The 57,671-nt window shown below is 40.0% G+C and carries 54 protein-coding genes and 1 riboswitch (1 of these 55 only partly in view); of the genes, 28 read left to right on the top strand and 26 right to left on the bottom strand.

Annotation, left to right across the window (positions count from 1 at the left end):
- The 8 genes from F565_RS0105285 to F565_RS0105320 form a co-directional block, all read right to left on the bottom strand.
- Window positions 1-312, bottom strand: the 5' end (the start) of a protein-coding gene (locus F565_RS0105285) for a head GIN domain-containing protein (RefSeq protein WP_020212160.1). The gene continues 435 nt to the left of window position 1, outside the view; 312 of the gene's 747 nt are visible here — the first part of the coding sequence; it begins with the start codon at window positions 310-312; the stop codon falls past the left edge of the window.
- 4 nt (window positions 313-316) lie between these two features.
- Complete coding sequence (locus F565_RS0105290; protein WP_020212161.1) at window positions 317-1,411, bottom strand: acyloxyacyl hydrolase; 1,095 nt, start codon at window positions 1,409-1,411, stop codon at window positions 317-319.
- A gap of 94 nt (window positions 1,412-1,505) precedes the next feature.
- Window positions 1,506-2,348, bottom strand: a complete 843-nt coding sequence (locus F565_RS0105295) for a TlpA family protein disulfide reductase (protein ID WP_081621316.1) — start codon at window positions 2,346-2,348, stop codon at window positions 1,506-1,508.
- 78 nt (window positions 2,349-2,426) lie between these two features.
- Window positions 2,427-4,169, bottom strand: coding sequence for an RDD family protein (locus F565_RS21220; protein ID WP_020212163.1), 1,743 nt, complete (start codon window positions 4,167-4,169; stop codon window positions 2,427-2,429).
- Between the two features lie 98 nt (window positions 4,170-4,267).
- On the bottom strand, window positions 4,268-5,224 hold the full coding sequence (metF, locus tag F565_RS0105305) for a methylenetetrahydrofolate reductase [NAD(P)H] (protein ID WP_020212164.1): 957 nt from the start codon (window positions 5,222-5,224) through the stop codon (window positions 4,268-4,270).
- 78 nt (window positions 5,225-5,302) lie between these two features.
- Window positions 5,303-8,047, bottom strand: a complete 2,745-nt coding sequence (metH, locus tag F565_RS0105310; protein WP_020212165.1) for a methionine synthase — start codon at window positions 8,045-8,047, stop codon at window positions 5,303-5,305.
- A 2-nt stretch (window positions 8,048-8,049) separates the two neighbouring features.
- Entirely contained in the window at window positions 8,050-8,403 is a 354-nt protein-coding gene (locus tag F565_RS0105315) for a four helix bundle protein (RefSeq protein WP_020212166.1), read from the bottom strand.
- Window positions 8,404-8,438: 35 nt separating this feature from the next.
- Complete coding sequence (locus tag F565_RS0105320; RefSeq protein ID WP_020212167.1) at window positions 8,439-9,440, bottom strand: homocysteine S-methyltransferase family protein; 1,002 nt, start codon at window positions 9,438-9,440, stop codon at window positions 8,439-8,441.
- Between the two features lie 113 nt (window positions 9,441-9,553).
- Window positions 9,554-9,660: riboswitch (SAM riboswitch) on the bottom strand.
- A 153-nt stretch (window positions 9,661-9,813) separates the two neighbouring features.
- On the opposite strand from F565_RS0105320, the gene F565_RS21225 reads away from it, so the two are divergent.
- Window positions 9,814-10,245 carry an SHOCT domain-containing protein gene (locus F565_RS21225; protein ID WP_020212168.1) on the top strand — a complete coding sequence of 144 codons (432 nt, stop codon included), beginning with the start codon at window positions 9,814-9,816 and terminating at the stop codon, window positions 10,243-10,245.
- Window positions 10,246-10,307: 62 nt separating this feature from the next.
- Window positions 10,308-10,751 carry a DUF6367 family protein gene (locus F565_RS0105330; RefSeq protein WP_020212169.1) on the top strand — a complete coding sequence of 148 codons (444 nt, stop codon included), beginning with the start codon at window positions 10,308-10,310 and terminating at the stop codon, window positions 10,749-10,751.
- A 158-nt stretch (window positions 10,752-10,909) separates the two neighbouring features.
- On the opposite strand, the gene F565_RS21230 is transcribed toward F565_RS0105330, so the two are convergent.
- The 4 genes from F565_RS21230 to F565_RS0105355 form a co-directional block, all read right to left on the bottom strand.
- Complete coding sequence (locus F565_RS21230; protein ID WP_020212170.1) at window positions 10,910-11,437, bottom strand: hypothetical protein; 528 nt, start codon at window positions 11,435-11,437, stop codon at window positions 10,910-10,912.
- Window positions 11,438-11,693: 256 nt separating this feature from the next.
- On the bottom strand, window positions 11,694-12,146 hold the full coding sequence (locus F565_RS0105340) for an OsmC family protein (protein ID WP_020212171.1): 453 nt from the start codon (window positions 12,144-12,146) through the stop codon (window positions 11,694-11,696).
- Between the two features lie 588 nt (window positions 12,147-12,734).
- On the bottom strand, window positions 12,735-13,775 hold the full coding sequence (locus F565_RS0105350; RefSeq protein ID WP_020212173.1) for an alpha/beta fold hydrolase: 1,041 nt from the start codon (window positions 13,773-13,775) through the stop codon (window positions 12,735-12,737).
- Window positions 13,776-14,045: 270 nt separating this feature from the next.
- The gene (locus F565_RS0105355; RefSeq protein WP_020212174.1) at window positions 14,046-15,338 is read right to left on the bottom strand and encodes an O-acetylhomoserine aminocarboxypropyltransferase/cysteine synthase family protein; all 1,293 of its coding nucleotides are present in this window, start codon (window positions 15,336-15,338) and stop codon (window positions 14,046-14,048) included.
- Window positions 15,339-16,329: 991 nt separating this feature from the next.
- Here F565_RS0105355 and metK point away from each other — a divergent pair.
- Window positions 16,330-17,580, top strand: a complete 1,251-nt coding sequence (gene metK, locus F565_RS0105365) for a methionine adenosyltransferase (RefSeq protein ID WP_020212176.1) — start codon at window positions 16,330-16,332, stop codon at window positions 17,578-17,580.
- 120 nt (window positions 17,581-17,700) lie between these two features.
- Here the strand turns inward: metK and F565_RS0105370 are convergent, their stop codons facing one another.
- Together F565_RS0105370 and F565_RS0105375 are read right to left on the bottom strand one after the other, a co-directional pair.
- Window positions 17,701-17,928 carry a hypothetical protein gene (locus F565_RS0105370; RefSeq protein ID WP_020212177.1) on the bottom strand — a complete coding sequence of 76 codons (228 nt, stop codon included), beginning with the start codon at window positions 17,926-17,928 and terminating at the stop codon, window positions 17,701-17,703.
- 192 nt (window positions 17,929-18,120) lie between these two features.
- A complete protein-coding gene (locus tag F565_RS0105375; RefSeq protein WP_154652537.1) occupies window positions 18,121-18,357 on the bottom strand; it encodes a hypothetical protein in 237 nt (78 codons plus the stop codon).
- Window positions 18,358-18,710: 353 nt separating this feature from the next.
- On the opposite strand from F565_RS0105375, the gene F565_RS0105380 reads away from it, so the two are divergent.
- Together F565_RS0105380 and F565_RS0105385 are read left to right on the top strand one after the other, a co-directional pair.
- Complete coding sequence (locus tag F565_RS0105380; protein WP_020212179.1) at window positions 18,711-19,499, top strand: hypothetical protein; 789 nt, start codon at window positions 18,711-18,713, stop codon at window positions 19,497-19,499.
- Window positions 19,499-20,113 carry a deoxynucleoside kinase gene (locus tag F565_RS0105385; protein WP_020212180.1) on the top strand — a complete coding sequence of 205 codons (615 nt, stop codon included), beginning with the start codon at window positions 19,499-19,501 and terminating at the stop codon, window positions 20,111-20,113. The genes F565_RS0105380 and F565_RS0105385 overlap by 1 nt, the downstream gene beginning before the upstream one ends.
- A gap of 141 nt (window positions 20,114-20,254) precedes the next feature.
- Here F565_RS0105385 and F565_RS0105390 read toward each other — a convergent pair whose 3' ends face one another.
- The 4 genes from F565_RS0105390 to F565_RS0105405 all read right to left on the bottom strand — a co-directional run bounded on the left by F565_RS0105390 (window position 20,255) and on the right by F565_RS0105405 (window position 25,006).
- Window positions 20,255-20,671 (bottom strand): hypothetical protein, encoded by a 417-nt coding sequence (locus F565_RS0105390; RefSeq protein WP_020212181.1) that lies wholly within the window; start codon window positions 20,669-20,671, stop codon window positions 20,255-20,257.
- A gap of 108 nt (window positions 20,672-20,779) precedes the next feature.
- The gene (locus F565_RS0105395; protein ID WP_020212182.1) at window positions 20,780-21,304 is read right to left on the bottom strand and encodes an inorganic diphosphatase; all 525 of its coding nucleotides are present in this window, start codon (window positions 21,302-21,304) and stop codon (window positions 20,780-20,782) included.
- A 162-nt stretch (window positions 21,305-21,466) separates the two neighbouring features.
- Complete coding sequence (locus F565_RS0105400; protein WP_020212183.1) at window positions 21,467-23,962, bottom strand: DUF5686 and carboxypeptidase-like regulatory domain-containing protein; 2,496 nt, start codon at window positions 23,960-23,962, stop codon at window positions 21,467-21,469.
- A 66-nt stretch (window positions 23,963-24,028) separates the two neighbouring features.
- The gene (locus tag F565_RS0105405) at window positions 24,029-25,006 is read right to left on the bottom strand and encodes a pyruvate dehydrogenase complex E1 component subunit beta (RefSeq protein ID WP_020212184.1); all 978 of its coding nucleotides are present in this window, start codon (window positions 25,004-25,006) and stop codon (window positions 24,029-24,031) included.
- A gap of 273 nt (window positions 25,007-25,279) precedes the next feature.
- Here F565_RS0105405 and F565_RS0105410 point away from each other — a divergent pair, with 273 nt between their 5' ends.
- The 13 genes from F565_RS0105410 (at window position 25,280) to porT (ending at window position 35,619) form a co-directional block, all read left to right on the top strand.
- The gene (locus F565_RS0105410; protein WP_020212185.1) at window positions 25,280-26,026 is read left to right on the top strand and encodes an electron transfer flavoprotein subunit beta/FixA family protein; all 747 of its coding nucleotides are present in this window, start codon (window positions 25,280-25,282) and stop codon (window positions 26,024-26,026) included.
- Window positions 26,027-26,117: 91 nt separating this feature from the next.
- Window positions 26,118-27,086 (top strand): electron transfer flavoprotein subunit alpha/FixB family protein, encoded by a 969-nt coding sequence (locus F565_RS0105415; RefSeq protein ID WP_020212186.1) that lies wholly within the window; start codon window positions 26,118-26,120, stop codon window positions 27,084-27,086.
- A 96-nt stretch (window positions 27,087-27,182) separates the two neighbouring features.
- A complete protein-coding gene (locus F565_RS0105425) occupies window positions 27,183-27,806 on the top strand; it encodes a bifunctional nuclease family protein (protein ID WP_020212187.1) in 624 nt (207 codons plus the stop codon).
- Between the two features lie 237 nt (window positions 27,807-28,043).
- Window positions 28,044-28,868, top strand: coding sequence for a thymidylate synthase (locus F565_RS0105430; RefSeq protein ID WP_020212188.1), 825 nt, complete (start codon window positions 28,044-28,046; stop codon window positions 28,866-28,868).
- A gap of 13 nt (window positions 28,869-28,881) precedes the next feature.
- Window positions 28,882-29,682, top strand: coding sequence for a hypothetical protein (locus F565_RS0105435; protein ID WP_020212189.1), 801 nt, complete (start codon window positions 28,882-28,884; stop codon window positions 29,680-29,682).
- Window positions 29,683-29,707: 25 nt separating this feature from the next.
- A complete protein-coding gene (locus F565_RS0105440) occupies window positions 29,708-30,514 on the top strand; it encodes a hypothetical protein (RefSeq protein ID WP_020212190.1) in 807 nt (268 codons plus the stop codon).
- A gap of 161 nt (window positions 30,515-30,675) precedes the next feature.
- Window positions 30,676-31,026 (top strand): 2TM domain-containing protein, encoded by a 351-nt coding sequence (locus tag F565_RS0105445; protein WP_020212191.1) that lies wholly within the window; start codon window positions 30,676-30,678, stop codon window positions 31,024-31,026.
- A complete protein-coding gene (locus F565_RS0105450; protein WP_020212192.1) occupies window positions 31,026-31,514 on the top strand; it encodes a dihydrofolate reductase in 489 nt (162 codons plus the stop codon). Before F565_RS0105445 ends, F565_RS0105450 begins: the two co-directional genes overlap by 1 nt.
- Before the next feature lie 9 nt (window positions 31,515-31,523).
- Complete coding sequence (locus F565_RS0105455; protein WP_020212193.1) at window positions 31,524-32,105, top strand: hypothetical protein; 582 nt, start codon at window positions 31,524-31,526, stop codon at window positions 32,103-32,105.
- 38 nt (window positions 32,106-32,143) lie between these two features.
- A complete protein-coding gene (locus tag F565_RS0105460; protein WP_020212194.1) occupies window positions 32,144-32,590 on the top strand; it encodes a hypothetical protein in 447 nt (148 codons plus the stop codon).
- Window positions 32,591-32,628: 38 nt separating this feature from the next.
- A complete protein-coding gene (locus F565_RS0105465) occupies window positions 32,629-34,104 on the top strand; it encodes a WG repeat-containing protein (RefSeq protein WP_020212195.1) in 1,476 nt (491 codons plus the stop codon).
- Between the two features lie 68 nt (window positions 34,105-34,172).
- Window positions 34,173-34,901: a bifunctional demethylmenaquinone methyltransferase/2-methoxy-6-polyprenyl-1,4-benzoquinol methylase UbiE gene (gene ubiE, locus F565_RS0105470; RefSeq protein ID WP_020212196.1), complete on the top strand. Its 729-nt coding sequence runs from the start codon at window positions 34,173-34,175 to the stop codon at window positions 34,899-34,901.
- A gap of 1 nt (window position 34,902) precedes the next feature.
- A complete protein-coding gene (porT, locus tag F565_RS0105475) occupies window positions 34,903-35,619 on the top strand; it encodes a type IX secretion/gliding motility protein PorT/SprT (RefSeq protein WP_020212197.1) in 717 nt (238 codons plus the stop codon).
- A gap of 5 nt (window positions 35,620-35,624) precedes the next feature.
- Here the strand turns inward: porT and F565_RS0105480 are convergent, their stop codons facing one another.
- On the bottom strand, window positions 35,625-36,353 hold the full coding sequence (locus F565_RS0105480; protein ID WP_020212198.1) for a TrmH family RNA methyltransferase: 729 nt from the start codon (window positions 36,351-36,353) through the stop codon (window positions 35,625-35,627).
- 39 nt (window positions 36,354-36,392) lie between these two features.
- Between F565_RS0105480 and tamL the strand changes: the two genes are divergently transcribed.
- The 3 genes from tamL (at window position 36,393) to accD (ending at window position 41,019) form a co-directional block, all read left to right on the top strand.
- Window positions 36,393-38,948 carry a translocation and assembly module lipoprotein TamL gene (gene tamL, locus F565_RS0105485; protein ID WP_020212199.1) on the top strand — a complete coding sequence of 852 codons (2,556 nt, stop codon included), beginning with the start codon at window positions 36,393-36,395 and terminating at the stop codon, window positions 38,946-38,948.
- Between the two features lie 60 nt (window positions 38,949-39,008).
- Window positions 39,009-40,076 (top strand): class II fructose-bisphosphate aldolase, encoded by a 1,068-nt coding sequence (gene fbaA / locus F565_RS0105490; RefSeq protein WP_020212200.1) that lies wholly within the window; start codon window positions 39,009-39,011, stop codon window positions 40,074-40,076.
- Between the two features lie 88 nt (window positions 40,077-40,164).
- A complete protein-coding gene (accD, locus tag F565_RS0105495; RefSeq protein ID WP_020212201.1) occupies window positions 40,165-41,019 on the top strand; it encodes an acetyl-CoA carboxylase, carboxyltransferase subunit beta in 855 nt (284 codons plus the stop codon).
- A gap of 414 nt (window positions 41,020-41,433) precedes the next feature.
- Here the strand turns inward: accD and F565_RS0105500 are convergent, their stop codons facing one another.
- From F565_RS0105500 to F565_RS0105520, 3 genes are all read right to left on the bottom strand, one after another.
- Window positions 41,434-41,883 (bottom strand): hypothetical protein, encoded by a 450-nt coding sequence (locus F565_RS0105500; protein ID WP_020212202.1) that lies wholly within the window; start codon window positions 41,881-41,883, stop codon window positions 41,434-41,436.
- A 1,085-nt stretch (window positions 41,884-42,968) separates the two neighbouring features.
- Window positions 42,969-43,322: a hypothetical protein gene (locus F565_RS0105515; protein ID WP_020212205.1), complete on the bottom strand. Its 354-nt coding sequence runs from the start codon at window positions 43,320-43,322 to the stop codon at window positions 42,969-42,971.
- Between the two features lie 31 nt (window positions 43,323-43,353).
- On the bottom strand, window positions 43,354-44,607 hold the full coding sequence (locus F565_RS0105520; protein ID WP_026299901.1) for an ABC transporter permease: 1,254 nt from the start codon (window positions 44,605-44,607) through the stop codon (window positions 43,354-43,356).
- 158 nt (window positions 44,608-44,765) lie between these two features.
- Between F565_RS0105520 and purH the strand changes: the two genes are divergently transcribed.
- From purH to rodA, 6 genes are all read left to right on the top strand, one after another.
- Complete coding sequence (purH, locus tag F565_RS0105525; protein WP_020212207.1) at window positions 44,766-46,292, top strand: bifunctional phosphoribosylaminoimidazolecarboxamide formyltransferase/IMP cyclohydrolase; 1,527 nt, start codon at window positions 44,766-44,768, stop codon at window positions 46,290-46,292.
- Between the two features lie 63 nt (window positions 46,293-46,355).
- Window positions 46,356-47,384: a rod shape-determining protein gene (locus F565_RS0105530; RefSeq protein ID WP_026299902.1), complete on the top strand. Its 1,029-nt coding sequence runs from the start codon at window positions 46,356-46,358 to the stop codon at window positions 47,382-47,384.
- Window positions 47,385-47,394: 10 nt separating this feature from the next.
- Entirely contained in the window at window positions 47,395-48,216 is an 822-nt protein-coding gene (gene mreC, locus F565_RS0105535; protein WP_020212209.1) for a rod shape-determining protein MreC, read from the top strand.
- On the top strand, window positions 48,209-48,715 hold the full coding sequence (locus tag F565_RS0105540; protein ID WP_020212210.1) for a hypothetical protein: 507 nt from the start codon (window positions 48,209-48,211) through the stop codon (window positions 48,713-48,715). Before mreC ends, F565_RS0105540 begins: the two co-directional genes overlap by 8 nt.
- The gene (mrdA, locus tag F565_RS0105545) at window positions 48,712-50,577 is read left to right on the top strand and encodes a penicillin-binding protein 2 (protein ID WP_020212211.1); all 1,866 of its coding nucleotides are present in this window, start codon (window positions 48,712-48,714) and stop codon (window positions 50,575-50,577) included. Before F565_RS0105540 ends, mrdA begins: the two co-directional genes overlap by 4 nt.
- On the top strand, window positions 50,574-51,830 hold the full coding sequence (rodA, locus tag F565_RS0105550; RefSeq protein ID WP_020212212.1) for a rod shape-determining protein RodA: 1,257 nt from the start codon (window positions 50,574-50,576) through the stop codon (window positions 51,828-51,830). Before mrdA ends, rodA begins: the two co-directional genes overlap by 4 nt.
- Window positions 51,831-52,335: 505 nt before the next feature.
- Here rodA and F565_RS0105555 read toward each other — a convergent pair.
- From F565_RS0105555 to F565_RS0105570, 4 genes are all read right to left on the bottom strand, one after another.
- A complete protein-coding gene (locus F565_RS0105555; RefSeq protein WP_020212213.1) occupies window positions 52,336-52,689 on the bottom strand; it encodes a hypothetical protein in 354 nt (117 codons plus the stop codon).
- A gap of 110 nt (window positions 52,690-52,799) precedes the next feature.
- Entirely contained in the window at window positions 52,800-53,147 is a 348-nt protein-coding gene (locus F565_RS0105560; protein WP_020212214.1) for an immunity protein Imm33 domain-containing protein, read from the bottom strand.
- A gap of 10 nt (window positions 53,148-53,157) precedes the next feature.
- Window positions 53,158-54,264, bottom strand: coding sequence for an ABC transporter permease (locus F565_RS0105565; protein ID WP_020212215.1), 1,107 nt, complete (start codon window positions 54,262-54,264; stop codon window positions 53,158-53,160).
- A gap of 6 nt (window positions 54,265-54,270) precedes the next feature.
- Window positions 54,271-56,532, bottom strand: a complete 2,262-nt coding sequence (locus tag F565_RS0105570; RefSeq protein ID WP_020212216.1) for a carboxy terminal-processing peptidase — start codon at window positions 56,530-56,532, stop codon at window positions 54,271-54,273.
- A 134-nt stretch (window positions 56,533-56,666) separates the two neighbouring features.
- On the opposite strand from F565_RS0105570, the gene surE reads away from it, so the two are divergent.
- Complete coding sequence (surE, locus tag F565_RS0105575; protein ID WP_020212217.1) at window positions 56,667-57,443, top strand: 5'/3'-nucleotidase SurE; 777 nt, start codon at window positions 56,667-56,669, stop codon at window positions 57,441-57,443.
- Window positions 57,444-57,671: the final 228 nt, after the last annotated feature.

Here is a 57,671-nt window from a genome sequence, read left to right on the forward strand (position 1 = left end):
AGTGGTGCTTTTATAATCACGTACCCAGTTACAACTTACTGCATTAGTTAAGTAAAGTTTACCTTCTTTAACCTCTGCCGATATGTACTGTTTAATATTATTACCTGTTTGTATACTTACTTTTTGTACAGGGCCTTCGGTTATTACAAGTTCAATACCCAATGACAGGTTTATAGCTGAAAAATCAGGAACCTTTGCATCATAAGTAACTACAGCCCCCATTTTCTCGAAACATTCGGGCGTAAGGTCGTTATTGCAGGAGGTTAAAACCAGCAACAGCAAACAGGCTATAAATTGTAATTTTTGCTTCATAATTTTAAAGTCGAACCCCTATCCCAAACTCCATAACTTCTGCCTTTGCACCATGTGTTTTTAACCCAAGCGATGCAAATATATTTTTCGAAAGATAATACTTCATTCCTATACGCTGGTATAATAGCCCCGTAGAATTATAAGGCGAGTATACATAATACCCTACCTGTGCCTCTAAAGACAGGCGGTTAATATATAATTCGTACCCGCCAAAGATGCCAAGCTTTTTGTAATCTGTACTGCCATCGGTAGGGTTTTCAGGATAGGCAATAGCCATATACCGTATGTATTCTTTTAGATATTTTGGCCAAAAAAATTCGGCACCAAGCTGAAAGCCGCTTTTACGGCTTATGCGCTTATCTATATATCCGCCAAAGGTAAAATAAGGATATTGCTTTGTACCTATAACATCGCTTTGGTTAATACCTCCCCTAAAAACTATGTTGTAATGCAATGGTTGCTTATATATAGAGTCATCTATTATATGCGTATATTGGTTTTCTTCCTTTTTATCAAACGTATAATTAAGCCCTACGTTTACCGCAAAGGTATTAGTACTCGTGTTGGGCGATTTCATACTGGCGTTGCTATGGTGTATAAAAATAAGCCCCGCCTGCAAGCCAAATCCCTGCCACAAATCATATTTTGTGTAGTTAAGCATAAAATAGGTAGATGGCATAAGGTGCATGCCATACGCATAGTTTCTAAAATTGGTTTCCCTGTCGTAAGGATTGGTGTTATAGGCCACTCCCTGCCCCACGCGCAATATTAATTGCCGCTGCAAAAAGTAAAAGCTATAATGACCATAAAGGCCGTACATATCTCCCAGTGCTTCGTTTTTCATATCCTGAAAGTGGAAAGAAACCCCATAATCAGGAAAGTTATACGCCTGCTCCCAAGCTTTTTTGCCAAATGTTTTCCGGTTAAAGCTAATCACCATACCCTCCGGATGGCCTATGATAAGATGGCGTATAGACTGGCGGTGCGGAATAACATTGCCGTAAAAATAACTGGCATCTGCAGTATAACTGCCTGCAGGAACATCCTGGGCAAATGATATAATTGAAAAAAACAGTATAAGGTAGTAAAAATGCCTCATTGCAGGGTTTGCTGCGAATATATACTATTCTTAGAATTATTTCAATAAATATGCGGTAAACATAATTTAATGGCAGGCTAATTTTAAAAAAATCTTAGTTATTATCAGGAAATGGCCCCGCAATAACCATCGACTTCCTGTTTTTTGAAAGCTTCCTTACTATTTTTTTAATCTCTTTTTTACGATCATTCAATGCGCCTGAATCACCAGTGTAAACAACCTGCCTTTCCTGGTCTAAAATAAGAGTGGTAGGGTAAAATTTAATACCAAACCTCTCAGTAAGCTTTTTACCATCGGGTACTATGGTAAAATTAAACTTAGTATGTTCAAGAAACTTTTTTACCTTATCTTTTTTATCAAATGTAACGCCAAAATATGCTACATTTTCTGTACCAAATTGCTGTTTAAGTTTATTCAGTTCGGGCATTTCCTGCACACAGGCATAGCATTTTATAAACCAGAAATCAATAATAATTATCTTACCCTGCAACGACTGCATGGTATGTGTTACTCCACTTATATCGGTAAGGGTAAGGTCGTCAATTATAGTACCCTTCAGCTTTTTCCGGTTCTCTTCGTCGTCCTTAAACGTTTTTGTCCAGTAGTCATCATTCTCTTTCATTTCAGCTTCCGTGAGCTTATGAAGCACAAAGCTAAATGTGTTACTCAGGGTATCCCTGTATGCAAGGGTACTGTATTTTTGATATCCATAAAGTTTAAAGACAGAATCAGAATATTTAAGGGTATACACTTCGCCATTATCAAGGTAGCGGGGAGCATGCTGATTGATACTATCCAAATTTTTACCCGATTCTTCTACATAATCATCATAATCATCAAACCTCATTGCTTTTGATGAGGGAGATAAAAAAGGGTACTGCTGGGCAGATGCGAAAAAGTTTACTGACAGACAAATGAAAAGAACTATTTTAAACATATAGCTGATTTATTAACCCAACATAAAATTTGATTAAACACTTATAAATTTACAGGTAACATAAGTTGTATTCTATTTTTATTTTACTTTTTTTATAGATGAAACTCCAGGATTATCTCCATTCATCTCGACCCTGTAATTTTGTAACCGCCCTAATGTGTCTTTAAAAGTAAGCCTTACCTTAATATCCTCAACATTTTTTCCTGTGCCGTGAATTGAAAGTTGAGAGGGAAACCTTTCTGCCCCGGCCATCGTTGCCGGCAGCATTACCTTCCAGTTAATACTATCGCCTTCATTTTTAATATCTGTTAAATAGGCTTTCCATCCGTTATTAATAAGCTGAAGGCTAATGCTACTATTATTATCGTAATTACTTTGGTTAAACATGCCTTCTATTTTTATTATAGGCATAAAGTGGGTTTCGACAGATTTTATAGTATACAAATTCTCATTACCTAAAAGCTTTACACCGCCTTTACCTTCCCTGCCAACTGAATACCCGTAACTGTTTACGTATACCTCATAATCTGTAGAAATGGCCTTATCTAACAATGCCTTCGTAATGGTTACCTGCGGGAGGGATGCCTTATTTTGCGTATAAAAATTTTCGACAGCTATACTACCGTTATAATCTGTAGTAGACATCTCTATAAGCGTAAAAGTTACTTTATCGGTACTTGTTTTTTCTGTTTTTAAAAACACCTGAGACCTGCCCGAAAACGAGTTCAGCTTTAATGTAATAATATCATCCGATGTCAAATTCTTTAAAGCATAACGTATTTCGGCAACCGAGGCTTCAAATTTTTCATGCAGAATGGCTTCTCTCTTGTGTTCTTCATATTGGTTAGCTCCATATTTACAGCCAAGTACGATAAGGGCAAATAATGGAATGATCAAAAAATACATGCCGCCTTTTGCTCCTTCGTTCTTTTCATTTATAACATACGTGCCAGACCATTTATCGTGCCACCCTGAAGGCCCGAAAAATGACAATGCTTCAAAAGGCACAAACCTCGAAAATGTGCGTGTAAAGATAGTACCTAACGCTACTTTATCGCCGTTTTCATTTACTATGCGTGTTTCTGTAAGTAGTTTTGCAGGAGATGCCTGTAAAAAATATTCAGAGAGCACATAGTATATAAGCCTTGCTATTACTGCAACAACCCATAAACCCGCCCTGTCGCCTACAGCATCCTCAAGCAACCTTGGTATGAACTGTAAAGATTCGTTCCTAATAAACATTTCTAAAATAGGCCAAAACATAAGGTAAGCTATAGCAGTATCTGTTATTAAATGAAAAAGGCGCATCCATGAGCCCGTAATGGCAAGTGTGCCCGGCCTTGTTTCATCATAAGGGTCGGGTACTATCTGCGGCTGTTTTACAGTATTAAAATAATTAAGGATTTTATAAAAGGTAATCATCCATGCCACATCCCATGCTACACCCAGTATAAAATAAACCCACCATAAGTCTATTTGTAAAGAAGATTGCCTGAATGGCAGATACATTATACCAAAAAACAATGCTATTGCTCTTTGCAGCACTATTATTGACAGTACAAAGCGTATTAGTCGGGTTTCTTTTCGGGATATCGCATAAAATATACCACCGGAAAACAGTAACGCATACAAAAAAAGATTAAGGTAGTTGTGTAAATTAAATTCGTTTAAAATTCGAGTGCCGTTACCAAGATCTATAAAAGTAAAATAGCCTGCAAATTTATAAACTGCTGCAGACTGGTAATCGAAGGTTGGTAATATTTCTGCAACTATACCTAATAGCGATATAAAAATGCTTACAATAATAATTTTTTTTGGCATATTGTTAAAATTTTACCCAAAAGTAACAAAATTAAAATACCATCCTAAAACTTAATTAAGGATGGTATTGTAACGCATAATATTATTAGCTAAATTTCTTAAAAAATTTCTTTAGCTATTGCTTTAATATTGTCGGGCTTGCCCATGCTGTAATAATGCAGCACCGGTATGCCGGCCTTAATAAGTTCTTTACTTTGGGCAATGCACCATTCTACTCCTACCTGTTTAACGGCATCATTATCTTTAGCACGTACAACCTCCATAATAAGGTCATCCGGTATATCTACCTTAAAACGGTGCGGTATCATGTTAAGCTGCTTTTTAGTAGCAATAGGCTTTAACCCCGGAATAATAGGCACTGTAATACCCTCTTTGCGGCATTTTGATACAAAATCAAAAAAACGCTGATTATCAAAAAACAACTGGGTAATAATATATTCGGCACCATTTTTTATTTTCTGTTTCAGGAAATAAATATCACTGTCAAAGCTTGGGGCTTCCATGTGTTTTTCAGGATAGCCTGCCACACCGATACAAAAATTTGTTGCCGACGTATTTTGCAGGTCAGCGTCCAGGTAAATACCATTATTAAGGTTAGCTACCTGTGTAACCAGTTCGGTTGCATATTGGTTGCCCTCTTTTTCTGCACGAAAATAAGTTTCGGTCTTTACGGCATCGCCCCTAAGGGCCACAACATTTTGTATACCTAAAAAGTCCAGGTCTATTAAAAAGTTCTCGGTGTCCTCTTTAGTAAAGCCACCACATAATATATGCGGAATAGCATCTACCTGGTACTTGTTTTGTATAGCCGAACAAATACCTACTGTGCCAGGGCGTTTTTTAACCACTTTCTTTTCGAGCAATCCGCTTGGCAGCTCTTTATACTCATACTCTTCACGGTGGTAGGTAACATCTATAAACGGCGGGTCGAACTCCATTAAAGGGTCTATGCTATCAAAAATAGATTGTATGTTTTGCCCTTTAAGCGGGGGAAGTATCTCAAAAGAAAATTGTGTTTTGCCATTGGCATTGGCAATATGTTCGGTTACTTTCATTCTTATATGGTTGATGGCTCAGATTATTATCTATCGAAATGCACTGAACACTGCGACTGAATACTGAACACTTTTTATCTAATCTGCTATATTAGGGTTAAGCCATTTACTGGCGGTTTCTGTAGGTATGCTTCTGCGTTTGGCATAATCTATAACCTGGTCTTCCTTAATTTTCCCAAGCCCAAAGTACTTACTCTTAGGGTTGGCAAAATAATAACCCGATACCGATGATGCCGGCCACATGGCAAGGCTCTCTGTAAGTTTAACCCCTATTTGTTTCTCTACATCCAGCAATTGCCATATTGTGTTTTTTTCAAGATGGTCAGGACACGCAGGATATCCCGGTGCGGGGCGAATACCTGCATATTCTTCTTTAATTAAATGCTCGTTGCTAAGATGCTCATCGGCAGCATAGCCCCATATTTCCTTACGTACTTTTAAGTGCAGGTACTCTGCAAAAGCTTCGGCAAGGCGGTCGCCCAGTGCCTTAACCATTATAGAGTTATAATCGTCGTGATCTTTTTCAAATTCGGCAGCCTTTTCGTCGACCCCAAAACCGGTGGTAACGGCAAATGCCCCCATATAATCGGTATAACCGGCTTCTTTAGGCGCTATAAAATCGGCAAGGGCAATGTTAGGTGCACCTTTTGTTTTTTGCGACTGCTGGCGCAGGGTAAGAAACGTTGCTTTCTTTTTACCATCTTCGTCATACAGTTCTATATCGTCATCATTAATGGTCGTGGCAGGATAAATACCATAAATACCACGTGCCTCCAGCCAGTCTTCCTCCAGCATTTGCGTTAGCATCTTTTGGGCATCGGCAAATAATATAACGGCCTGCTCGCCTACAACCTCATCTTTAAGGATAGCCGGATATTTACCATGCAGGTCCCACGTCTGGAAAAAAGGGGTCCAGTCTATAAATTCCACCAGCTCGGCAGGTTTAGGGTAAATGGTTTGTGCACCTATAAAGTTGGGTTTAGTAGGGGCATAATCCTCCCAGTCCAGCTTTAGTTTATTACGGCGTGAATCTTCTATACTCAGATAATCTTTATCGCGCGAGCGGTTAAGATAGCCTTCCCTAAGCGTATCATATTCGGCACGTATGGTTTTAGAATACTCCAGTTTATTGGCATTAAGCAAATTACCGGCTACGGTTACAGCTCGGCTTGCATCGTTAACATGCACAACGGTTTCGCGGTACTGCGGTGCTATTTTTACAGCCGTATGCGCACGCGATGTTGTTGCCCCACCTATCATAATAGGGATGCTAATGTTTAGCTTATCCATCTCTTTAGCTAAATAAACCATCTCGTCGAGCGACGGGGTAATCAATCCGCTAAGGCCAATGATGTCTACATTCTCCCTGATAGCAGCCTCTATAATTTTTTCCGGCGGAACCATAACGCCTAAATCAATAATTTCGAAGTTATTACAACCAAGCACTACAGCTACTATATTCTTTCCTATATCATGCACATCGCCTTTTACAGTTGCCATAAGCACTTTGCCGGCCGATGAACCTTTCCCTTTGCCTTCTTCTATATAAGGTAACAAATAAGCCACAGCCTTTTTCATTACCCGTGCCGACTTAACTACCTGCGGCAGGAACATTTTACCACTGCCAAAGAGGTCGCCCACAACGTTCATTCCCGTCATAAGGTTAATCTCGATAACTTCAATGGGTTTGCTGGCAGCAAGGCGTGCTTCCTCAATATCTACCTCAATAAATTCGTCTATACCGCGCACAAGGGCATGCGTAAGCCTTTCCTGTATGGGCAGCAAGCGCCATTCCTGGGCTTGTTTTTCGGTAATCTTGGCACCGCCTTTTACATTTTCGGCAAACGTAAGCAGGCGCTCGGTAGCATCATCTCTACGGTCGAGCAATACATCTTCTACATGCTCTAAAAGTTCTTTATCAATATCATCATAAACCTCTATCATTTCGGGGTTTACGATTCCCATATCCATACCGTTTTGTATGGCATGGTATAAAAATGCCGAGTGCATCGCCTCCCTTACCCTGTCGTTACCACGAAAAGAGAACGACACGTTGCTTACCCCGCCGCTTACGTGGGCGTGCGGCAAATTAGTACGTATCCATTTAGTGGCATCAAAAAAGTCGAGTGCATTTCTACGGTGTTCCTCCATACCCGTTGCTACGGGGAATATATTAGGGTCGAAAATTATATCTTCCGGCGGAAAGCCTACTTTATCTACAAGAATATCATAACTACGCTTACAAATTTCTATACGCCTGTTGTAAGTATCAGCCTGGCCGGTTTCGTCAAAAGCCATGACAATTACCGCTGCGCCGTAGCGTTTTACTTTTTTAGCGTGGGCAATAAAGTTCTCCTCGCCTTCTTTAAGACTTATGGAGTTTACTATACTCTTACCCTGGGTCACTTTAAGACCTGCTTCTATAATTTCCCATTTAGAGCTGTCTATCATTACCGGCACGCGGGCTATATCCGGTTCAGACGCTATAAGGTTTAAGAATGTGGTCATGGCATGCACGCCATCCAGCATTCCCTCATCCATATTAATATCAATTATCTGTGCACCGCCATCTACCTGAGCACGGGCAACATCAAGCGCTTCCTCATATTTTTCTTCTTTTATGAGGCGCAGAAACTTGCGCGAACCCGTAACATTTGTACGTTCGCCTATGTTTATAAAATTAGTCTCGGGGGTAACTATAAGGGGTTCTAATCCCGATAGTTTTAAATAACGGTTGTTGGTTGGTTGTTGTTGGTTGTCAGACAAAAAAGTTGTCGGTTGTTGGTTGTTGGTTGTTGGATTTGTAACGTCTTCGTCTTCCATCTTTACAGTTTTTTGTAATAATTAATAAATCCGTTTAACAACCTTTTGCATATCTGAATAAGTTCGAAAATTGAATTAAATTGTATTTCATCTATATATCTCTGATCTAAAGCCAAAAAACATTGTGTTTCTAACTCGTACAACGAACCCCTCGAAATATGAAGAAAATTCACAGTATCTTTTGATGTTTGCCTTCCACAACCTTCTGCAATATTTGATGGGATCGAAATGGCACATCGGCGCATTTGATTTGTTAAGCCATAAATTTCCTCTTTCGGAAATTGTTTTGATAAAGTGTATAACATATTGGTAAGCTTTCTCGACTCAAGCCAAACATCTAATTTTGTGTATTCCATTCTTCTTCTTTCTAAAAACCATCAACCAATAACTATCAACTAACAACTGTTGATGTTCTTGGCTCGTACTGTGCCGCAACATCGGCAATCAGTTTAATATGCTTAGGGGTTGTGCCGCAGCATCCGCCTATAATGTTTATAAGGTTATCGTCCAGATACTCCTTAATAAGCACCTGCATCTCTTCGGGAGTCTGGTCATATTCGCCAAAGGCATTAGGCAATCCCGCATTAGGGTGTGCCGAAATATTCATGCTGGTATTATGCGCCAGCCTTTTTAGGTACGGTTTTAACTGGTCGGCACCAAGGGCGCAGTTAAAGCCTACGCTTAACAGCGGAATGTGCGATATCGAGATAAGAAATGCCTCTACGGTTTGCCCGCTAAGCGTTCTTCCCGAAGCATCGGTAATGGTACCGCTTACCATAATAGGGATATCGATGCCTAACTCGTCTTTAACTTCTTCTATAGCAAAAAGGGCAGCTTTGGCATTAAGGGTATCAAAAATAGTTTCTACTAACAGTATATCGGCACCACCAGCTATAAGTGCTTTTACCTGTTGTTTGTAGGCAATTAAAAGATCGTCGAACGTTACGGCTCGGTAACCGGGATCATTAACATCCGGGCTCATGCTGGCAGTACGGTTTGTGGGTCCTATAGAGCCTGCCACAAAACGGGGCCTGCCCGGGTTGGCAGCCGTAAATTCATCCGCTACTTCTTTTGCAATCCTGGCCGACTCATAGTTAAGTTCATACACAATATCTTCAAGATGATAATCTGCCATGCCTATGGTCGTGCCAGAGAAGGTATTTGTTTCTACAATATCGGCACCGGCCTCAAAATACTGGCGGTGTACATCTTTTATGGCATGCGGCTGGGTAATAGACAGTAAATCGTTATTGCCTTTAAGCGAATGTGGAAAATCTTTAAATCGCTCACCGCGAAAATCTTCTTCAGAAAAATTGTAGCGCTGCAGCATGGTACCCATAGCCCCATCGAGCACGAGTATGCGGTTATTGAGCGCATCATATATTTTAGACATAGCAATTTATGTTTAAATGTTTGTGGTTTTAAGTTTATTGCTAAACTACACACCGTAAAAATTTATGCTATGTTATCCTGATTGGGTAGGAAATATTAAAAAAAATATTTCGTGAGTTATCTATCTGCGCATGTGCGTAGTAGAATTTAGCACCTTCTTTAAGTGTAAAGGGTTGCTAAGGCTTCAACGGGTCTATTCCCTCTGCCTTTCGTGATAACATGTCATTGTGTAAAAGAACAGTGCAAAGTAACGAAACAAATTAATAGGATGCAAATTTGTTTTAATGTGCCCGATTAATATAAATAGCTATATTTGAAACGCATATTTTTATAACACTCCTATAAACAACTAACTGTAATACCAACTTATAAGTATGGCAAACTGTATACTATGCACTAAATCTCTTAGCTTTTTTAACAAGCCAACATTTGGGCAGGGAAAACTAGCCGATGGTACACAGATATGTTTTAAATGTTTTTCTAAAAACGGCAGTTCGCAAAGAGGGTTTAAATACCTTACCTCGCAGCAGCTTATAGAATCTATAAATAATCCGTTTGGCGCAACGTTGCGGGTAAGTATGCAAATTAACAATAGTATGGCCGAAGGTTTTTCTACCTCATTTGAACAAGCAACACCCACTAATGTTACCGAAAATACTTTGCCTCCTGCCCCACCCCAACAGTCAGTACCCCAACAAACTATAGATGTGGCAGACCAGTTATTAAAACTCGCCAGCTTAAGGGATAAAGGAATTTTAACCGAACAGGAATTCAGGGCGCAGAAGTATAAGTTGCTGAATCCTTAAAATAAGATACCTTTACCGCCTCATGCCGCACATTGCCGTATGCAATTAACACCCTCACAAAAATGAAAACATTTAAATCATACCTTAATTCATCGCTTGCCGAAGACAAGAATCAGTTTCACATTATTGTTATAGGCGACGCTGCCGAAATTGAAGATCCTGAAGAAGGTAAATGGGTAGCCAGCGGTGTTATGGATTACTGGAAGAGGGTTGAAAAACCGGCTTATGATGACACAAAACATCAGCTGCACCTGGCGCGTAAAAAGCATGTGCATACGGTACTGAGAAAAATATCGTGGCACGTAAACGGTTTTAAGAACGATAAGAATGCCATAAACAATAACCTTAACGGCGTAGAGAGCGCAAAGAATATTGCAAAGGCGATTATAAAACTTCCTGAAGATAAAATACTGGAAATAGTACCTAATGAGAATGTAGCAGCAATTTTAGCAGGTGTAGATTACCTGCCTAATAAATGTAAGATTTTTGTTTTTAAGATTGCATAAGTAGATCACTCCTTTGGTGAAAATGGAACGCGGATGACACGGATGCTACGCAATCGCGGATTTAAAACGGACTAAGCACAAGAGGGTTAAATCTGCGTAAATCCGGTTTTGAAATCCGCGTCATCCGCGTTCCATTTCATATACTTAAATAACTTAATTTAATACACCAAAGCTTTTTGCCTAGCTGCTATCTCTATAATGCCATCATACAAGGCATTTGCCGCGGCCTCTTTATCGCCGGTTATCGGATCAATAAATTTGTGCGCTAAACCACGGCTATCGCTTAAAAATTTAATGCCTTTCTCAAAGCTATCGGGCAGGAACGGCAGGCTTTCGTTTATAGACACGATGCTAAAACCGTTTTTTATCAGTTCAGGATATTCTGCGGCAAGGGCTGCACTGGGTGTGGCATCTACCGCAATAAGGTTTTGCAGGTCGTTGTATACCGCATATTCTATAACATCGTCCAGCTTAAAGGGTATGGCAAACTGTATAAAGTTAGCTTCCCAGGCATAATCTGCCCCTTCTTTCTCAAAAAAGGCAACACTACTGTTAGTTATAACCGGGAACCTGAGCTCCGGTGTGTTTTTAGCAGGCAGCGCTTTGCTGCCTTTCACTACTTTATTTATTAACGCACTGCCGGTATTGCCTATGCCAAACAGCACTATATTTATAATTTGAGACATGGTACTTTCTTTTTTAAAAATTAAAAAGAAACTGCCTTTGTTGCCGAGACAAAGGCAGCTCTTAAACAAACAAAAAACAACTTAAAAACAATATTTTTATGAACCTTTTGGGTTATTTATGCCGTTCCTCCGGAACTGAACTGCTCTTATAGTATATACTGCGCCCGGCTTTTAGTTCCGGAGGAACGGCATGTTTATAGAAAAGGGTAAAGCTAATGAGCTTGAGCTCCGGAGGAGCAGTATATAGTATCACAAACTAATTAACCGCCGTATATTCTTTAAACAAATTAAGCTTAACCGGTGTGTTGTTAACAAGATTATCATATAACGGGCTCCTGAAACGCACTTCCTTCATCCACCGTTGCAACGTTTCCAGCGGGGCAGCGGCAGCAGGTTTTAGTACAATTTCTATACTGTTAAACCCCGGCCTTACCTTTCCTGATATTCCCGAAACCACATCTGTATTAAGGCTGCCTGTAATTTCTATTTGCAGCGACTTAAGGTTTATACCCAGCTCTGCGGCTACCAGCTGGCCAAGCGCATTAATACAGCCTGCAAATCCTGCAAGGATATATTCGTATGGGCTGGCAATGCCGGGTACAGCGGCCTGTGCATTTTGGTTTATCCTTAAATCTGTATTAAGGGTTTTTACTACAAACTGGCTGTTGTTGCCCGTATAGCCTAATACGTTGATGGATTGTGGTTTCATGGTGTGCTTTTTTAATGGTTGATGATGATTGAACTGGCCCGAAATAAAAAAAGGCCTCTTTAGTATGTTACCAAAAAGACCTTTGTATCTAAATATAAAATAAGATTACGTTGCCCGTTTTGGTAATGGTGTATGCATATACTGCACCTGCATCCACGATGAACAGATACACTTGCAAATTGTATTATTATTTACAGCCTTAGTTTTCATATTTTATGTAATATCTTTATAATAGTAACAAAAAAGCCCCTGCTTATTGCAGGGGCCTTGATCTATATGTTGATAAATTTTAAAATCAAACAATAGCAGCCCCTGCGGAAGGTTTCCACATCGAAATGACACATTGTGAGTAATTAAATTTCATAATTCCTTTATTCTGAATAACAAACTTCAACATAATTTTTGGGATAAGCAACTATTTGTAAATAAATTTTATCGTAGTATGGCATCATTTCGCAAAGCTTGGTATTAAGCGCCCCTATTTTAAGATTTATGAAATTTATAGCGTTATTTACACCAAGATTCACAAAGACGGCACAAAGTTTCGCAAAGATTTTTTTTTAAGATTACATAAATTTCAGCTGGATTTTAAACTTCAGCTTTTATGCTTTGTGTTTCTTTGCGCCTTCTTTGCGTGTCTTTGTGAAATTTTTTCGAATTTTCATCTGACTGAAATACCGGTGCCAGTATCTCTGCAAGCTGCTCCCACTCTATTAAAAAAGCATCATGCCCATGAACAGATTTTATTTCGTTATAATACACCTCATTGCCATTTTGCTTAAGAGCCTCATAGGTTTTGCGGGTTTCATCTGCTGTAAAAAGCAAATCGGTATCTACAGCCACTATGTGTATGGCTGCTGTTATGGTTTTTGCTACGGCCTCAAAGCTACCGTCCTTTGCCATGTTAATAGTTTTTAGCAAATGGTTCATAAGCTTGTAAGCAGACAATGTAAAACGTTCTTCTAAATTTTTGCCATGCTTGGTAAGCCAGTGTTCTACGGCAAAAGCATTATTTATATAAGTGTTATTAAACCTGCCCTGTAATGATTGTGGCGTGCGGTATAGCAGTATAGCATGCAGGCGCGCATCGGCAATGGGGTTAACAGAGTTGTTTAATATCCTGTCCTGAACCAGCGTGTTAGCAACAACCCAGTCGGTAGCTTTCCAGTCGGTAGCCACAGGTATTAAATTGGCTACTTTTTCAGGTTCTAAAGCAGCCATCTCCCAGGCAATGCCACCGCCCAGGCTTCCGCCAATTATAGTATGCAGTTGCAATATGCCCAATTGTTGTAAACCGAGCCAAAAAAACCGGGCAACATCTTGAGCTGTAAAGTCTTTATAATTATATATAAGGTTATCTGCATTATCATCAAAACCATTACCGGGAATATTAAAGGCTATAACCGTAAAATAGTTGGTATCAATTGTTTTCTCTTCGCCTACCAGCGTATTCCACCAGCCATTATAACCACCCACATTAGAGTTACCCGTAAGGGCATGGTTAACTAATACCACCGGTGCATTACCAATTACCGGCCCAAAAAACTGGTAACTAAGCACAACATCTGTAAGCGTTTTACCGCTCTGCAGGTTCCATTGAGGTATGACAATTTTAAGGAGATTTTCCATAGCAAAATGATTAAAAAAACTGTCCCGGCTGAGTTAGTTAGAGTACCGGAACAGTTTTACAAACAAACCAAAACACATTTATTATTTTTATTATTACTCAAGTGAGTAACGTTATATTTTCACCACATAGATACATAGGCTTTGTTGAGCAAGAGATTTTATAGACACCCCTGGTATAACATAGTTAAAAACTATGTAAACTATTTTAGGCTTTATCATCTGGTTTAATATGCCCGAATAGTCTTATGTTTCTATGTGGTAAAATTTTATTTAAACCGTAACAGGGCTTTTAATATTTGCAAACACTGCCTGCAAATCGGCTTTAAGGTCTTCTATATCTTCTATGCCCACAGACAGGCGAACCAGGTCTTTAAATACTCCTGTTGCTTCCTGCTGCTCATTATTTAACTGCTGGTGTGTGGTACTTGCCGGGTGGATGATTAGCGATTTTGTGTCGCCTATGTTTGCCAGTAAGGAGAACAACTTAGTCTGGTCAGCAATTTTCTTTGCCGCTTCATAGCCGCCTTTATGACCAAAGGTTATAAGCCCGCTTTGGCCTTTTGGCAAATATTCTTTAGCCAGTGCATTATATTTGCTGGATGCAAGCCCGGGATAATTTACCCACGCCACATCTTCATGATTTTCGAGCCATTGTGCCAGTGCCAGTGCATTGCTGCTGTGTTTTTCTATACGCACCTGCAATGTTTCGAGTCCCTGTATGGTCTGGAATGCGTTAAAGGGGCTTAGTGCCGCACCAAAATCGCGCAGGCCTTCTATACGTGCTTTGGCAATAAAGGCTGCGGGGCCAAGCGCTTCATGGTATACTAAACCGTGGTATCCGGCAGATGGCTCTGTAAACTCCGGGAACTTGCCACTGCTCCAGTCAAATTTTCCGGCATCTATAATCGCGCCGCCCAGCGAGGTTCCGTTACCGGTAATGTATTTTGTAAGCGAATGGATAACAATATCTGCACCATGCGCTATAGGGTTAAGCAGATAAGGCGTAGGCACGGTATTATCTACAATAAAAGGAACTTTAAACGCTTGGGCTTCCGCCGAAATTCCTTTAAGGTCAAGAATATCCAACTTGGGGTTGCCTAAAGATTCGGCAAAGAACAAACGGGTATTTTCCTGTGCAGCTTTGGTAAAGTTAGCCGGGTCAGACGGGTCTACAAACGTGGTTGTAATACCCAATCGCGGTAAGGTTACATTAAACAAATTGTAAGTGCCGCCATACAGGCTGTTAGAAGATACTATGTGATCGCCTGCTTTTAGCAGCACAAGCAATGCCGTGGTTAGTGCCGATGTACCCGATGCGGTAACCACTGCGCCTATTCCGCCTTCAAGGGCTGCAAGGCGCTGTTCTAAAACATCGTTTGTTGGATTATTAAGGCGGGTGTAAATATAGCCGGGCTCTGCAAGGCCAAAAAGGTTAGCCGCATGCTCTGCATTATTAAAAACGTATGATGTTGTCTGGTAAATAGGCACGGCTCGTGTTCCTCCATTTTTTGTAACATCGTGTCCTGCGTGTAGTGCTGCTGTAGAAAATTGTTGTGTGCTCATGATAGTAGATTTTTAAAGATTTTATTAGAATTTGAACGAACTAAGATTTAACAGAAAATAAAAAAGCCCTCCTGGCATTGGTACCAAAAGGGCTTTACAGTATTTGAACTATAAACTAAAAGATGTGACTCTTTCGCTTTTGGCTACGGGGTAAGGTTGCGCACATGCACACCATACAACACATTACCATTTTATTTGAAGCGAATTTTGTCATTTTTATATTTTTTATCATCCTTAACCCCTCCCGCTGTAGGGAGGGGTGGCAGAACGAACACTAAGAATCATTTTTTTATAAACCAAAAAAAAAGCCTCCCGTTGTGCGGAAGGCTTTTGCGTATATTTTAAAAACTTAAAATTAGGCAATAGCGCTATCCGCGGAAGAGTCCGGCATGATACAACACATATTGCAGATAATAAATTTCATTTTGTTCAGTTTTTCTGTTTAGCAAACTTCTTAACTTATTTTTAATTTACCAAATAAAATTCAAAACTTTAACAAATTTATTTTAAGCACCAATTTTAAAAAAACATGCCCGTGCCACAGGTTTGCAATTTTTAACAATAAGCGTACAGGTAATAGCGCACCCATAAATATTATCATTTGTAAAATTTGCAGGCTATTAATTATAAGGCTGCAGATGGTATTATACCCTTTTAAACAATTTGCATTCCCCAACTTAAACATCGGATTCAGTAAAAATTAATTTACAATAATTTTTTCTAATAATAACTTTAATGTAGCATTGGGCAAAATATAAAAAAGGCTGCAGGCATTGTTAAAATAAAAAAAACAGCGATGCACAATAATATAAAAGCATTAAAAAGTGGTTGTATTTTTTTTATTCCAATAAGGTTTTATACATTTGCACCGAAATAATTAGAGGAAAGATTTGTACTGATTGCAACCTCATTAAAAAATGCTAAAGCAGGACTTCCCTCCCCTTTAGCTGTTGCAAGCGCTTTTCCCTACTAAATTAATAGACTATATACTATGGCATATTTATTTACGTCAGAATCAGTGAGCGAAGGACATCCTGACAAAATTGCTGACCAGATTTCCGATGCACTTATCGACAACTTCCTTGCGTTCGACCCGGAGAGCAAAGTAGCCTGCGAAACGCTTGTTACCACAGGCCAGGTAATTCTTGCAGGAGAGGTAAAATCTAAAATTTATCTTGATGTACAATCTATAGCACGCGAGGTAATCCGCAAAATAGGTTATACCAAGAGCGAATATATGTTTGAGGCTAACTCTTGTGGTGTACTTTCTGCCATACACGAGCAGTCTCAGGACATTAACCAGGGTGTAGACCGCCACACTAAAGAAGAACAGGGTGCCGGCGACCAGGGTATGATGTTTGGGTATGCTACTAACGAAACCGAAGACTATATGCCGCTTGCGCTAAACCTTAGCCATAAACTGCTACAGGAACTGGCTGCACTTAGGCGTGAAAACAACGAAATTACTTACCTGCGCCCTGATGCTAAAAGTCAGGTAACGCTGGAGTATGACGATAACAATAAGCCGGTGCGCATTGATGCTATTGTGGTTTCTACACAGCATGATGATTTTGATGAGGAGCCTGCTATGCTTGCTAAAATTAAAAAAGATATTATAGAGATATTAGTACCCAGGGTAGTAAAAAACAACCCTGCTTATGCTCACCTCTTTAACGATAGCATAGAGTACCACATAAACCCTACAGGTAAGTTTGTTATAGGCGGGCCTCACGGCGATACAGGCCTTACAGGCCGTAAAATTATTGTAGATACTTATGGTGGTAAAGGTGCTCACGGTGGTGGAGCTTTCTCTGGTAAAGACCCAAGTAAAGTAGATCGTAGTGCTGCTTATGCTACTCGCCACATTGCTAAAAACCTTGTTGCTGCCGGCATTGCAGACGAAATACTTGTGCAGGTATCTTATGCCATTGGTGTTGCAAAACCTATGGGTGTTTACATTAACACGTATGGCACAAGCAAACTAAACCTTACCGATGGTGAAATTGCTAAAAAGGTAGAAGCCCTGTTTGACCTTCGCCCGTACTTTATAGAGCAACGCCTTAAACTGCGTAACCCTATATACAGCGAAACTGCTGCTTACGGACACATGGGCCGCAAGCCGGAAACTGTTATAAAAACTTTTACTGCCCCTAATGGCGAAACTAAAACACTGGAAGTGGAATTGTTTACATGGGAAAAACTTGACTATGTAGATAAAGTAAAAGCTGCCTTTGCATTGTAATTTACAGATAGATATATACAAAAAAAAGGAACATCATAACGGTGTTCCTTTTTTATTGACTCTTAAAAACAAAAGGGACTGTGATGAACAGTCCCTTTTGTTTTATGCATTTAGATGTATCTATTCGGCATCTAAAAATATCGATTTAAAGGCTTCATTAAGCTTCTCTTTAATATCGTTTGGCATATCGTTTTTAGGAAAAAGGAGTGCGGGCAGGTCATCATTAGACTTACCTATCATGTAAACCCTCGACATAGTTTTTCCCCTGAAATATTCCATGTTATCAACCCTGATTTGTTCTACAAGTGAGCCGAAAGACTCTTTTTTAAGCTGATAATCACTCGCCATATTTTCTCTTTGTATTATTGTTACGGCAAAGATAGGTCTTTTCTATAGAAAATCCCAGTAAATACAAGCACCTGCTATAGTAATTATAAGGTTTAACATTATTAAGGATATGTTAAAAGTATATTCTAATTTACAATAGCGATCATGAAAGTCTGATCATACAGTAGTGTGCGAAAAATAACGATAAGATTATTACATATCCATCCAGCCTAATGCTGTAAATCCAAAATACATACTAACAAATAACAATACTGCTGTTATAACCGACAACACGAGAAATTTCTTTGGGTCGATATTTTTTTTATAATCAGTAACCATTATCCTGTAAACAGTAGCCATTATAGACATTGATGTAATACTGAAAATGATAAGCACTATAATGAGGTCCTTAAAACTCTTTATAAAGCTGAACACAATAATGGGAGTCAAAAAAAACATATTTATAATTGGCAACTTTTTTAAAAAGTAATCAAGCTTAGGATAGGCTGTATTTTGCATACCGTAAAAATAGTAAAATTTATATGCCCAATATGCCGTGACTAAAACTAAATAAAATACCGTGCCGAAAATAATAAGTAACCTTGGCTGTACATTGTAGCGAGATATTCTATATAAGTCGCAAAACTGTGTGAATGTATATATTGAGTATACTAAGCACTAAGGTAATGCCTTTCATCTCGCCTCAAAGCATAACACACAAAACAGCAAGGATCGTCTACAAAAAATACATTTTTTACGGCGGAATACTAAAGCCACAGTATTTTTTTTACATTTACAACAGCATGAAAAAAACACTACTCTTACTTTTCTTATTTTGTTTTACTGCACAGGCACAGGAAATTGGCATTCCTGTAAAATTTATGCAAAGCAGCAAGAACCCGCCGCAGCGCTACATAGGCACCGATGCCTTTGGGTGGGAATATACCATTGCCAATAACGAGTTCAGGAAAACGAAAGACGGAAAATCTGTTAAATACCAAAACGTGGGCCTGGGAGAGATTTACAGGGTAGACATCCAGAACCCATTGCAGATCGTTTTATTTTACAGAAAATTTAATAGCGTGGTACTGCTGGATAACCAGCTTAACCAAACGGCTACCATAAACTTTAGCGCGCTCCCTACAGAACTTATTGCAGAGGCAGCTTCGTTAGCATCGCAAAACCGGTTATGGATCTATGATATTACCACACAGCAAATAGGGCTGTATGACCCGATGCGCAACAACTTCCGTACGCTTACCCCACCTTTTAACGATGGCATAAAATATTACCAGAGCGACTATAATTATTTTTACTGGATAGATAACGCAGGTAAATGCTTTACAGTAAACCTTTTTGGCAAAGTTACCGCACTGGGCAGCGTACCTGCCTTTGACCAGGCACAAATACTATCTGCCACACAAATTTTATACAGTAAAGACAACAGCCTGTACCTGTACGACCTGCCCGCTAAAACCCGAAAGTTTGTGCAGATTAACGAAAAAAGCTTTGCCTCTTTTTACTACGCCTCCCAAATTTTATCTATTTTTACGGAAAGCGAAATCATTCAATATAAAATTACTTTTAACTAATGCATATAGCTGTTGCAGGAAATATTGGCGCCGGGAAAACAACTCTTACCGGTTTGCTTGCCAAACATTTTAAATGGGAACCCCACTATGAGGATGTTGTAGACAACCCTTATCTTGACGATTTTTACCACCAGATGGAACGATGGTCTTTTAACCTGCAAATTTACTTTTTAAATACCCGCCTTAGCCAGATACTACAGTTTCGCGAAAGCGGAAAGAAGATTATCCAGGACCGTACCATATATGAGGATGCCCATATATTTGCCCCTAACCTGCATGCTATGGGGCTTATGGCTAACCGTGACTACGAAAACTACAAATCGCTTTTTGAGCTTATGGAGGGTTTTGTGGGCGCGCCAGATTTACTTATTTACCTGCGAAGCTCTATCCCCAATCTCGTAGGGCATATACACAAGCGTGGACGCGATTATGAGAACTCTATATCTATAGATTACCTTAGCCGCCTTAATGAGCGCTACGAAGCCTGGATACAGAATTATGATAAGGGCAAGCTGCTTATTATTGATGTGGATAAAAACAATTTTGTAGATAATCCCGAAGACCTGGGCGATATCATTAACCGTATTAACGCAGAGTTGCACGGGTTGTTTTAATTTGTTTCAGGTTTAAAGTTTATAGTTTTTTGAAAGTTGACTGCCCGTAATATCTGTAGAGATGCATTGAATGCGTCTTACAATAAAATCAACAGTAACTAATTTCCTATTCCACATACGCAGGACGCATTCCATGCGTCTCTACTTTTTAAACTCTTTTATTTTTGCATCAACTTCTGCACGGGTACCTGTAAATGTTTTTTCTTCGGTAACAATTTCACCATTATCTCCTCTTGTAGATGTGGTCACGGTAGCCGTTACATTGCCTTTACCATCAATTACCTTATGTACATCGGTAGTCTTGCCATCTATGCGAGTTACCACTACCGATTGCTGCTCACGTTCGGCACCGGCAACTTCTGCGGGGGTTTCCGGGGTTTTATTGCTACAGCTCACAAGAAAAATTGTAAGGATAGCCAGCAACCCTATCATTACCCAGTTAATGGGTTTTCTTTCAGGATGAAAGCCCTGCCTAAGCAGCAACAGCCTTTTAACGCCAAGGGTAACAAACCCAACGACAGATAATATTAGCAGTACAATAAGATATTTAGATGCCATAATTTTAAACGTATCCGGTTAAGAAAATAAAACCAAATGTAAATGTAATAAAAAAAGCAACACCTGTTTTACCAGATATTGCTTTATATTTTATAATGCGGGTAGTTATTATATAGTAAACAACTCTTCCGGTTTATCTTCAAGAGCTTCAAAACGGGCAGTACACTCTTCTATAAGCTGGTAAGCTTTAGCAGCATCGCCCCATCCTTTTACCTCAACAGTTTTGTTCTCAAGGTCTTTATACACACGGAAAAAGTGCTCTACTTCTTTAATAAAGTGAACGTTAAGATCGCTTAAGTCGTTCATTTTACAAGCAATAGGATCAGATACCGGTACGCAGATAATTTTCTCATCTTCGCCTTTATCATCAGCCATATAAAATACGCCAATAGGCTTAACCTCAACTACACAACCGGGAAAAGATGGCTCTGTAAACCAAACAAGCACATCTAAAGGGTCTCCGTCAAGAGCAAGTGTTTCAGGGATAAAACCGTAATCAGCAGGGTACATCATAGACGAATATAGCATCCTGTCAAAACGTATCCTTTTTAATTTAAAATCATATTCATATTTATTCCTGCTACCCCTTGGTATCTCTATAAGAACATCAAATGTTTTTTTCTCTGAAGACATTGTAATAGTTTTTTGTTATGGTGCAAAAATAGTATAAAAATAATACGATACAAATGTTAAAAGCCTAAAACATAAGCCCGGGCACTTCTTAACAATTATTTAAACCCACTACAACGATGTAACAGGTGTTGTTTTTACACTAACTGCTTTACTGTAATAATTTTAGAAGAAAAACCCGAAAGATGCCTTAACCGTAAACTTACTTGCTCCCGGCATGCTAAGGTAATTACCCCTCCATGCGGCATCTATGCGCAATACTTTAAATATATTACCCACACCGGCGTGGTATTCCCAGTAAATATCTTCGGGAGAGCGGTACACAAGGTTACTTGCATTAAGGTCTATATTTTTTTGTGATACATTACCATAAATACCTTTAATACCTATAATTTCGCGAAGGTTAAGATTTCTAAGCCCCGGAATACGCGAGAAAAGCCTTCCGTTAAAATTATGTTCTAAGTGTACAGATACATATTCGTCGGTAACAAACTCGTAGTAGTCTAACAGGTTGTAGGTGTTCTCGATCAGGAAGTAAGATTGGTTACCCGGTACAACACCCATTAGCCCAAGAGGTACAGTGCCAAATATCTTACCGGCTTCAAACGTTGTGAACAACCTCCCGAAACCACCCACAAGTACCGGCTGGCGGTAGTAGAACTGTAACTTCTGGTAATCGAAATCGCTACCAAAGATGCCTTTTATACCCTGCGAGTAATTAAGGAACAGGCGGGCATAGTTATAATCAACATCACTTCGTTCTACGCCATAGCCTATAGTCCTGCGCTTAGGTGTATAATCTATCATAAAGCCATACTCATATTGCTTTGTAAACCCATTGGTACCCTTGCTGTGGTCTAATGGGTCTAACCAGTAGTCGAGGCTGAACAATTGCGGATCGGCCGATTTAAGTGTACGGTAATTAAAACTGGTCCTTAAAACGAGGTTTTTAACCGGCTCTATTTCGGCAGAGAACGTACTAAAATTAATAGACGTTAACTGGTTATTGCTTCCGCTGGAAAATAATGATGATGATGCAAAGCTTCGCCCAAGAACGTCGTTAGTAGCCGTTAGGCTTACCCCTATTTGCTCTATGTCGCGGCGGTTACCACCGGCAAGTATTATACGGTTCTTTTTATCTACCATCCACTTGCCCGATATACCATACTTAAACTGGTTATCTTTAAAACCGTAAGCCGTGTAGCCCTCTATCCTCCATGGGTCGTTTTGTCCAAAGTAGGTTCGCCCGCCGGTACGTAGCCTTAGCCCTTCTATCACATTATAGCCTACGGTACTAAATATAGGGCCGTAATCAAAATGGTCCATCTGGTAATAGCCGCTACTAAGCGTACCCACAAGGGTGTACATCCGCTTAAACTTAGGCACGGTCTTTAGGGTGTCGAGCATTTTGTAAACTCCCTTCTCATCTTTATTTAAAGATTCAAAGCGGTTCTCGTCCCAAAATTCGTCGCTCTTGCCGTATATGGACTCATCATTAAAGTTTACATCGGCGGCATAAAACTCCTCCGGTTTCTTTTTATCAAAAACATAATCACGGAAAAGCGTGGTACGCTTACCATAAACCCCTTTAGATGTTTCTTTTTTGTTAAGCGCAAAGTCGCTCATCATGTGGTCGCGCTTAAGCAGGAACACCGAGTCGTTAAGCACATCAAAATCCTGCTCTATATAAATATCCTTAACCCAGTTAATGTTAGCACTTTTACTGGCACTCATTGCTATTTTTTTAATGGCAAAGGTGGTATCGTTTACCCAAAAGTTACCCTTAAAGGTAAGTTCGCCCTTACGCCTTGGGTAAAACACAATGTTGTAGCACCATTTATTCTCTATATAAGAACTATCGGCAAGTACATAGTTATATACGTTAATACCCGTGCGCGATAACGGGCTTACAAAGTCTTTGTCAAAAAACTTAAGGTAGTTGTTATAAATGTCGTATTGAGCATATAGGTCTTTTATAAAGGCCAGTATTTGCTGGTTGTTATCAAACCCCGATGTTTTGTTGGCAGATACCTTTTCCTTCTTTTTACTGGCTACATTATCACCATAAACCTTGCTAAGCGCTTCGTTTATAAAAATAGGCAGGTAGGTCTTACCCGTAACGTTTGATGTATCTACCTGGTCAAAAATAAACTCCATGCCCTTAAACAGCCTGCTCTTCATCATAGCGCTGTCTACCGTATTAAGGTCAAACTCTACCTTTTCATACTTATCATACTCATATTGCTTAAACATGTTAAGGCCGTTCTTGCGACGGCGTTCCCATATTTTGCGGAGTATATCTATGGCCGGGTTATTTTTTTTAGAGGTCTTACCACTGTAAAGCACCACTTCCTTAAGCTCGTTGGCTTCGGCAAGAGTAACTTTCATGTTATAATTCACGTTTTTTTCCAGGTGAACTTCCTTTGGGGCGAAGCCTACAAAGGTTATGGTAAGGTCTGTATAAGTATTTTTAGACTCCAGGTAATATTTACCGTTCTCATCGGTAATAGTACCTTCGTTAGTGCCTTTAAAGTAGACATTAACGTATGGTAAAGGCTGATTAGCATTATCATACACTACTCCGCTAACCTTAGTTTGGGCAAGCGCAGCAATGGTAAAAATAAAAAATGCGCCTAAGGCAAACAGTAACTTTCTTTTCATATACCCTATAAAACAAAAAACTTCATCATTTAGTATGATGAAGTTTCAAATATAGTCAGAAATTTGTTACTTGTACATAACTTTTTTCACCGCTTTAACAACATCGCCTGCATTTGGCAACCATTCTTTCAACAGAACAGGAGAATAAGGCGCAGGGGTATCTGCAGTAGTGATTCTTTGTATAGGTGCATCAAGGAAATCAAACGCCCTCTCCTGCACTATGTAAGTAATTTCAGACGATATACTACCAAAAGGCCATGCCTCTTCCAGTATTACAAGCCTGTTTGTTTTTTTAACAGAGTTGATGATGGTATCATGGTCCATAGGGCGTATTGTCCTAAGGTCGATAACCTCACAGCTTATACCTTCTTTAGCAAGCTCATCGGCAGCAATAAAGGCTTCTTTAAGTATTTTACCAAAAGATACAATGGTAACATCAGTACCTTCGCGCTTAACATCGGCAACACCTATAGGAATAGTATACTCTCCATCAGGCACTTCGCCTTTGTCGCCATACATTTGCTCAGACTCCATGAAGATAACCGGGTCGTTATCGCGGATAGCTGATTTTAACAAACCTTTACAGTCGTAAACGTTAGACGGTACAACCACCTTTAATCCCGGAGTGTTAGCATACCAGTTCTCGAAAGCCTGAGAGTGCGTAGCACCAAGTTGTCCTGCAGAAGCAGTAGGCCCGCGGAAAACGATAGGGCAGTTAAACTGGCCTGCGCTCATCTGGCGGATTTTTGCAGCATTGTTTATTATCTGGTCTATACCCACAAGGGCAAAGTTAAATGTCATAAATTCTACAATAGGCCTGTTACCATTCATGGCACTACCTACTGCTATACCGGCAAAACCAAGCTCGGCAATTGGGGTGTCTATAACCCTTTTTGGGCCAAACTCGTCAAGCATGCCTTTAGATGCTTTGTAGGCACCGTTGTATTCAGCAACTTCTTCACCCATTAAATATATAGCTTCGTCACGGCGCATTTCTTCGCTCATGGCTTCGCAAACAGCTTCCCTAAATTGTATAGTTCTCATGTAATTATATTTCACGTATTAAATGAATGGCAAAAATAAAAATTTAAAGTCATTATTAAAGCCTTATGCCCAAATAAATCTTCTTTTAGCTTAAAAGCCAAAAACCCATTAAAATTCGCAATTAAACGCATTTAAAACCTGTATTATTATTGTAATTTAATTTTTTAGATTAAATTTTTCAAAAAAGCGCATTTAATATGCGTGCATAATATTTTATTTAAATAAATTTGTTAACTTCGCTATATCGATATCAAACCTTATAATCTTATAATAATGAAAATATTAGTCTGCATCAGCCATGTGCCTGATACTACTGCAAAAATTAACTTTACCAACGGCGATACAGAGTTTGATGCCAATGGTGTACAATTTGTAATTAACCCTAACGACGAGTTTGGCCTTACGCGCGCCATCTGGTTTAAAGAACAGGCGGGTGCTACCGTTACTGTGGTAAACGTGGGCGGCCCTGATGCCGAAGCTACGTTGCGCAAAGCCCTTGCTATAGGTGCCGATGAAGCTATTCGCGTAAACGCTACCCCTATAGACGGATTTTTTGTTGCCAAACAACTTGCCGAAGTGGTAAAAACCGGAGGTTACGACCTTGTTATTGCAGGTAAAGAATCGTTAGACTATAACGGTGCCATGGTTCCCGGTATGCTTGCGGGCCTTACAGGTTACGACTTTGTAAACGGCTGCATTAAGCTTGATGTTACCGGCAGCGATGTTACTGCTGTGCGCGAAATAGATGGTGGTAAAGAAACTATCAGTGCAAAACTACCCCTTGTTATAGCAGGGCAAAAAGGCCTTGTTGAAGAAAAAGACTTAAGGATACCTAACATGCGCGGTATTATGCAGGCACGTACAAAAGCCCTTACTATACTGGAGCCTGTTGCTGCAAATGCTACCACAAAAGCAGTTAAGTTTGAGAAACCGGCGCCAAAATCGGCGGTGAAACTTATTAGCCCTGATAATCTGGACGAACTGGTAAACCTGCTGCATAACGAAGCTAAAGTAATTTAAAGAGATGATTTGATCATTTGGTTATTCGGTTATTTGACCGTGCAATTATCAAATTAACAAATCCACGAATTAACAAATAAACAGAAAAGACATGTCCATACTTATATATGCTGAATCAGCAGAAGGTAAATTTAAAAAAACAGCGTTTGAGCTTGCATCTTACGCCAAAAAAATAGCTGCAGAGACCGGTACAACCGTAACCGCAGTAACCATTAATATTAGCGATGCTTCTGCCCTTGCCGCTTATGGTGTAGACAAAGCACTTAACGTAAATACAGATAAGCTTAAGGCATTTAACGCTAAGGCGTATGCCGATGTTATTAAACAGGCAGCTGTAAAAGAGTCGTCTAAATTTGTATTGTTCTCATCTAATACAGATAGTCTTTACATAGCACCGCTTGTAGCTGTGGGCCTTGAGGCCGGTTATGCAAGCAACGTGGTGGGGCTGCCACAAAGCATCTCACCATTACAGGTAAAAAGGCATGCGTTCTCTAACAAGGCATTTACCGTTACAGAAATTACGACCGATGTTAAGGTTCTTGCCATTGGTAAAAACTCTTTCGGCCTTGTAGAGTCGGCTTCAAGCCTTGCACAGGAAGATTTTGCACCATCACTTAATGATAACGACTTTACCGTAAAAGTAGAATCGTCTGAAAAAGTTACGGGCAAAGTGACAATTGCCGATGCTGAAATTGTAGTATCCGGAGGACGCGGACTTAAAGGTCCTGAAAACTGGGGTATGCTGGAAGACCTTGCTTCGGCACTTGGTGCAGCAACAGCCTGTTCTAAACCGGTATCAGACCTTGGCTGGAGGCCTCACAGCGAGCACGTGGGCCAGACAGGTAAGCCTGTTGCGGCTAACCTTTATATTGCCTTAGGCATATCGGGAGCTATACAGCATATTGCCGGTATTAACTCCAGCAAAGTAAAAGTGGTAATAAACTCAGACGCTGATGCGCCTTTCTTTAAAGTAGCCGACTATGGCGTGGTAGGCGACGTATTTGATATCGTTCCTAAACTGACCGAAAAAATAAAAGCCTTTAAAGCACAGAACTCATAATTTATTTTTAAATTGTGCCCACAAAAGGGCTATCGGGAAGCGGATAGTTATATCTTTGCCCGATAGCCTTTTTTGCATTTTTAGGACACACCAAACATGAGCTTAGTAAAACTAAATATTAAGGGGATTTCGTATAGCCAGACACAAAACGGAGCATACGCCCTGATACTTAATGAAGTAGATGGCGAACGTAAATTACCCATCGTTATAGGGGCTTTTGAGGCCCAGTCTATTGCTATTGCATTAGAAAAAGAAATAAAGCCGCCAAGGCCGCTTACGCACGACCTTTTTAAAAATTTTGCCGACCGTTTTGATATTGTCGTTAAGCAGGTTATCATCCACAAGCTGGTAGATGGCGTGTTCTTTTCGAGCATTATTTGCGAACGCGACAAGATAGAAGAGATTATAGATGCCCGTACCAGCGATGCCATTGCACTGGCACTGCGTTTTAGCGCACCTATATTTACCTATAAAAATATACTCGATAAAGCAGGTATTTATCTTAAAATAAACCCGGAGCAAAACGAAGACGGCATACCTAACGATGATGACGTGCTGTCTGCACCGCAAACCTTTGGAGCCGAAACAACGGTATCCGGCGAAGGTTACTCGCAATACAACCTTATGGAACTGCACGAGCAACTGGAAGGTGCCGTACAAAATGAGGACTATGAGCTTGCAGCAAAAATCAGGGACGAAATCTCTAAGAGGGAATCATAAAAGTTAATTTGGTATATGTTGATTTGGTTATTTGTAACGTAACTCCTCCGAATTAACAACCAACATACAACTAAATAATTACAAAATATAGAACAGCCATCCTCAAAAGGGATGGTTGATTTCTTTGTGGATAACCCATACTATACAACACATCGAAAATTACATTATTGTGTATCTTTGTAACGTAATCGGCTATAACAAATAACCGCATTACCAGATAAACAAAACCACATTACAATGAAACAATATTTAGATTTAGTAAAGCATGTTTTAGAAACCGGCGCACAAAAAGGCGACCGCACGGGCACGGGCACCAAAAGTGTTTTTGGCTACCAGATGCGTTTTGACCTAAGCGAGGGTTTCCCGCTGGTTACTACTAAAAAGCTGCACTTAAAATCTATTATTTATGAGCTGCTATGGTTTCTTAATGGCGATACGAATATTAAATACCTTAACGATAACGGCGTAAAGATTTGGGACGAGTGGGCCGATGAGAATGGTAACCTGGGTCCGGTTTATGGCGCACAGTGGCGCAACTGGGACGGCCGCGAGATAGACCAGATAACCGAGCTTATAGACACGCTTAAAACCAACCCTAACAGCCGCCGTATGCTGGTTAGCGCATGGAACCCAAGGGTTTTGCCGGATACTACACAATCGTTTGCCGATAATGTTGCCGAAGGTAAAGTGGCGCTCCCTCCCTGCCATGCTTTCTTTCAGTTTTATGTGAGCGATGGTAAACTATCATGCCAGTTATACCAGCGTAGTGCCGATATATTTTTGGGCGTGCCGTTTAACATAGCCTCTTATGCATTGTTTACCATGATGATAGCGCAAGTATGCGGTTATGAACCTGGCGATTTCATCCACACCTTTGGCGATGCCCATATTTACAACAACCACATGGAGCAGCTGGAGCTTCAGCTAAGCCGCGAGCCTAAGCCGTTGCCTAAAATGGTACTGAATCCTGATGTTAAAAATATCTTCGACTTTAAATTTGAAGATTTTACTTTAGAAAATTACGAACCGCACCCGCATATTAAAGGCGCTGTAGCGGTGTAATCCTTAATTGTATATGAAAAACATTTTAATTGCCATTCTATTTATGGCAAGTGCCGTTGCTATGGCTCAAAAAAAACCTCTACAACAGGCAGTTTTTCAAGAGTGTTTAAACCGTGAATTTACATCAAAATGCACTACAGACAGATTTAAAAGCGATATTACCAATCTCATTTCTAAAGAAATTACTGATGATATTAGTAATAACCTCAGAGCCGACTTTTTTACAGTTTCCATTATTTTACTTATAGACGAAAACGGCAGGATGATATCTGAGGAAACAGACATTTTGTGCGAATACTTACCCTTAAAAACAGCAATTGCGAATTATTTAAAATCAATACAGCTGCAACCTAAAAGCAACGAAAAAAAAGACCAAAGAAGTGTATTTACACTTAATTATACATTTGTTTTTAGCCCCATAGATAAAAAATACTATGCGGCATCAGCCGGGGAGCTTTACACCAAAAAAATTATTACCAAATATCTTCCGCCTGATTCTAATCCTGTATTTCCGGGTTGCACAGATATAGACCACGATAAAGAAAGCGAATGTACACAGGAAAAATTATCCCGCTTTTTCAGCAAAAAATTACTTTTACCGTCGGGAATTAGTTCAACAATAACTGTTGGGATTTTTATAACCGTAGATACAAATGGCGAAGTAACCGTTAACCGCATAATAGGCGGTAATGAAGACATACAAGAAGAAGTTATGCACGCAGCACTCAGGCTACCAAAACTTATACCTGCAAAAGCAAGGGGTATCCCCGTAGAATTTACAGGAATAATCCCCTTATATATTAATACAAAATAGGTTAATATACCTTAAATTACAAAATATGAAATACCATTATATAGTACAATTTTTACTCTTACCTTTTATCGTTCAGCCGCAGGGCAAACCTATTGTAAATGCAATTATGCAACAATGCCAAACAGCCGAATTGCCTGAAAAATGTACTGAACAATTACTTGAACAACAAATTGTAAACCTCATTAATGATGATTTGATAAGCGATTTACCCGAAAAAAACAGAGGTTACTATTTTTCTATTTCTGCATTTTTTATGTCAGATTACGCAGGGAAAGTTATACCAGATCAGATAGAAGTTCGGTCTGAAAGCAGCAAACTAAAGTCTGCTATAATTGAATATGTTAGCAATCTCCCTGCGTTTATTCCTAAAGCTACAAGTATCAAAGAACGAAGAAGTATACATCTTGTTAACTGTACTTTTCTTGCCAATCCTGATAAACACAATTATTACATTGCCAACAATAAGGAAATGGCACAACAAAAAATCTTACCCAATTATATAACTTATGATGCGGCTGCACTTTATGGCAGCTGTGGCAATGCAGGTAATTTTACCGCACAGTTGGAATGTACAGCAGACAACGTTTTTAAATACCTTAAAAAAAATTATAAAAAACCCTCTTTTGACAGGGACCTATATATAAATTTAGGCATGATGATACTGGTTGACAGCGACGGCAAATTACATATAGAAAGTTTTTTGGGAAGCTCTCCTGATGCTTACGAAAAGGAAGCAAAAAGGGTAATAAACACCCTGCCTAACTTAGAACCTGCACGTATAAATGGAATCCCTGCACCGGTTCGATTTTTAATTAATTACCGAATAAGGTAACGTGATTAATTTATGTTACCATAAAGTACCTGATCTGTCTAAAGCAAAAAGCTATAGCTGTTATTGTCTTTGACAATAATTGTGAGTGTTTACTAAAATAAAGCTAAACGTTAAAAAACACTGCAAAAATTTGTTACCTTTAGTATCGCAAATTACGATTTATGGAAAAGAACCAACAAGAACTATTTGAATATGCACGCAAACGGGTAAAGCAAAAAAAGCGCGTTTACCTGCATTTTATCTTGTTTTTTGTGAGCAGTATTTTCTTTTATATCATTAATAAAATTCTCGACGTAGACCCACAGGACGATTGGTACTTATGGGCTATAACCGCCTGGGCCTTTATATTTATATTGCATTTCATGAAGATCTTTGTGGTAGAAAGCTTTATTAATAAAGCCTGGGAACGCGACCAGATAGAAATGCTTGTGGCCCGCCAGGAACGCCGTATAGACCAGCTTGAAAAAAAGTACGAAAAAGAAAATCCCTCTACCCCTACCTCTACATTATAATGACCATTACCCTTATAGCCGCCGCCGCAGAGAACAACGCACTGGGCAAAGACAACCAGATGATATGGCGCCTGCCGGACGATTTTAAACGTTTTAAACAACTTACAACAGGTCACCACATTATAATGGGGCGCAAAACGTTAGAAAGTATGGATGGGCCATTACCCAACCGTACTAATGTGGTTATTACCCGCCAGAAAGATTATACCCACGAGGGCTGCACCATTGTAAACAGCCTTGACGATGCCCTCGCTGCCTGCCCGCAAAACGAAGAAATTTTTATAATAGGCGGTGGCGAAATTTACAAGCAAAGCATTGCCAAAGCCGATAAAATTGAACTAACCCGCGTACTTGGAATTTCTCCCGAAGCGGATGCTTATTTCCCCGAAATTAACCCTGCCGAATGGAACCTTACTGAAAGTGTTTTTCATGGTAAAGATGAAAAGCATAGTTTAGAGTTTGTGTTTGAGACCTGGGTGAGGAAGTAAAAAATTCAAATGAGTTTAGAGATTAATGTATATTGTAAAGAGCTTTCGGATGATTTGATTCCGAAAATTATTGAGCGTCTTAGCGATTACGAAATAGTTGTTGAAATTCATCCCGATTTTTCATTTAAAGACCAAAAGGGATTTTTGCCGTTTAAATTCAGATTGACCAACCAACCACTTGCAATTTTAAAAGATAAAGAGCTTAAAAGTGGCTTTGAATTATATATTGAAGATTTTGACCTACAGACTGAAATCAATCAGCTTACTTGTAAACCTAAACTGCTCGACAGGATATTAGGTAAAAAGCCCGAGGGCATGTCATTTGCAAACCCTGAAATAGATGCCCATTTAAAAGATTGCAAAAAGCTGCTTACATTTAGGTGGGGCACTGCTGACAGTTTTGAATTTAGGTTCGCAGTATTAACCAGCACCATAATTACCGAACTTACAAATGGTATTTACACTTATCCTGCTAATGATATTTGGTTAGCTAATAAAACAATAATTGACAATGTTTATAAAGATGTAAAAGATTATGAACAAACAATTAATGAAGAAAATATAAGGTTTCATCTATTTAATGGATGGTAATAATTATTAAAAAAGGGGAATGGGAAGTGCAGTAAAATATGAAAAACAAGAAATATCAGTTAACAATTATTATTTTAAGTCTTATTTTTTTTGCAATCGCCTTAACTCAAAACGCTATTACAAGAGAGTTTTGTGATATCCGCGAACAGCAATCTTCGTTAGATTTTTTCTTCATGGGAAGTACTGCAATTTTAGGAGGAGGATTATTAGAATGGATCATTTGGCTGGCAAACCCGATATGTTTATTTGCCATGCTCGATTTATGGAAAGGCAAAGAAAGAGCTATCATAAAATGTGGGATTGCTTTAACGTTGGCTATTTCATTTGCATTCTGGAAAAATATTTTAGGGTCAGAAAGTGGCAGTATGGCAACTGTTGTATCATTACAGACCGGTTATTACTTATGGGTAATGAGTATAATTGTATTAACTGCGGGAACATTTTATTACTTTAAAACAGGAAAGTTCACCGAAAAAACAACATAGTACCAGTAATTTCGTTAGTTTATCTCAACCTACGCTATATGAAACACTTACACTTTATAATTCTGTTTATATCTCTCGCAGTAAACGCACAGGATTTTGACAAAATAAAGGATAGCGTTAAAAACAAGTATGAGTATATAGGTTACAACCCTAAATATGCCATGGCTGAAGCGCGAACTAAAAAAGGCAAATACACATTGCTTAATAGCAAGGGCAAAGAACTTTTTCCTCCTAAATATGATCATATCTATATTACACCCACCGGCTGGCTACAGACAACCATAAAAATAGCTAAATCGTACAAACGGGGCTATATAAACAAAGATGGATCTCAACGTATACCCATTATTTATGATGATGTTTATTTATTTGATGATAATACCATAAGGGCAACATTAAATTCTAAAATTGGTATACTGGACACTCTTGGCAATACTGTCATTCCCCTAAAATATGATGAGATTACTCATGCAGCACCAAACTATTATTTCATTAAGAGCAAGGGTTTATATGCTCTTTATCATCACAACACAGCTGTTACAAATTTTATTTATAAAGAAGTTTCGGGTTTTACATTTGACAATGTACCTGTTATAATGCAGGATAATACTGCTACAGTTATAGATACATCAGGCAGAATATTGTTTACCCCAATTAGAGGCCATAAGATTATCAGGCTCTTTAAAGAGTATGGTATAATTAAAAATAATAAATCTGAAAAATATGGTATTATAGATTTAAAAGGTATAATTAAACTACCCTGTAAATACACATATATTGAGCTTGCCGGAAACAATTTTATTGTTACTATCGGCAAATATTCAGGTGTTGCAAATCTTTCTGACAAATTGATAATACCCATAGAATTCGATAACATTTTAGAACGGAATAATGGTTTGTTCCTTGTCCTGAAAAACAATAAATGGGGCGTAATAAACTCTGAGGGTATTGAAGTACTCAATATCAAATATAAAAAAACAAGCATTTATAAAGACAAATACATATTAGCCACAAACGAATCCGACAAGACTGGCATTTTTGATTTAACAGGTAATACTGTCCTCCCATTCACTTACAAGTTTTATAGTTTGGTTCATAATACAGCCATTTGTTCAGATGGATTACATTGCTACTGGTTGTACTTCCAAAATTCTAAACCATCATTCATTTCTTTATTTGAGGATGCAGACAGCTTTAAAGATTACGGTATTTTTGATTACGAGCAAAATGGGTATCATATTTTTAAAAAGGGAGGGAAATACGGATTAGTTTATCTGCTAAGGAAAAACATCACTGTAGCCGCAATATATGATGATATTAGCCCAATATATGCTACCTCAGAATATATTATGAAATATGACGGGAAATACGGAATTATAAATGCTCACAACGAAATAATAGAACCGCTTATTTATGATGAAATTATTCTTAAAAAAGAATCGATAGTATTAAAGAGTAAAGGAAATAAAGACAAAGTTAAAGAATTAAATTACAATGGACTTTCGGAAGATTAGCTGTGTGTATTTAATTATAACCTCACATTAACAAAACTTATTTTATCTTTGTTGCGTAAATTAGTGTAATGTCGCAAAATATAACTCCCTATAAAGATTCCGGCCTGGGTAAAAAAGAACAGGTGGCCCAAATGTTTGATACCATAAGCGGTAATTATGACGGTTTAAACCGTGTAATGACCTTTGGTATTGATATTAAATGGCGCAAAAAAGTGCTTGACCTTGTTGCTGCAAAAAACCCCGATACCATACTTGATATTGCTACCGGCACGGGCGACCTTGCCATATTAATGTCGGCTACCGGTGCCAAAGAAATTATTGGTGCCGATATTAGCGAGGGCATGATGGAAGTAGGCCGCAAAAAAGTGACCGAAAAAAACCTTGATGGCCGTGTGCAGCTGGTGTATGGCGACAGCGAGAAGCTTCCTTTTGCCGATAATTACTTTGATGCGGTTACCGTTGCCTTTGGTATCCGTAATTTTGAAACGCTCGAAAAAGGCCTTGCCGAAATACTGCGCGTGCTAAAACCGGGCGGTATATTTGTAATATTAGAAACATCTGTACCTACAAAATTCCCTTTTAAACAGGGCTATAAACTACACAGTTACCTGCTGCCGATTATTGGCAGGCTGTTCTCTAAAGACAAAGAAGCCTATGTTTACCTTAGCGAATCGGCCTCTCTTTTTCCTTATGGAGAAAAACTGAACAATATTTTACGTAAAATTGGGTTTATAGAGGTTAAAGATATGCCGCAAACCTTTGGTGCAGCTACCATTTATTCGGCTTCAAAACAATAAAATGAGGAAAATTCTTATTTACATATTCCTGCTGTGTGGCCTTTTTGCCCATGCACAGTTTGGCACCAACGTTTTTGGTAAAGACCCTATTACAAATCTCGAAAATTTTGATAAGCAGCGTGTACACTGGGGTTATTTCCTGGGCTTTAACAGTTACGATTTTAAATTTGACTATAAGACCAACCCTGGTGTAGACATTAAGACTAAAACCACTACGGGCTTTAATGTGGGCCTTGTGGGTAACCTGCGCCTTTTTGAATATTTAGACCTTCGTTTTGAGCCGGGCTTATATTACACACAGCGCGACCTTACTTTTTCCGGGCCGGGCCTTATAGAACCTTCTGACAGGTTAAGGCAGGTAAAATCTACTTACATACATTTTCCGCTATTGCTAAAATTTTCTTCTAAACGTACCGGTAACGTGCGCCCTTACCTCCTCGCAGGTGTTTCGCGCACGCTAAATTTTGACAGTAACCAAAAGGTTATGGATGATAATATTACAGGGCAGGTTTTCAGGATGAAACAGTGGACAAACAACTACGAGCTGGGTGCAGGTATAGATATTTACTTCGAATATTTTAAATTTTCGCCATCCATCCGCGGGGTATTTGGCCTTGAAGACGAACTTATTAGGGACAACACCCCTAACAGCGCTTACACGGGTAATGTAGCCTCTATGAAAACAAGGGGTGTTTTTATCAACTTTACATTCCACTAAATTCCTTAAACATTTCGCCTGAACTCGCTTAGTATAATTGCTGCTGCTGTGGCCACATTAAGGCTTTCGGTTTGCTGCAGGTTACCAAAGCGCGGTATTGCAATGCGGTGTGTAGCCAGGGCTTCTGCTTCGGCCGATATTCCGTTAGCTTCATTGCCCATTATAATGATCCCGTTTTGCGGCATTGCTTCCTTATAGATATTGGTGCCATCCATAAAAGTACCATAAACCGGCAGTTTGGTTTTAGCTAAATATTCCTGCAAATCAGTATATATAACATTAACCCTTGCAAGGCTGCCCATTGTCGCCTGCACTACCTTGGGGTTATAACTATCTACACATTGCAACGAACACACAAGGTGGCTAATGCCAAACCAGTCGCACAGGCGGATGATGGTACCCAGGTTTCCGGGATCGCGCACATCATCAAGGGCAACAATAAGGCCGGTATCGGGCACGGGCTTTTCATCCGGTATGGTAAACAGCGCCAGGCAAGCCTGCGGTGTGGTAAGTGCGCTTATTTTTTTAAGCTCATCGGGTGTTATCAGGGTAACCTTATCGGCAGCAATGCCTTTAAAAAAAGCATCGGTGGTATATAAATGGTGCAGTTCGAAATTAGAATTCAGCAATTCCTGAACCACCTTTATACCTTCGGCAAAAAACAATTTGTCCTGCTTGCGGAATTTTTTTTGCTGTAAGCCTGTTATTGTTTTTATTTGGTTTTTACTAACCATAAAAAATGTATTTTTGAATTTATATTTGGCACCACCGTTTTGAGAGATAAAACAACAAAAATAGTATTATTTATAGTATCGGCATTGGTTTTATATTCGTGTTCGCTTACAGAGCGGGTTCCGGAGGATAAACACCTGCTCGAAAAAAACGAATTCAGCGTAAACGGGGAGCCTAAAAACGACGACGAGCTTAAGGCGCAAATGTACCAGCTGCCCAATACAAACATACTGGGTTACAACCTGCGCCTGCACATGTACAACCTTGCCAAGCCTAATGCTGACTCTTCTTACCTGGCATGGCTGGACCGTAAACCGGGCAGGCACGAGTTTATGCGCAGCTTACTCTCAGAAAAACAGGTAATGCGCCTGGGCAACTCTTTTGTAGTGGCAGGGTTTAGCAACTTTTTAAAAAAAACCGGCGAGCCACCCGTACTGGTAGATGTTGCCCGTGTAAAAAAATCGCGTAACCGCCTGTATGCTTACTACTATAAGCAGGGGTTTTTCAGGACAAAAGCCACATGGAAAATAGATACCCTTGCCGATAAACGCGCCATTGTAACCTATAACATAGAAACCGGAAAGCCTTATATTGTAGACAGTATAAAACCGCTTATAGAAACACCTGTACTGGACACTTTGTACCGCAGTACAAAAAACCTTTCGGTAATAAAAAAGGGAAAACAATATAATGAGGCCGATTTTACTGCAGAGAGGGAGCGTATAACCACGCTTTTCAGGAACCGTGGGGCATATACATTTCAGCAAAACAACATAAATTATACAGTAGATACGGTAAATACAGGCTACAAAGCTAATGTAGATATTGTAATAGATAATGAATCGGTGCGTCAGGGCGACTCTACATTTGTGCGCCCTTTTAAGCTTTACAAAATAAGCAAGGTAAATATTTATACCAAAAACCCATCGGCCGAAGACCAGACTGTAGATACCGTAAGCTACAATGGCTTTAACATTTACAGCACCGGAAAGCTTAACTACAGGCCAAAAGCCCTTACCGATGCTATGTTTATTACCCCCGGCAGCAACTATGCCGATTACAAACGTGTGCTTACTTCACGATATATAAACAACTTACGCGTTTTTGGCTACCCCGGTATTAACTTTGTGGTAGACACTACCGATGCCACTGGAGGATCGTTAATAAGCAATATTACACTTAACCCGCGTAAAAAGTTCAGGTTTAATGTAACGGCTGATTTTAACCACAGTAACATTCAGGATTTTGGTGTACAGGGAAGCTTGGGGCTTACCATACGCAACATTTTCAGGGGTGCCGAAACGCTCGAAATTTCTACCCGTGGCAACATAGGCTCCAGCCGCGACCTTGCCATACAGGACCACGCCTTTTTTAATATATTAGAGTATGGTGCCGATGCCAAGTTTACGTTTCCACGTATATGGTTCCCGTTTAATACCGAGAAGATAATTGCTAAAGAGATGATACCCTCTACCATTATGAGTTTTGGTATAGGCAGGCAAAAAAACATAGGGCTCGATAAAGAAAATTTTACCGGTGTACTAAGCTACAACTGGACACCCAAGCGTAACCGCCACACGGCAAAGCTTGATTTGTTTAACATACAATACATTCGTAATGTAAATGCAGGTGCTTATTTTAGGGTATACAAATCGTCTTACGACAGGCTAAACGAAATTGCAAAATCATACCCAGACCTGCCTTTAGGTTATTATGATGAAACCGGAAACCTGCCTGTATATGCGGTTTTTCCTTTTATTGATGATGTACTGGAAAACCGCACGGGCGTAGCCATATCTGAAGCTGATTTTGAAGATGTCCGCAGGCTCGAAGAACGCCGCGAAAGGCTTGTAGAGAACAACCTTATTTTTGCGTCTAACTTTACCTATACTACAACCACGCGTACTGACCTTAATGACAATAGCTTCTTTGTATTTAAAACTAAAGTAGAAAGTGCCGGTAATACCCTCTCCTTATTATCGGGGTTATTAGACGAGAACAAGGGTGTGCCTACGGGGCAAAAAACAATTTTTGATGTTAATTATGCCCAATACATAAAAGGCGAGCTCGACTTTATAAAACACTGGGATTTGCGCCGTGGCAAAGTACTGGCCATGCGTGCCTTTTTTGGCCTTGCAGTGCCTTACGGCAATGCATCGTCTATACCATTTACGCGCAGTTATTTTGGCGGGGGCAGTAACGACAACCGAGGCTGGCAGTCCTACAGCCTTGGGCCGGGACGTAGTGGCGGCCGTAACGATTTTAACGAGGCCAACTTAAAAATTGCCTATAGTGCAGAGCTGCGCTTTAACCTTTTTGGCAAGTTAAACGGTGCCATCTTTGGCGATGTGGGCAATATATGGAACGTGTTTGACCAGGAAACCGACCCTGATAAAACCTTTAACGGATTTAAATCGTTACAGGACCTTGCACTGGGTACCGGTATGGGTTTTAGGTACGACTTTAACTTTTTTGTAGTGCGCCTCGACGTAGGCTTTAAAACCTATAATCCAGGCAGGCCTGAGGGTGAGAGATGGTTTAAAGAATACAATTTTTCGAACTCGGTTCTAAATGTTGGTATTAATTATCCGTTCTAAACTTAAAAATAGTATTTTTGTGAATTAATTTTTAAAACATTAACTTTAAAACATTAACTAATGGCTCATAATATTAAACCCGGTGTAGCCACCGGAGATCAGGTACAGGAGATATTTAATTATGCCAAAGAGAAGGGCTTTGCGCTTCCGGCAGTAAATGTAACAGGGTCTAACACTATTAACGGTGTATTAGAAACTGCAGCAAAACTTAAAGCCCCGGTAATTATCCAGTTCTCAAACGGCGGATCTATATTTAATGCCGGCAAAAGCCTTTCTAACGAGGGTCAGCAGGCAGCTATACTTGGAGCCATTGCAGGCGCTAAACACATACACACACTTGCAGAAGCTTACGGAGCTACTGTAATATTACATACAGACCATTGCGCAAAAAAACTTTTGCCATGGGTAGACGGGCTTCTTGATGCCAGCGAAAAACATTTTGCCGAAACAGGAAAACCATTATTCAGCTCGCACATGCTGGATCTTAGCGAAGAGCCTCTTGAAGAGAACATTGAAATCTCTGTAGAGTACCTTAAAAGAATGAGCAAAATGGGCATGACCCTTGAAATTGAACTTGGTATTACAGGTGGTGAAGAAGATGGTGTTGACAACAGCGATGTAGACAGCTCTAAACTTTACACACAGCCGGAAGAAGTAGCAGAGGTTTATGAGGCGCTTAAAGCGGTATCTGATAAATTTACTATTGCTGCTGCGTTTGGTAACGTACACGGTGTATACAAACCGGGTAACGTAAAACTTACTCCAAAAATACTTAAAAACTCTCAGGAGTACGTTCAGCAAAAATACAACACAGGCCACAACCCTATCGATTTCGTTTTCCACGGAGGATCGGGTTCTACACAGGAAGAAATTACAGAAGCTATTTCTTACGGTGTTGTAAAAATGAATATTGATACCGATCTTCAGTTTGCCTTTACAGAAGGTATCCGTGATTATATGGTAAAAAATATCGATTACCTAAAAACACAAATAGGTAGTCCGGACGGTGCTGAGTCTCCTAACAAAAAACATTATGACCCACGCAAATGGGTTCGCGAAGGCGAAGTTACCTTTAATACAAGGCTGGAGCAGGCTTTTGCCGATCTTAACAACGTTAATACTCTATAGTTGCCGGTTGTTAGTTATTGGTTGTTGGGTTTTTCTAACAACCATCAACCAATAACTAACAACCATTAATCAGAATAAGGAATAAAATATGGCTTGGTTTAAAAGAACAGAAAAAGGGATACAAACACCAACCGAAGATAAAAGAGATGTGCCTAAAGGTTTATGGTACAAATCGCCTACCGGTAAAATTGTTGATGCAGATGAGCTTGCCAGGAATTTTTATGTTAGCCCCGAAGACGGCTACCATGTAAGGATAGGCAGCAAGGAGTATTTTAATATACTGTTTGACGATAACGAGTTTACAGAGATCAATGCTAATATAACCTCTAAGGACCCCCTTAAGTTTGTTGATACCAAAAAATATGGCGACCGCCTTAAGGATGCCATGGAGAAAACAAAACTTAAAGACGCCGTGCGAACTGCCGTGGGCAAATCTAAAGGGAAAGACCTTGTTGTTGCCTGTATGGATTTTGCCTTTATAGGCGGGTCTATGGGTGCCGTAGTGGGCGAAAAGATTGCACGCGCTATAGACCACTCTATTAAAAACAACATCCCGTTCCTGATGATATCAAAATCGGGTGGAGCAAGGATGATGGAAGCGGCTTACTCGCTAATGCAGCTTGCCAAAACGTCGGCTAAACTGGCACAGCTTGCCGAGGCTAAAATACCGTACATATCATTATGTACAGACCCTACAACGGGTGGTACAACAGCATCGTATGCTATGCTTGGCGACATCAACATCTCTGAGCCCGGAGCCCTTATAGGCTTTGCCGGCCCAAGGGTGGTAAAAGATACTACAGGCAAAGAGCTGCCGGAAGGTTTCCAGACGGCAGAGTTTGTTATGGAGCACGGTTTCCTGGATTTTATAACCCCAAGAAAAGACCTTAAGGACAAAGTAAATCTTTACCTCGATTTAGTTTTAAATCAACCGGTACGATAATATCTAATCCCGACCTTGAGAGAGTGTCGGGATTTTTTTTTAGTTCGTTTTTTATATGTAGTATATGTATATATAGTCCAATCTATAAAAAATGTCATCATTTAGAGACACACCCCTAACCCCTCTCAAGAGGGGAACCAGCTACACTCGGCTGTTAAGAGCGACCGTATTTCAGACGTTTGAGTGAGCACAATTGAGTGTTCCCCTCTTGAGAGGGGTTAGGGGTGTGTTGCACAGGATAATTATAACAAATAGAAATGATTTAACTATATCTTTTCTTTTGTCTTGAAACAAAAGAAACAATCCTGATAGCTATCGGGACAAGGCTCTAACTTCTTTTGCTACAAAATATAAGCTTCAGCTAAAAGATTTGAACTCGCTGGGATGTAAACTTCTGTACAAAGAATCGCTTCCTTAAATAATAGTTTTGACATCTATCCCATTAGCACCTTCAATATCCACCTTGTATAAAGTATTGCTTATCAAAGTAAATATTTCTACAGGCAGCGTGTCTGCCAATAAAGGATTGGCTGGTTTCGCTACCAAATGATAGTTTGTATCCCGAAAATTATTTGCAGTAGTTTTATCAAAAGTATAGAGCCCGCGCTTAGCCATGAAAATAAAATCTTCAAGATAATCGTTTGTAATAACGGTAGTTTTTATTGATTCAAGTTCAAGATTTAGTAGTACTTCGCTGGTTTCGGGTATGTTTTTAAAGTAAGACCATAACAGCCCCAACTTTTCATCCAGGTAAGCAACAGAGCCAGGCAGCTTTCCCGCCCCGGATGCAACGAACCCAATTTTATTACCGCTTACAAAGAACCAGTTAATATCGGAAGTTTCCTGTTTAATTTCTGAAATCATAAATTATCTTACTTTTTAATAAAGACCTTTATTTCAATCGGCATGAGTAACAAAGGGATTTGGCTGCACGAGCCTGAGGCTCGCGCTAGCAGCGGGATTATTCTACAACTGCATATTTGACTTAACTATTTTGGATAGCGTACCTTCATATACATTAAAAATTAAAACAATGTTATTGCTAACAATTTTTACCATCAAATATTGAGTATCTACACTTTTAATTGCAGTCCATTTTATAAAGTTGTCATTTAAGAAATATAAAATTTCATGGATTTTTTACCGTCTAATACGTAGTGTTCGCCCTCGTTCTTAAATACTACGTTAACTGATAATTTATCGAAATCTATACCAATCTCATCAATTATCTCGTTACAGAATCCCCACCGATATCAATCGGGCATATAGTAATATTCGTAGTGTTCATGACCAATTAGTGTAAGACCATCAAAATTTAATTTGTTTTTCAATTCTGCAATACTATCGCCTATATTAATTCCATATAATGAATCATCATTTAAAAACCAATCTGTTATATCATACATAAAATTATATATTAAAATTTTCGCATCACAAAATAGAATGCCACTAAAACCAGAAATAACAGTATACTCACTATTATCCCTGTAGTATTTTTTATTGTGTTGCTTCTATACAATTTGTATGCAATGAATGACTCCACAACTCTAACAAGAATTAAACCCAGTGTCAAACTACATTTATTGTAATTGTAAACCGGATAATCTATACATGATAAACAAATTGCAGTAACAACTAAAACCAGATTTATCTTAAGAATATCCTTAAGTAAATAGAAAAAGATATAAGTGGATAAACCTAAAACGGCGTGGCTAACTAAAACTATAAATTCGGCCCAACCTAAAGCTGCCGGAGCCATATTTAGTAACCTCTTTGATACTGGAACAAAGTTAATAAATGCAAGAGTTAACAGGGATATGGCAGTTATCAATTTAAAAAATCTACTCATACTTAGTCCCGAAGTTATATGCAATTATTTCTATTTAGCTAAAATTTCCTGAAAAATGAAGGATTAGACCCGTTATGCCACGTTATTCAATGATATTATTCTAAAAATTCACTACCTCGCACGTAACTTCGGAAGCCACGAAGCGCAACACAATATACCTGTCATCAATAGTATTAATAATCATTTCTAAAAATTCATTAGAATGTACAATATGTAGTAGTAAACTAAAAATCCCTATATGCTTATCTAAATTAAAGAATATATCATCATTATAAACTTTACTTTTTGCCTCTTTCCAGTTACCAATTACACAGCAGCAGTTTTGTTCTACATAGTCTCCGGATTGTACATCATGATAACCGGGAAAGTAGATTTCTATTTTCTTTCTGTCAATATCATAGCAGAATTTGCTGACAGGTATATCGCTAAAGGAAGCTTCTATTTTAATATTCATCTTACGATTTTTAACAGCACCTAATCTCTGCTTACATCCCACTCCTTATCGCCTCTACTGGGTCGAGTCTTGCAGCAGATATAGCTGGCAGTATACCCGATATTAAACCTATACCTACAGACAGCCCTGTGCCAAGAAGTATATTGCCGGCACTTAGTATAAATTCAAAATCGAAGGCTTTGGTTATTAGTGTGCCCCCGCCCCACACCATCAGGATGCCTATGGCACCGCCTATTAGGGAGAGTATAACAGCTTCGAACAAAAACTGCATAAGTATAAAACGGTTTTTAGCCCCAAGCGATTTCTGGATGCCTATTATACCCGTGCGCTCCTTAACCGAAACGAACATGATATTGGCAATACCAAATCCGCCCACAAGTAGCGAGAACCCGCTTATTATCCAGCCTACTAAATTAAGCATACTTACAATACCGTCTATAAAATCAGTGAAAGATGATAATATGTCTATCATAAAATTGCTGTCCTCCCCTGCCTTTATACCGCGGTAGTTGCGCAGTTTTTGGGTAACCTCTGCTTTAGATGCCTCCGGGTCGGCGCCTTTAAGGGGCTTTATAAGTATAATGGGCGTTAGCGACGTATTGTTGTCGCCATACAGCCTGCGTAAAAAATTAACCGGCAGCATGACCGATGTATCGTTGCTGGGCATGCCCATACTGGCTGCACCCTGTTTTTTAAGCACACCTATTACCGTAAAGCGCTGGCCATACATGCGTATTTTTTTTCCTATGGGGTTACTGCTGCCAAAAAGCGTTTGGGCAATTTCGTACCCTATAACCGCCACGGCACTACCGGAGTTCGATTCAGATTCCGTATAAAACCTCCCGTCTACAATTTCAACCGACTCTATATCGGCAATTTCATAAGATGACGGTTTAGCATTTACCCCCGTAGCCGATTTATCTTCGTACTTAATATTTATAGACGGCGCAAACATTTGGAAAGCCATTGTTTGCACGCTGGTAACATTATTTTTAAGGTACTGGTATTCTTCATATTTAACATTAGGGAACTGCTGCACTTTCCACCGTGGTATATCTGTAGGGGCAAAAGAAAAACGCTTAAGGTACATGGTGTTTTTATCTACCTTGCTAAGGTCTTTTTTTATTTTATGGTCCAGGGAATCTACAGCCGCAAGTACGGCAATTATAGAGAAGATGCCTATGGTAACGCCAAGCAGCGACAGGAACGTGCGCAACTTATTATTAGTAAGGGCGTTCATGGCAAAGGCAAAGCTTTCTGAGAGCAGGCGCAGGTAGAGAAACATGTTTAAAATTGTATTGGCTTGTGTAAAATTGAGCATTTTTTTAAAATCCTGAAAACCAAAAGGCATAAAGTTTTCAATTATTTAAAATTTAGCATACACCGGTTTGAATGTTAGCTTTACAATAACTACTTTTGCACCCTTATTTAAACACACAACAAATGAGCACTGCAAAAACTATTTCATCTGCACTAATATCGGTATTCAGCAAAGACGGCTTAGAGCCTATTGTTAAGAAACTGCACGAGCAGGGCGTAACCCTATATTCTACCGGAGGTACAGAGACTTTTATTAAAGACCTGGGCATACCCGTAGTACCTGTAGAGGATGTTACCTCTTACCCGTCTATACTGGGCGGCAGGGTAAAAACCCTTCACCCCAAGGTATTTGGCGGTATCCTTAACCGTCAGGACCATGAAGGCGACGTACAGCAAATGGCCGAATATAACATACCGCAGATAGACCTTGTTATTGTAGACCTTTACCCTTTTGAAAAAACGGTAGCATCGGGCGCATCTGAGGCCGATATTATCGAGAAAATAGACATAGGCGGCATATCTCTTATACGTGCTGCCGCTAAAAATTTTAAGGATACGGTTATTGTAGCATCTGTAGATGACTATGCATTGTTCCTTGAAACATTTACAAACAACAACGGCGCTACAACGCTTGAAGAGCGCAAACTGTTTGCTACAAAGGCATTCCACGTTTCGTCGCACTACGATACTGCCATTTTTAACTACTTTAATACCGACGATACTTTTTATAAAGAGAGTGTGGGCAGCGGCCAGGTATTGCGCTATGGCGAGAACCCGCACCAAAAAGGTTTCTTCTTTGGCGATTTTGATAAGATATTCTCTAAAGTACACGGAAAAGAGCTATCTTACAACAACCTTCTTGATGTAGATGCTGCCGTAAACCTTATTGCAGAGTTTAAAAATGACGGCCCTACATTTGCCATACTTAAACATAACAACGCCTGTGGTATTGCTACAAGAAACACTGTAAAAGAAGCGTATCTTGATGCCCTTGCGGCTGACCCTACATCGGCCTTTGGCGGTGTGCTTATTACAAATACTAAGATAGATAAGGCTGCAGCCGAAGAGATAACAAAGCTGTTTTGCGAAGTGGTAATTGCCCCTGCGTATGATGGTGATGCGTTAGCGATTATAGAAGAAAAGAAAAACAGGATCATCCTTATTCAGCACGAAACAGAGCTTCCGCTTAAACAGGTTCGCACCTGCCTTAACGGCTTGCTTGTTCAGGACAAGGATAATATTACCGATAGTAAAGAGCACTTTACAACTGCTACCATTACTGCCCCAACAGAGCAGGAAGTTAACGACCTTGTGTTTGCATCTAAAGTGTGCAAGCATACTAAAAGTAACACTATTGTGTTTGCTAAAGATGGTCAGCTACTGGCATCGGGCACGGGCGAAACAAGCCGTGTAGATGCTTTAAGGCATGCTGTAGAAAAAGCAGCCGCAAACAATTTTAGCCTTGCCGGCGCCGTTATGGCCAGCGATGCATTTTTCCCTTTCCCGGATTGTGTAGAGCTTGCTAAAAATGCCGGAATAACATCTGTAATTCAGCCGGGCGGGTCTATAAAAGACCAGTTAAGCATTGATTATTGCAATGAAAACGGGGTGTCTATGGTATTTACCGGTACACGTCATTTCAAACATTAATTTTATTACTTTTACAGGCTCCTAAACAAACTATAATATAAATACCTAAACCCTAAATGCCGTATGGGATTTTTTGATTTCATGACCGAGGATATTGCCATTGACCTCGGAACCGCAAATACGCTTATTATCCATAATGATAAAGTTGTTATAGACAGCCCGTCTATAGTAGCGCGTGACCGCGTAAGTGGCAAAATAATAGCCGTGGGTAAGGAAGCCAACATGATGCAGGGTAAAACGCATGAGAACATTAAAACCATACGCCCCCTTAAAGATGGTGTTATAGCCGACTTTGATGCGTCTGAAAAAATGCTTACCATGTTTATAAAAAGCATTCCTGCATTAAAGAAAAAACTATTCACCCCCGCGCTACGCATGGTAGTTTGTATACCAAGCGGCATTACAGAGGTAGAGATGCGTGCTGTAAAAGAATCGTGCGAAAGGGTAAATGGTAAAGAGGTATACCTTATACATGAGCCAATGGCAGCGGCAATAGGTATTGGTATAGACATCATGCAGCCTAAGGGTAACATGATTGTAGATATAGGTGGTGGTACTACAGAGATTGCAGTTATAGCGCTTGGCGGTATAGTATGCGACAAGTCGGTTAAAATTGCCGGCGATGTATTTACTAATGACATTGTATACTATATGCGTACCCAGCACAACCTTTTTGTGGGTGAGGGTACTGCAGAGAAAATAAAAATATCTATAGGGGCAGCCCTGGAAGATCTTGAAACACCTCCGGAAGACCTGTCTGTACAGGGGCGTGACCTTTTAACAGGTAAACCTAAACAGGTAGAGGTATCGTACCGCGAGATTGCTAAGGCGCTTGACAAATCGATACAGCGCATTGAAGATGCGGTTATGGAAACACTATCGCAAACACCGCCGGAGCTTGCAGCAGATATTTACAATACCGGTATTTACCTTGCCGGTGGAGGATCGATGCTAAGGGGGTTGGACAAGAGGATATCTCAAAAAACAGACCTGCCGGTTTATATAGCCGAAGACCCGCTTAGGGCCGTAGTAAGGGGTACCGGAATGGCCCTGAAAAACACCGCAAAATACAGGAGCATACTTATAAAATAATGATTAGTTCATGCAGCAAATAGTAAATTTTTTATTTAAAAACAGTATAACATTACTGTTTTTGCTGCTTTTGGGCATTTCGTTATCGTTTACCATACAGTCGCATGCCTACCACAGGAGCCGTACCATAACATCGGCAAATGCCGTAACCGGTTATGTGTATGGGCAAATAAACAAGGTAGAAATGTACTTTAGCCTTAGCGAAGAGAACCAAAAACTGGCATCAGAAAATGCCCTGCTTAAAAACATGCTCTTTAATAAAAAAGACACTGTACTTGCAACTGTACCGCCAAGCCTGGGTATTTATAAAGTTATACCGGGCAAGGTTATAGCTAACTCCTACAGTCTGCAGGAAAACTACCTTACCATTAATAAAGGAACTGCAGATGGCGTTAAGGAAGATATGGGCGTTGTAAGCAGCCTTGGGGTTATAGGCTATATAGAAAAAACATCTAAAGGGTATTCTACCATAATAAGCGTTCTTAATAAAAAGTTCAGGCTTGGTGCCAAGATTAAAAAGAACAACCACTTTGGTACGCTTACCTGGAATGGTAAAAGCACCGGCTTTGCACAGCTTGTAGATGTGCCAAGGCTTGCCACCGTGGTAAAAGGAGACACCATTGTAACAGGTGCAGAGTCGACCATCTTCCCCGAGAATATTCCTATAGGCACTATAGAAAAAGTGTACATAGACAAAAAAACAAATTACTACACGCTTGATATACGCTTGTTTAACGACATGACCAGCCTGGGCTACATATATATTATGGAGAACAAGGACCGCGAAGAGATACAACAATTGCAACAGGCTACCGTACCGCCCAATGAATAGTACCGTAATAATAAATATACTGCGTTTTATACTGCTGCTTGCCATACAGGTAGCGGTATTAAACCGTTTAGACCTTTTTGGTTTCCTTAACCCCTACCCGTATATTTTGTATATACTGCTTTATCCGGTAAACGGCAATAAGGCATTATTACTGGTATCGGCATTTTTTATGGGGCTGTTTATAGATATGTTCCTTAACACCGGCGGGCCCCATGCAGCGGCATCGGTAACACTGGCATTTTTAAGGCCCACATTCTTTAAATTCTCATTTGGTGTAAGTTACGAGTACCAAACCATAAAAATTAACGACCGCCTTTCGCCGGAGCGTTTTTCATTCATACTCATATCGGTAATAACGCACCACCTTATTTTATTTTTGCTCGAAGTATTCAGGTTCAACCTTATACTTACAGCACTACTGCACACGTTATATACTACGCTCTTTACACTTGTAATTTGCATTATAACAATATACCTGGTTAAGCCGGCCAAAACATGAGAAAGATATTATTACCCATACTTATAGTTGCTGCCACTTTACTGATTATAGCAAGGCTGTTTTATTTGCAGATATTAGACGACTCTTACATTAAGAAATCGGATAACAATGCCATTAAAATAAAATACGAATACCCGGAGCGTGGCTACATATACGACCGTAATGGCAAGCTGCTTGTGGCTAACCAGCCGTCTTATGATATTATGGTTACACCCCGCGAAATGAAAGACCTGGACACATTACAACTGTGCGAACTTCTTAACATAGACAGGGATTACTTTAATAAAAGGCTCGAAAAAGCAAGGGTGTACAGCCCCAGGCTTCCCTCTGTATTTTTACCGCAGTTAAGCAAAAAAGAATTTGCTGCATTCCAGGAAAAAATACGCCGCTTTAAAGGTTTTGATATTGTAAAACGTTCACTCCGCGATTACCAGACTACTGCCGGGGCAAATGTTTTTGGCTACATACAGCAGGTTAACGATGCTATTATAAAAAGGGACCATTACTACAAGAGTGGCGACTTAATAGGCCGCCAGGGTGTAGAACAAATGTATGAAGATGTATTGCGTGGCACCAAAGGTGTTAAGTATGTGCAAAAAGACCGTTTTAACCGCGAGATAGGTTCTTTTAAAGACGGTATTTATGATACTATTGCAGTGCAGGGTAAAGACATTACACTATCTCTTGATGGCGAACTGCAAAAATATGGCGAAGCGCTAATGTTTGAAAAGCGTGGTGGCATCGTTGCGATAGAACCAAGAACCGGCGAAATACTGGCACTGGTAACGGCTCCATCCTACGACCCGGCATTATTAGTGGGCCGTGAGCGTTCTAAAAACTATACTGCCTTATACAACGACTCTATATCTAAACCATTATATGACCGTGGCCTTTTAGCCGAATATGCACCGGGATCGCCATTCAAGATCCTTACAGGCCTTGTGGCGTTGCAGGAAGAAGTTATAGACGAGAACAGCACATTTGTTTGCCATCATGGTTTTTCTTACGGGCGTGGAGCCTTTATGCGCTGCCACGACTCGGGCACTAACAGGCTTCACGAAGGTATTTATAAATCTTGTAACACATATTTTGGCAATGCCTTCAGGCTCACTATAGACAAATATCCTAAAGCAGAATATGGTGTGGCAGCTTGGAGCAGCCATCTTAAGAGCTTTGGGCTTGGCGACTTTTTGGGCTACGACCTTCCTCCGGGAAAAAAAGGACTTATCCCTACACCTAAGTTTTACAAACGCTTTTACCCTAACGGTGGCTGGAGCGGTTCTACCATTATTTCTAATTCAATAGGTCAGGGAGAGGTACTAATGACACCCATTCAGCTTGCTAACATGATGGCTACCGTAGCAAACAAAGGCTACTATTTTACTCCCCACATGATAAAGAAAATTGAAGGCCAGCAGTTAGATAAAAAATTTACAACCAAGCACGTAACCACTATAGACAAGCAGTATTTTCAGCCGGTTATAGATGGTTTGTTCGATGTATACAACCTGGGTACGGCGAGCCGCCTGCGTGTAGAAGGCATTGAGATATGCGGTAAGACCGGTACTGCAGAGAACTTTATGAAAATTGCCGGTAAACGTACACAGCTGGATGACCACTCTATATTTGTGGCGTTTGCGCCACGCGATAATCCTAAAATTGCCATTGCGGTATTTGTAGAGAACGGTTACTGGGGAGCCCGATGGGCAGGCCCTATTACCAGCCTTATGATAGAAAAATACCTTAAAGGTAATACCGACTCGCAAAAAGCGCGCGAAGAATATATAATGACCAATGGCCTTAAAGCAACGTACGAAAAATATTTAAGCGGGCAGCCTTTCCTAATTAACCAGGGACGATGAAAAACCAAAAGGTAACAAATAACATGGACTGGGTAACCATATTGCTTTATGCAATACTGGTTGTAATGGGCTGGATGACTATTTACTCGGCATCTCTACCGGAACAGACAACATCGCTTTTTGACCTGAGCCAGATTTATGGCAAGCAGATACTTTTTATTATAGGCAGCGTACCCCTTATTATTGTAGTACTTAGTATAGATGCCAAAATTTACGATAAATACGCTTTTATATTCTACGGATTTGCACTGCTGTTACTTGCCGGGCTATTTGTGTTTGGATCGTCGCACAAGGGGCAGACTAACTGGTACTCTTTTGGCGGCTTTAGTGTGCAGCCGTCAGAGTTTGCCAAGATAGCCACATCGCTGGTTCTGGCTAAGTTTTTAAGCGATGTCCAAATAAACCTTAAGAATACTAACCACCAGCTTATAGCATTAGGCATTATCTTTTTGCCGGTAATGCTTATTATGTTACAGCCCGATGCCGGTAGTGCCATGATATTTATGGCATTAATGATTGTGTTGTACCGTGAAGGCCTGCCGGGCTGGTACCTTGCCACAGGGGGTATTGCCATAGTTCTGTTTATATTAGCCTTGCTTATTAAGCCTGCAATACTTGTGGGCCTTTGCCTTATCATAATTTTAATACAGTACTTTATAACACGCCGTGCCCTGCGCAATCCCATTATATCTGCACTGGCACTGGTGGCTATTGCTGCCTTTGTATTCTCTGTAGATTATGTGTTTGAAAACGTACTGGAAGCTCACCAGAAAGACCGTATTAACGTACTTTTTGATAAAGATGTAGATATGCAGAGCGAAGGCTACAACCTTAACCAGTCGCTTATTGCCATTGGCTCCGGCGGATGGTTTGGCAAAGGCTACCTTGAAGGCACGCAGACCAAAGGAGGCTTTGTACCGGAGCAGCATACCGATTATATTTTTACTACCGTGGGCGAAGAGTGGGGCTTTGCAGGTGCCGTACTGGTAATAGCTGTTTTTATAACGCTGCTGTTACGCATTGTATACCTCGCCGAAAGGCAAAAATCCAAGCTCTCCAGAACGTATGGCTACTGTGTAGCCTCCATACTCTTCATGCACTTTTTTGTGAATATTACCATGCTTATAAAGCTGTTCCCCACTGTGGGTGTACCCCTGCCGTTCTTTAGTTATGGTGGGTCGAGCCTATGGGCATTCACTATATTGTTGTTCATTTTTATTAAAATGGATGCCAATAAGGTTAATGAGTGGTAAGATATAACCGTACTTTTTTTATGGAACACGGATGACACGGATGCTGCGCAGACGTGGATTGAGGCTGATTTCTATTCAATATTTAATTTTCTTCTGTCTTGAAACAAAAGAAACAAAAACTCAAGGCTCTAACTTCTTTTGCAACGAAGTTCAAGGCCTTAGCTTCACTTGGATGTGATTCTCAAATATAATACGATATTTCAAAGAACGATTTGGCAATAATTATCCTGCCCGTTGTGCGGGGAAAAATATTATACTGGAATTGTTCATCTGTGGGGAATTATGCCATTTGGATATGTTACGGTTCAATTAGGATTAAATGTCTCGCAAAGTCGCGAAGCCGCAAAGTTGAAAACGGAACATTTTATGTGGAAGAAGCGACTGTTAAGTCGCAAAGCTTTGCGACTTAACAGTCGCTTCTTCCAGCTTATTAAACAGTACAGCTTTGCGGCTTCGCGACTTTGCGTGAAAAAATATTTGAAATATATTATATTTTCATTTGATATTAATTTGGCCCTGCCCTGCCATTTGGAAAAGCAGGTTTAACAACAGGAAGCAAACAGCCCTTATCCATTGCTGAACTCTCAAAGTCTGGTGCGCCAATATATACAGGTTCTAAGTAAAAAAGAGGTTGATTAAACTGAGACACGTACAATCCGGACAGTTCCAAAATATCATTGCCAAATTTTATAGGGATTAAAGGCTGGGCTATGGGCAGTAATTCCTCAACTTCAGATGCTTTAATTTCAGGTTCATCAGGAATTTCGTCGTGGTAAATAACTACGTATTTCCCGATTAAACGTCCTTGTATATAAGCATCATAATCAAAGCGTTTTTTTGGTTTCTGAATCGTACACATAAGTTATGGGTAGTAAGAAATCTTGGAAAGAACGGCAAAGATACGATGGGATAATTTATAAAGTACTGAAGTAGGTTTTGCAGTAGATTTAATTTTATAAAAATCTAATGTTAAATATCCAATAAAGACAGATCTTCCCAAACATCTTCATAACCTTTATCATCAATTAAAAACCGATGACCCGGAGGCAGAGCTAAATATTTTATTATTTCAGGATTAATATTTTGTAAATGCTTTACATGCATCCGCTTAAAGAAATTATGTTCTTCAGAAAACTCTTCTCCTGCCCATATATACCAACCGGTAGTATTACCATCAAGAGGATGCCGTAATCCATTAATAGGCATGAGTCCGCTTGCCACATTTTTAGCAATCCCTAACATATCATTTAGATTGCTGGGAACACACGGTACATTATATTTATCACAAATAGCTTTTTGTTGGTCTTGATAATCCATATAATTTATATTACTCACTCTTCACATCCAGCGCATCCCTAAGGGCATTACCCACCATCATAAAGGCAAGTACCAGTAACAGCATCGCTATACCGGGTGCTAAGGCAAGATATGGTTTGCCTAATATTATATAGTTATAGTGGTCTTTTATCATACCTCCCCAACTTGGTATGGGTGGCTGTGCGCCAAGGCCAAGAAAGCTCAGTCCGCTTTCTACCAATATGGCCGATGCAAAGTTGGCTGCCGAGATCACGATAACCGGGGCCATACTGTTAGGCAATATGTGGTTAAAGATGATCCTGCGGTTGTTATAGCCTAAAGCCCTTGCTGCCGTTACAAACTGCATTTGCTTTATGCTCATTACCTGGCCACGCACTACACGGGCAACTTCTACCCACATGGTAAGCCCTACGGCCACGAATACCTGCCAGAAGCCTTTGCCTAATGCCAGTGTGATAGCGATGACCAAAAGCAGTGTAGGTATGCTCCAGATGATGTTTACCAGCCACATTACAAAAGCATCTGTTTTGCCGCCGTAATAACCCGCAATGGCACCAAAAAAAATGCCCACAACCAATGATATAAATACCGCGACAAACCCAATGGCTATAGATACACGCGAACCCACCAAAAGTCTACTCAGCAAATCACGGCCCTGGCTATCGGTTCCTAACAAAAACCTTTGAGTACGAATATATTCTTTTTCTATCGTTGCCTTATCGGTTGTCTTAAATTCAGATAGCGGGATGGTTTTGCTTACTGCAAGCGATGGTTCATCGGTATATTCAAAATAGGTAAGGCTGTCTTTTGAAACTTGATATTTTAAAATTGGAATTTTCAATTCCGGATTGGTTTCGCCGGTAAAGTATTTGGCAAAGCCTGCATTGCTGCTTAAATCAGCAGGAAAATGCAGCATCGTTACCGTGAACCCCGGCGATTTAGAATGGATGGAGAGGTCGCCCCAATTGGCATTCTGCGTTTTATCGGGTGCCAGTAGATAAGCAAAAATTGATATAAAAAGTAACAGTACAATAAATACTAAACTTAAAACGCCCCAAAAGTTCTTCCTGAACTTTTGGAGCGCTAAGCCTGTAAGCGATTTTCCGGTTTTATCCATTTACGCTTATCGTGTTTTAACCTGTTTGTCTTTTTTAGCTATGGTAGCTGCGGCTTTTGTGCCTTTAGGCTGCATATCGTCAAGTACATTAATAGCTTCTTCTACATAAATATCTTTAGAAAGGCTTTCATACCATATCTTTTTCTTCTCGGCAAGGGCAGGGTCTTTTTTAAACGACTCTTTTTCTACGTTAAGAGCATCAAACTTAAGGGTATTTGTGTACTCGTTAAGCGGTTTAAATTTCTTAGCCATAGCCTCGCTCTTAGCCTGTTCTGCCTTAAATTTATCTATATTAAGGCTAAAGGTGTTTTCGTCTTTTTTATCGCTCAACCATTTAGCACTTTCATCCATAAGTTTAAATTGCGCGTTAGTAGCCATACGGTTCTTGCTGCTTGCAATAACACTTGTAAAGTTATTTTTTACAGCATTAAATTTTGCAGCAGGAATTTTATCATACGGCAATGCATTATCACTGTCGCGCTCGCCTATTTCCATGTAAGAATATTTATCAGGCATAACAATATCGCTCGCCACACCTTCTCTTTGTGTAGAGCCACCGTTTATCCTGTAAAACTTCTGGGTAGTGGTTTTTACAGCGCCAAGGTTGCCAAAGCTGTTGTTACGCACCAGTGGGTTAAGGTCTATAATATTTTGCACCGTACCCTTACCGTAACTTTGTTTACTACCCAATATAAGGCCACGGTTATAATCCTGTATTGCTGCTGCAAAGATCTCTGAAGCCGAAGCCGAGAAGTTATTTATAAGCACTACAAGAGGGCCATCCCACTGCACACTTGGATCGTTATCCGGCAGCTGGTCTATAACTTCCCTGCGCTCACCGTCCTGCTGTCCTGCAAAAGAGCGTACCTGTACAATAGGGCCTTTAGTAATAAACAGGCCGGCAATATCTACAACCGTTTTAAGCGATCCGCCGCCGTTGTCCCTAAGGTCCATGATAATACCTTCCACACCCTGGGCTTTAAGTTTTTTAACCTCGGCAGCTACATCTTTGGCCGCATCGCGGTTGTCCTGATTTTCAAAATCTATATAAAACTTAGGCAGGTTGATCACGCCATAAAGTTTACCGTTTTTATTAACCACGCTTGATTTTGCGTAGGTTTCCTCAATTTCTACAACTTCCCTCACAATGGCAATAACTTTAGTGCTGCCGTCTACCTTTTTAACGGTAAGGCGCACCTCTGTACCTTTAGGGCCTTTTATTTTTTTAACCACATCGTCAAGCCTCATACCGCTAATGTCTACAGGCTCATCTTTACCCTGTGCCACTTTCATGATAAGGTCGCCCTGCTCCAGGTCTTTACCCCTCCATGCCGGGCCGCCCGGTATAAGTTCAGATATTTCTACAAAGTCGTTCTTTTTTTGTAGCCTTGCCCCAATACCTTCAAGAGAACCTCTCATGCTGGTATCAAATTTTTCTTTATCGTCCGGCGCAAAGTAAAAAGTATGCGGGTCGAAACGCTCACAAATAGCGTTAAGGTATATATTAAACCACTCATCGCGTTTAAGGTCGCCCACAAAATCAAAATAATCATTAAGCGATTTCAGGGTGCTTTCGCGCGCTTCCTTTTCAAGTTCGGTAAATGTTTTCTTGGTGCCATCGGCCTTTTTGTCGCTTACTTTTGCCGTAGTTTCAGATTCTATAACGGCACTGCCCTCTTTCTTAACTTTATCAGCCGGAGGGGCATCCTGCAATTTCTGCTTATCCGTAACCGTAGAAAGTACCGATAGTTTAAGCTGTTTTTCCCAACGTGTCCTTAACTCAGCATCATTTTTTACAAACGGCTGTTTTTCGTAATCTACGTTGAAGGTTTCGTCTTTACTAAAATCGAAAGGCTTGGCAAGTATCTCTTTATAAAAACCTTCGCTCTCTTTAATCCTGTCCATTAACCTTGTGTAGGTAAGGTTAAAAAAGCTAAGGTCGCGGGCATTTATCTGGTCATCAAGCTTAGTCTCATATTTAGAGAACTCATCAATATCGGCCTGGGTGAAAAATCGTTTAGAAGGGTCTAACGCCTCCAGGTAATGTTTGTAAACACCTTTACTAAAGGCATCATCTATAGCCGGGGCACTGTAATGTGCCTTTTGTATAACGTATGTAAGCAGCTCTATAAGAACCTTATCTTTTTCGGGGTCGTTTTCTTTAACCTGCTTAGGCAGTAAAGTAAAACTAAGCAGCGCGCCGGCCAACAGGACAACTATCGCAAGAATTTTATAATTTCTTTTCATAAAATTTATAAAGGCGTTCATTTTATTTCTTCGTATGGTATTACACATTAAAAAGCGTGCCAAAAATTGTACGGCATGATCTTATTACATGTCACGTTAAAAAATGCGTATTTTAGCAAACGTAAATATACAATACTTATTTTGATTTTACCGCAATGACAAAGAAAAAACCCCTAATACTGGTAACCAATGACGATGGTGTAACCGCCCCGGGAATACGCGCTCTAATTGCTGTTATGAAAACCCTTGGAGATGTGGTAGTTGTAGCACCCGATAGTCCGCAAAGCGCCACAGGGCACGCCATTACCATTAACAACACGCTATATATTAACAAGATTGACATTGACCCGGATATTGAAATCGAATACAGCTGCAGCGGCACGCCGGTAGACTGTGTAAAGTTTGCCGTGAATGAAATACTGCACCGCAAACCCGACCTTTGCGTGAGCGGTGTAAACCATGGCTCGAACTCCTCTATAAACGTAATCTACTCGGGTACAATGAGTGCTGCTGTAGAAGCCGGTATCGAGGGGATTCCCGCCATAGGTTTCTCATTGCTGGACTACAACTGGGATGCCGACTTTGAGCCTGCTAAAGCGTTTATTAAAAAGATAACCGCAAATGTACTACAGAATGGCCTGCCAGATGGCGTTATCCTTAATGTGAACATACCTAAATTACCTGAAAAAGAAATTAAAGGCATAAAAATTTGCCGCCAGAGCAAGGCCATGTGGCAGGAAAAATTCGACAAGCGCAAAAGCCCAATGGGCCGCGACTATTACTGGCTTACCGGTAAGTTTGTTAACCTGGATAATGGCGAAGATACCGATGAGTGGGCACTTGCTAATGGGTACGTATCTGTAGTACCTGTTCAGTTTGACCTTACCGCACACCATGCCATACAGGGATTGAATGGGTGGGGGATGAAGTAGGCCTCACCCCTCCCGATAGCTATCGGGACTCTCCAAAGGAGAGGGAGAAGCTACACTCGAATGTTAAATATAGTATCAAATTTGAACATGCCGTTTTTTATTGCGAGTAAGCAAATCTGAGTGAAGCTAAGGCCTTAAACTTTGTTGCGTTAAGCAAAATATAAGTTGAGGCGTTAAGAATCATTTGCTGTTTGAGCGAAGCGAGTTCAAATGATTTAGCCGAAGCTT

The sequence above is a fragment of the Flavobacterium rivuli WB 3.3-2 = DSM 21788 genome, assembly GCF_000378485.1.
In the GTDB taxonomy this organism is placed as follows: Bacteria; Bacteroidota; Bacteroidia; order Flavobacteriales; family Flavobacteriaceae; genus Flavobacterium; species Flavobacterium rivuli.

Excerpts from the sequence above, each read along its gene's own strand:
- F565_RS0105290 (WP_020212161.1), bottom strand. The coding sequence starts at position 1,411 with ATGAGGCATTTTTACTACCTTATACTGTTTTTTTCAATTATATCATTT.
- F565_RS0105295 (WP_081621316.1), bottom strand. The coding sequence starts at position 2,348 with ATGTTTAAAATAGTTCTTTTCATTTGTCTGTCAGTAAACTTTTTCGCA.
- F565_RS21220 (WP_020212163.1), bottom strand. The coding sequence starts at position 4,169 with ATGCCAAAAAAAATTATTATTGTAAGCATTTTTATATCGCTATTAGGT.
- metF (WP_020212164.1), bottom strand. The coding sequence starts at position 5,224 with ATGAAAGTAACCGAACATATTGCCAATGCCAATGGCAAAACACAATTT.
- metH (WP_020212165.1), bottom strand. The coding sequence starts at position 8,047 with ATGGAAGACGAAGACGTTACAAATCCAACAACCAACAACCAACAACCG.
- F565_RS0105315 (WP_020212166.1), bottom strand. The coding sequence starts at position 8,403 with ATGGAATACACAAAATTAGATGTTTGGCTTGAGTCGAGAAAGCTTACC.
- F565_RS0105320 (WP_020212167.1), bottom strand. The coding sequence starts at position 9,440 with ATGTCTAAAATATATGATGCGCTCAATAACCGCATACTCGTGCTCGAT.
- F565_RS21225 (WP_020212168.1), top strand. The coding sequence starts at position 9,814 with ATGGCAAACTGTATACTATGCACTAAATCTCTTAGCTTTTTTAACAAG.
- F565_RS0105330 (WP_020212169.1), top strand. The coding sequence starts at position 10,308 with ATGAAAACATTTAAATCATACCTTAATTCATCGCTTGCCGAAGACAAG.
- F565_RS21230 (WP_020212170.1), bottom strand. The coding sequence starts at position 11,437 with ATGTCTCAAATTATAAATATAGTGCTGTTTGGCATAGGCAATACCGGC.
- F565_RS0105340 (WP_020212171.1), bottom strand. The coding sequence starts at position 12,146 with ATGAAACCACAATCCATCAACGTATTAGGCTATACGGGCAACAACAGC.
- F565_RS0105350 (WP_020212173.1), bottom strand. The coding sequence starts at position 13,775 with ATGGAAAATCTCCTTAAAATTGTCATACCTCAATGGAACCTGCAGAGC.
- F565_RS0105355 (WP_020212174.1), bottom strand. The coding sequence starts at position 15,338 with ATGAGCACACAACAATTTTCTACAGCAGCACTACACGCAGGACACGAT.
- metK (WP_020212176.1), top strand. The coding sequence starts at position 16,330 with ATGGCATATTTATTTACGTCAGAATCAGTGAGCGAAGGACATCCTGAC.
- F565_RS0105370 (WP_020212177.1), bottom strand. The coding sequence starts at position 17,928 with ATGGCGAGTGATTATCAGCTTAAAAAAGAGTCTTTCGGCTCACTTGTA.
- F565_RS0105380 (WP_020212179.1), top strand. The coding sequence starts at position 18,711 with ATGAAAAAAACACTACTCTTACTTTTCTTATTTTGTTTTACTGCACAG.
- F565_RS0105385 (WP_020212180.1), top strand. The coding sequence starts at position 19,499 with ATGCATATAGCTGTTGCAGGAAATATTGGCGCCGGGAAAACAACTCTT.
- F565_RS0105390 (WP_020212181.1), bottom strand. The coding sequence starts at position 20,671 with ATGGCATCTAAATATCTTATTGTACTGCTAATATTATCTGTCGTTGGG.
- F565_RS0105395 (WP_020212182.1), bottom strand. The coding sequence starts at position 21,304 with ATGTCTTCAGAGAAAAAAACATTTGATGTTCTTATAGAGATACCAAGG.
- F565_RS0105400 (WP_020212183.1), bottom strand. The coding sequence starts at position 23,962 with ATGAAAAGAAAGTTACTGTTTGCCTTAGGCGCATTTTTTATTTTTACC.
- F565_RS0105405 (WP_020212184.1), bottom strand. The coding sequence starts at position 25,006 with ATGAGAACTATACAATTTAGGGAAGCTGTTTGCGAAGCCATGAGCGAA.
- F565_RS0105410 (WP_020212185.1), top strand. The coding sequence starts at position 25,280 with ATGAAAATATTAGTCTGCATCAGCCATGTGCCTGATACTACTGCAAAA.
- F565_RS0105415 (WP_020212186.1), top strand. The coding sequence starts at position 26,118 with ATGTCCATACTTATATATGCTGAATCAGCAGAAGGTAAATTTAAAAAA.
- F565_RS0105425 (WP_020212187.1), top strand. The coding sequence starts at position 27,183 with ATGAGCTTAGTAAAACTAAATATTAAGGGGATTTCGTATAGCCAGACA.
- F565_RS0105430 (WP_020212188.1), top strand. The coding sequence starts at position 28,044 with ATGAAACAATATTTAGATTTAGTAAAGCATGTTTTAGAAACCGGCGCA.
- F565_RS0105435 (WP_020212189.1), top strand. The coding sequence starts at position 28,882 with ATGAAAAACATTTTAATTGCCATTCTATTTATGGCAAGTGCCGTTGCT.
- F565_RS0105440 (WP_020212190.1), top strand. The coding sequence starts at position 29,708 with ATGAAATACCATTATATAGTACAATTTTTACTCTTACCTTTTATCGTT.
- F565_RS0105445 (WP_020212191.1), top strand. The coding sequence starts at position 30,676 with ATGGAAAAGAACCAACAAGAACTATTTGAATATGCACGCAAACGGGTA.
- F565_RS0105450 (WP_020212192.1), top strand. The coding sequence starts at position 31,026 with ATGACCATTACCCTTATAGCCGCCGCCGCAGAGAACAACGCACTGGGC.
- F565_RS0105455 (WP_020212193.1), top strand. The coding sequence starts at position 31,524 with ATGAGTTTAGAGATTAATGTATATTGTAAAGAGCTTTCGGATGATTTG.
- F565_RS0105460 (WP_020212194.1), top strand. The coding sequence starts at position 32,144 with ATGAAAAACAAGAAATATCAGTTAACAATTATTATTTTAAGTCTTATT.
- F565_RS0105465 (WP_020212195.1), top strand. The coding sequence starts at position 32,629 with ATGAAACACTTACACTTTATAATTCTGTTTATATCTCTCGCAGTAAAC.
- ubiE (WP_020212196.1), top strand. The coding sequence starts at position 34,173 with ATGTCGCAAAATATAACTCCCTATAAAGATTCCGGCCTGGGTAAAAAA.
- porT (WP_020212197.1), top strand. The coding sequence starts at position 34,903 with ATGAGGAAAATTCTTATTTACATATTCCTGCTGTGTGGCCTTTTTGCC.
- F565_RS0105480 (WP_020212198.1), bottom strand. The coding sequence starts at position 36,353 with ATGGTTAGTAAAAACCAAATAAAAACAATAACAGGCTTACAGCAAAAA.
- fbaA (WP_020212200.1), top strand. The coding sequence starts at position 39,009 with ATGGCTCATAATATTAAACCCGGTGTAGCCACCGGAGATCAGGTACAG.
- accD (WP_020212201.1), top strand. The coding sequence starts at position 40,165 with ATGGCTTGGTTTAAAAGAACAGAAAAAGGGATACAAACACCAACCGAA.
- F565_RS0105500 (WP_020212202.1), bottom strand. The coding sequence starts at position 41,883 with ATGATTTCAGAAATTAAACAGGAAACTTCCGATATTAACTGGTTCTTT.
- F565_RS0105515 (WP_020212205.1), bottom strand. The coding sequence starts at position 43,322 with ATGAATATTAAAATAGAAGCTTCCTTTAGCGATATACCTGTCAGCAAA.
- F565_RS0105520 (WP_026299901.1), bottom strand. The coding sequence starts at position 44,607 with ATGTTTCTCTACCTGCGCCTGCTCTCAGAAAGCTTTGCCTTTGCCATG.
- purH (WP_020212207.1), top strand. The coding sequence starts at position 44,766 with ATGAGCACTGCAAAAACTATTTCATCTGCACTAATATCGGTATTCAGC.
- F565_RS0105530 (WP_026299902.1), top strand. The coding sequence starts at position 46,356 with ATGGGATTTTTTGATTTCATGACCGAGGATATTGCCATTGACCTCGGA.
- mreC (WP_020212209.1), top strand. The coding sequence starts at position 47,395 with ATGCAGCAAATAGTAAATTTTTTATTTAAAAACAGTATAACATTACTG.
- F565_RS0105540 (WP_020212210.1), top strand. The coding sequence starts at position 48,209 with ATGAATAGTACCGTAATAATAAATATACTGCGTTTTATACTGCTGCTT.
- mrdA (WP_020212211.1), top strand. The coding sequence starts at position 48,712 with ATGAGAAAGATATTATTACCCATACTTATAGTTGCTGCCACTTTACTG.
- rodA (WP_020212212.1), top strand. The coding sequence starts at position 50,574 with ATGAAAAACCAAAAGGTAACAAATAACATGGACTGGGTAACCATATTG.
- F565_RS0105555 (WP_020212213.1), bottom strand. The coding sequence starts at position 52,689 with ATGTGTACGATTCAGAAACCAAAAAAACGCTTTGATTATGATGCTTAT.
- F565_RS0105560 (WP_020212214.1), bottom strand. The coding sequence starts at position 53,147 with ATGGATTATCAAGACCAACAAAAAGCTATTTGTGATAAATATAATGTA.
- F565_RS0105565 (WP_020212215.1), bottom strand. The coding sequence starts at position 54,264 with ATGGATAAAACCGGAAAATCGCTTACAGGCTTAGCGCTCCAAAAGTTC.
- F565_RS0105570 (WP_020212216.1), bottom strand. The coding sequence starts at position 56,532 with ATGAACGCCTTTATAAATTTTATGAAAAGAAATTATAAAATTCTTGCG.
- surE (WP_020212217.1), top strand. The coding sequence starts at position 56,667 with ATGACAAAGAAAAAACCCCTAATACTGGTAACCAATGACGATGGTGTA.